The organism is Pseudoalteromonas sp. CO325X (assembly GCF_004208955.1).
GTDB classification, from domain to species: Bacteria; Pseudomonadota; Gammaproteobacteria; order Enterobacterales; family Alteromonadaceae; genus Pseudoalteromonas; species Pseudoalteromonas ruthenica.
The window spans coordinates 1-44,479 of the sequence record NZ_SGPG01000025.1 but is presented as its reverse complement, the minus strand read 5'-3'; the positions used below and the strand labels follow the sequence as shown (position 1 = coordinate 44,479).

The 44,479-nt window shown below is 48.0% G+C and carries 44 protein-coding genes; 17 read left to right on the top strand and 27 right to left on the bottom strand.

Annotation, left to right across the window (positions count from 1 at the left end):
- Positions 1–398 precede the first annotated feature (398 nt).
- Positions 399–857, top strand: coding sequence for an RNA-binding protein (locus EXT46_RS14065; protein WP_045979511.1), 459 nt, complete (start codon positions 399–401; stop codon positions 855–857).
- A gap of 24 nt (positions 858–881) precedes the next feature.
- Here the strand turns inward: EXT46_RS14065 and EXT46_RS14060 are convergent, their stop codons facing one another.
- From EXT46_RS14060 to EXT46_RS14050, 3 genes are read right to left on the bottom strand one after another with little or no spacing between them, the layout of a single operon-like run.
- Positions 882–1,622: a phosphoadenylyl-sulfate reductase gene (locus EXT46_RS14060; protein ID WP_045979512.1), complete on the bottom strand. Its 741-nt coding sequence runs from the start codon at positions 1,620–1,622 to the stop codon at positions 882–884.
- A gap of 25 nt (positions 1,623–1,647) precedes the next feature.
- Entirely contained in the window at positions 1,648–3,366 is a 1,719-nt protein-coding gene (cysI, locus tag EXT46_RS14055; protein WP_022946132.1) for an assimilatory sulfite reductase (NADPH) hemoprotein subunit, read from the bottom strand.
- A 36-nt stretch (positions 3,367–3,402) separates the two neighbouring features.
- On the bottom strand, positions 3,403–5,214 hold the full coding sequence (locus EXT46_RS14050; RefSeq protein WP_130147999.1) for an assimilatory sulfite reductase (NADPH) flavoprotein subunit: 1,812 nt from the start codon (positions 5,212–5,214) through the stop codon (positions 3,403–3,405).
- Positions 5,215–5,509: 295 nt separating this feature from the next.
- Here EXT46_RS14050 and EXT46_RS14045 point away from each other — a divergent pair, with 295 nt between their 5' ends.
- Complete coding sequence (locus tag EXT46_RS14045; protein ID WP_130147997.1) at positions 5,510–7,132, top strand: endonuclease; 1,623 nt, start codon at positions 5,510–5,512, stop codon at positions 7,130–7,132.
- 53 nt (positions 7,133–7,185) lie between these two features.
- On the opposite strand, the gene EXT46_RS14040 is transcribed toward EXT46_RS14045, so the two are convergent.
- Positions 7,186–7,569: a hypothetical protein gene (locus EXT46_RS14040; RefSeq protein WP_022946129.1), complete on the bottom strand. Its 384-nt coding sequence runs from the start codon at positions 7,567–7,569 to the stop codon at positions 7,186–7,188.
- Between the two features lie 111 nt (positions 7,570–7,680).
- Between EXT46_RS14040 and EXT46_RS14035 the strand changes: the two genes are divergently transcribed.
- On the top strand, positions 7,681–8,388 hold the full coding sequence (locus EXT46_RS14035) for a hypothetical protein (RefSeq protein ID WP_130147995.1): 708 nt from the start codon (positions 7,681–7,683) through the stop codon (positions 8,386–8,388).
- Between the two features lie 42 nt (positions 8,389–8,430).
- Here the strand turns inward: EXT46_RS14035 and EXT46_RS14030 are convergent, their stop codons facing one another.
- On the bottom strand, positions 8,431–9,315 hold the full coding sequence (locus EXT46_RS14030) for a LysR family transcriptional regulator (RefSeq protein ID WP_026111280.1): 885 nt from the start codon (positions 9,313–9,315) through the stop codon (positions 8,431–8,433).
- 120 nt (positions 9,316–9,435) lie between these two features.
- Between EXT46_RS14030 and EXT46_RS14025 the strand changes: the two genes are divergently transcribed.
- The gene (locus EXT46_RS14025; RefSeq protein ID WP_130147993.1) at positions 9,436–10,005 is read left to right on the top strand and encodes an NAD(P)H-dependent oxidoreductase; all 570 of its coding nucleotides are present in this window, start codon (positions 9,436–9,438) and stop codon (positions 10,003–10,005) included.
- Here the strand turns inward: EXT46_RS14025 and EXT46_RS14020 are convergent.
- Genes EXT46_RS14020 through EXT46_RS14010 form a run of 3 tightly spaced genes read right to left on the bottom strand, consistent with a single transcriptional unit; the run spans position 9,989 to position 11,585 of the window.
- The gene (locus tag EXT46_RS14020) at positions 9,989–10,495 is read right to left on the bottom strand and encodes a YgjV family protein (RefSeq protein ID WP_130147991.1); all 507 of its coding nucleotides are present in this window, start codon (positions 10,493–10,495) and stop codon (positions 9,989–9,991) included. The genes EXT46_RS14025 and EXT46_RS14020 overlap by 17 nt on opposite strands.
- Positions 10,496–10,550: 55 nt before the next feature.
- On the bottom strand, positions 10,551–11,114 hold the full coding sequence (locus EXT46_RS14015) for a Crp/Fnr family transcriptional regulator (protein ID WP_240701143.1): 564 nt from the start codon (positions 11,112–11,114) through the stop codon (positions 10,551–10,553).
- A gap of 21 nt (positions 11,115–11,135) precedes the next feature.
- On the bottom strand, positions 11,136–11,585 hold the full coding sequence (locus EXT46_RS14010; RefSeq protein ID WP_022946123.1) for a TerB family tellurite resistance protein: 450 nt from the start codon (positions 11,583–11,585) through the stop codon (positions 11,136–11,138).
- 69 nt (positions 11,586–11,654) lie between these two features.
- Here EXT46_RS14010 and EXT46_RS14005 point away from each other — a divergent pair, with 69 nt between their 5' ends.
- The gene (locus EXT46_RS14005) at positions 11,655–12,002 is read left to right on the top strand and encodes a hypothetical protein (RefSeq protein WP_130147989.1); all 348 of its coding nucleotides are present in this window, start codon (positions 11,655–11,657) and stop codon (positions 12,000–12,002) included.
- A 10-nt stretch (positions 12,003–12,012) separates the two neighbouring features.
- Here the strand turns inward: EXT46_RS14005 and EXT46_RS14000 are convergent, their stop codons facing one another.
- From EXT46_RS14000 to fabR, 6 genes are all read right to left on the bottom strand, one after another.
- On the bottom strand, positions 12,013–12,615 hold the full coding sequence (locus EXT46_RS14000) for a hypothetical protein (protein WP_022946121.1): 603 nt from the start codon (positions 12,613–12,615) through the stop codon (positions 12,013–12,015).
- Positions 12,616–12,700: 85 nt separating this feature from the next.
- The gene (leuD, locus tag EXT46_RS13995; protein WP_045979521.1) at positions 12,701–13,300 is read right to left on the bottom strand and encodes a 3-isopropylmalate dehydratase small subunit; all 600 of its coding nucleotides are present in this window, start codon (positions 13,298–13,300) and stop codon (positions 12,701–12,703) included.
- The gene (gene leuC, locus EXT46_RS13990) at positions 13,297–14,700 is read right to left on the bottom strand and encodes a 3-isopropylmalate dehydratase large subunit (RefSeq protein ID WP_130147987.1); all 1,404 of its coding nucleotides are present in this window, start codon (positions 14,698–14,700) and stop codon (positions 13,297–13,299) included. Before leuC ends, leuD begins: the two co-directional genes overlap by 4 nt.
- Positions 14,701–14,720: 20 nt before the next feature.
- The gene (gene leuB / locus EXT46_RS13985; protein WP_022945941.1) at positions 14,721–15,797 is read right to left on the bottom strand and encodes a 3-isopropylmalate dehydrogenase; all 1,077 of its coding nucleotides are present in this window, start codon (positions 15,795–15,797) and stop codon (positions 14,721–14,723) included.
- Positions 15,794–17,344 (bottom strand): 2-isopropylmalate synthase, encoded by a 1,551-nt coding sequence (gene leuA, locus EXT46_RS13980; protein WP_130147985.1) that lies wholly within the window; start codon positions 17,342–17,344, stop codon positions 15,794–15,796. Before leuA ends, leuB begins: the two co-directional genes overlap by 4 nt.
- A 386-nt stretch (positions 17,345–17,730) precedes the next feature.
- On the bottom strand, positions 17,731–18,345 hold the full coding sequence (fabR, locus tag EXT46_RS13975) for an HTH-type transcriptional repressor FabR (RefSeq protein ID WP_022945939.1): 615 nt from the start codon (positions 18,343–18,345) through the stop codon (positions 17,731–17,733).
- Between the two features lie 100 nt (positions 18,346–18,445).
- On the opposite strand from fabR, the gene EXT46_RS13970 reads away from it, so the two are divergent.
- From EXT46_RS13970 to EXT46_RS13960, 3 genes are all read left to right on the top strand, one after another.
- Positions 18,446–19,576: a fatty acid desaturase gene (locus tag EXT46_RS13970; protein WP_130147983.1), complete on the top strand. Its 1,131-nt coding sequence runs from the start codon at positions 18,446–18,448 to the stop codon at positions 19,574–19,576.
- 17 nt (positions 19,577–19,593) lie between these two features.
- Positions 19,594–21,033 (top strand): Si-specific NAD(P)(+) transhydrogenase, encoded by a 1,440-nt coding sequence (sthA, locus tag EXT46_RS13965; RefSeq protein ID WP_130147981.1) that lies wholly within the window; start codon positions 19,594–19,596, stop codon positions 21,031–21,033.
- 124 nt (positions 21,034–21,157) lie between these two features.
- Entirely contained in the window at positions 21,158–22,537 is a 1,380-nt protein-coding gene (locus EXT46_RS13960; RefSeq protein ID WP_130147979.1) for a TonB family protein, read from the top strand.
- A 73-nt stretch (positions 22,538–22,610) separates the two neighbouring features.
- Here EXT46_RS13960 and hemE read toward each other — a convergent pair whose 3' ends face one another.
- Positions 22,611–23,675 carry a uroporphyrinogen decarboxylase gene (gene hemE, locus EXT46_RS13955; protein WP_130147977.1) on the bottom strand — a complete coding sequence of 355 codons (1,065 nt, stop codon included), beginning with the start codon at positions 23,673–23,675 and terminating at the stop codon, positions 22,611–22,613.
- Between the two features lie 465 nt (positions 23,676–24,140).
- Between hemE and EXT46_RS13950 the strand changes: the two genes are divergently transcribed.
- Positions 24,141–24,608, top strand: coding sequence for an Rsd/AlgQ family anti-sigma factor (locus EXT46_RS13950; RefSeq protein WP_022945934.1), 468 nt, complete (start codon positions 24,141–24,143; stop codon positions 24,606–24,608).
- A gap of 92 nt (positions 24,609–24,700) precedes the next feature.
- On the opposite strand, the gene fkpA is transcribed toward EXT46_RS13950, so the two are convergent.
- On the bottom strand, positions 24,701–25,456 hold the full coding sequence (gene fkpA / locus EXT46_RS13945; protein WP_130147975.1) for an FKBP-type peptidyl-prolyl cis-trans isomerase: 756 nt from the start codon (positions 25,454–25,456) through the stop codon (positions 24,701–24,703).
- Between the two features lie 208 nt (positions 25,457–25,664).
- On the opposite strand from fkpA, the gene EXT46_RS13940 reads away from it, so the two are divergent.
- Both EXT46_RS13940 and EXT46_RS13935 read left to right on the top strand, forming a co-directional pair.
- Positions 25,665–26,651, top strand: a complete 987-nt coding sequence (locus EXT46_RS13940; protein WP_130147973.1) for a hypothetical protein — start codon at positions 25,665–25,667, stop codon at positions 26,649–26,651.
- Positions 26,648–26,860 carry a SlyX family protein gene (locus EXT46_RS13935; protein WP_022945931.1) on the top strand — a complete coding sequence of 71 codons (213 nt, stop codon included), beginning with the start codon at positions 26,648–26,650 and terminating at the stop codon, positions 26,858–26,860. The genes EXT46_RS13940 and EXT46_RS13935 overlap by 4 nt, the downstream gene beginning before the upstream one ends.
- On the opposite strand, the gene EXT46_RS13930 is transcribed toward EXT46_RS13935, so the two are convergent.
- Positions 26,861–27,061: a YheV family putative zinc ribbon protein gene (locus EXT46_RS13930; protein ID WP_022945930.1), complete on the bottom strand. Its 201-nt coding sequence runs from the start codon at positions 27,059–27,061 to the stop codon at positions 26,861–26,863.
- Positions 27,062–27,194: 133 nt separating this feature from the next.
- Between EXT46_RS13930 and EXT46_RS13925 the strand changes: the two genes are divergently transcribed.
- The 5 genes from EXT46_RS13925 (at position 27,195) to EXT46_RS13910 (ending at position 31,199) form a co-directional block, all read left to right on the top strand.
- Complete coding sequence (locus EXT46_RS13925) at positions 27,195–29,108, top strand: ATP-binding cassette domain-containing protein (RefSeq protein WP_045979526.1); 1,914 nt, start codon at positions 27,195–27,197, stop codon at positions 29,106–29,108.
- Complete coding sequence (locus EXT46_RS13920; protein ID WP_165381135.1) at positions 29,095–29,568, top strand: TIGR02444 family protein; 474 nt, start codon at positions 29,095–29,097, stop codon at positions 29,566–29,568. Before EXT46_RS13925 ends, EXT46_RS13920 begins: the two co-directional genes overlap by 14 nt.
- Positions 29,569–29,653: 85 nt before the next feature.
- Positions 29,654–29,800 carry a hypothetical protein gene (locus EXT46_RS18905; protein WP_165381132.1) on the top strand — a complete coding sequence of 49 codons (147 nt, stop codon included), beginning with the start codon at positions 29,654–29,656 and terminating at the stop codon, positions 29,798–29,800.
- Between the two features lie 164 nt (positions 29,801–29,964).
- Entirely contained in the window at positions 29,965–30,939 is a 975-nt protein-coding gene (locus tag EXT46_RS13915; protein ID WP_026111259.1) for a hydrolase, read from the top strand.
- Positions 30,936–31,199, top strand: a complete 264-nt coding sequence (locus tag EXT46_RS13910; RefSeq protein WP_045979527.1) for a YheU family protein — start codon at positions 30,936–30,938, stop codon at positions 31,197–31,199. The genes EXT46_RS13915 and EXT46_RS13910 overlap by 4 nt, the downstream gene beginning before the upstream one ends.
- Before the next feature lie 540 nt (positions 31,200–31,739).
- Here EXT46_RS13910 and EXT46_RS13905 read toward each other — a convergent pair.
- Positions 31,740–32,132 carry a hypothetical protein gene (locus tag EXT46_RS13905; RefSeq protein ID WP_130147969.1) on the bottom strand — a complete coding sequence of 131 codons (393 nt, stop codon included), beginning with the start codon at positions 32,130–32,132 and terminating at the stop codon, positions 31,740–31,742.
- A gap of 224 nt (positions 32,133–32,356) precedes the next feature.
- On the opposite strand from EXT46_RS13905, the gene EXT46_RS13900 reads away from it, so the two are divergent.
- Complete coding sequence (locus EXT46_RS13900) at positions 32,357–33,550, top strand: dipeptidase (protein ID WP_022945922.1); 1,194 nt, start codon at positions 32,357–32,359, stop codon at positions 33,548–33,550.
- Positions 33,551–33,598: 48 nt separating this feature from the next.
- Here the strand turns inward: EXT46_RS13900 and EXT46_RS13895 are convergent, their stop codons facing one another.
- The 9 genes from EXT46_RS13895 to EXT46_RS13855 form a co-directional block, all read right to left on the bottom strand.
- Complete coding sequence (locus EXT46_RS13895; protein WP_130147967.1) at positions 33,599–35,020, bottom strand: protein adenylyltransferase SelO family protein; 1,422 nt, start codon at positions 35,018–35,020, stop codon at positions 33,599–33,601.
- A gap of 8 nt (positions 35,021–35,028) precedes the next feature.
- Positions 35,029–35,721 (bottom strand): DNA-3-methyladenine glycosylase I, encoded by a 693-nt coding sequence (locus EXT46_RS13890; RefSeq protein ID WP_045979530.1) that lies wholly within the window; start codon positions 35,719–35,721, stop codon positions 35,029–35,031.
- A 64-nt stretch (positions 35,722–35,785) separates the two neighbouring features.
- Complete coding sequence (locus EXT46_RS13885; RefSeq protein WP_045979531.1) at positions 35,786–36,730, bottom strand: VWA domain-containing protein; 945 nt, start codon at positions 36,728–36,730, stop codon at positions 35,786–35,788.
- Positions 36,727–37,794, bottom strand: a complete 1,068-nt coding sequence (locus tag EXT46_RS13880) for a vWA domain-containing protein (protein WP_130147965.1) — start codon at positions 37,792–37,794, stop codon at positions 36,727–36,729. Before EXT46_RS13880 ends, EXT46_RS13885 begins: the two co-directional genes overlap by 4 nt.
- A gap of 6 nt (positions 37,795–37,800) precedes the next feature.
- Entirely contained in the window at positions 37,801–38,571 is a 771-nt protein-coding gene (locus EXT46_RS13875; RefSeq protein WP_130147963.1) for a MotA/TolQ/ExbB proton channel family protein, read from the bottom strand.
- A gap of 131 nt (positions 38,572–38,702) precedes the next feature.
- Positions 38,703–40,691: a PEGA domain-containing protein gene (locus EXT46_RS13870; RefSeq protein WP_130147961.1), complete on the bottom strand. Its 1,989-nt coding sequence runs from the start codon at positions 40,689–40,691 to the stop codon at positions 38,703–38,705.
- Positions 40,692–40,696: 5 nt separating this feature from the next.
- Positions 40,697–42,133, bottom strand: a complete 1,437-nt coding sequence (locus tag EXT46_RS13865) for a hypothetical protein (RefSeq protein ID WP_130147959.1) — start codon at positions 42,131–42,133, stop codon at positions 40,697–40,699.
- Between the two features lie 23 nt (positions 42,134–42,156).
- Positions 42,157–43,422 carry a hypothetical protein gene (locus tag EXT46_RS13860; RefSeq protein WP_240701142.1) on the bottom strand — a complete coding sequence of 422 codons (1,266 nt, stop codon included), beginning with the start codon at positions 43,420–43,422 and terminating at the stop codon, positions 42,157–42,159.
- Positions 43,423–43,436: 14 nt separating this feature from the next.
- A complete protein-coding gene (locus EXT46_RS13855) occupies positions 43,437–43,946 on the bottom strand; it encodes a hypothetical protein (RefSeq protein ID WP_130147957.1) in 510 nt (169 codons plus the stop codon).
- Positions 43,947–44,479: the final 533 nt, after the last annotated feature.

Here is a 44,479-nt window from a genome sequence, read left to right as displayed (position 1 = left end):
GGAAGCTTTGCTCCCGTTCAGGGCTGCGCATTCTACGCTTTCCTGATTTTGTGTCAACACTTAATTTTAAGTTTTTTTAATTCGCTTTAAACTAAGTTTTATTTGACTCACCTGACTCATTGAAGTGCTTGTTTGTAAGCAGTCCGCCGTGTCGGTGGATGCGCATTATAGGGAGATCGAAAATGAGATCAACACTTTTTTTTAAAGATCTTTTCTGATCGCTCAATTTAGCAACAAAAATGTGTTTTTTGCTCATTTTTAATACATCTATACTGAGCTTGAGCAATAAAACCCGAAGTTTCCCTCTTTACTTGTTGCTATGTGTTGTAATGTCGTTAAGATAACACACTGCATTTTGTTAATTTTATGTTTATTCTATGTATATTTGGTAGATCACAATGACGTCACCTAATTTAAAAGCAATTATAATCTCAGTTTCTATCGCTGTTCTGGGTTTTCTTATACTGCAATTTGCAGTTCCTCAGTTGCAGCTTTCACCAGCCGTTACATTTGCGCTAGGCGCTATATTGGCGGGTTTCGCTCCCTTAGCTTTCAACCAGTCACCGCAGCATGATGCGGTAGATGCCGATGTAACCGATACGAAAACACTCTATGTTGGTAACTTACCCTACCGTGCAAACGAGCATATGGTTAAGGAGTTATTTGAGCAACATGGCACTGTTTTCAGTGTTCGATTACTCAAAGATAAACACACAGGCAAGCGCCGAGGTTTTGGTTTTGTCGAAGTCGCATTGAAAGATGCGGATAAGATAATTGATAAACTGAATGACAATGAGTACCAAGAACGGACTCTGAAAGTTAGAGAAGCGAAGCAAAAGCAAGAAGGCAACGCATAAAAAAAGAGGGCTTAGCCCTCTTTTTTATATTCCATCACCATCTATATGCAAACCACATTCTCGATTAAGGCCAAAGAAGCGCGTTTCCTCTTCGCTCATACCCGGCTCGAGTTTACGAGTAGTATGCACATCCCCCATCGAAACATAGCCTTGCTCCCACAAAGGGTGATACGGCAGATCATGTTTAGTTAGATACTGGTATACATCACGGTTCGTCCACTCCAATATAGGATAAACCTTGACCGTACCGCGACTAATTTCAACCACATTTTTGTCCTGGCGAGTGCTCGACTGCTGACGACGTAAGCCACTGAACCACGTACCTACTTCCAGCTCGTTCAATGCTCTGGTCATGGGCTCAACTTTGTTGATCTGGTTATAAAGCTTAATGCCAGCCTCTCCCTGCTCCCACAACTTACCATACTTAGCTTCTTGCCATGCGGGACTGATAGCTGCTTTATAGACTTTTAGATTAAGCTGTAAGCGCTCAGTCATCTGCTCTATAAACTGGTAGGTTTCTGGAAATAAGTACCCTGTATCAGTCAGCACTACGGGAATGTCGTGCTTTTGCGCCGTTAGCATATGCAGCATCACCGCCGCTTGAATACCAAAGCTGGAGGACAGCATGGGTGTGCTTGGCAAGTTATCCAGCGCCCATGCAACACGTTGCTCTGGGGTTTTGTCCGCAAGTATTCCGTTTATATCGGTTAGCAAGCTTTGTTGCTGCTCTTTTTCAAGCGTTAAAATGTGCTTAAAATCACTCATGACTTGTCCTCATTCCCGCACTTAGTTATGCGTGGAAATCTGTCTTTGATACTTTGACTTCAGTAACGATGCCTTGGCGAATAACAAAATCACCAAACCCTTCGTCTTGCTCGCGTTCATTGGCCCAACGACCGATTAGCTCGTCTAGGGCTTCTAAGTAAGTCTCTTCGCCAACATTTTCGAGATACAACTTAGGAATACGTGTTCCTTCTCGGTTGCCCCCGAGATAGAAGTTATACTTACCCGGCCCTTTACCCACTAAACCAGCCTCGGCGAGCATGGCTCGACCACAACCATTGGGGCAACCAACCACGCGCAAAATAATGTGCTCATCGGCAACATTGTGCTTGGCTAGTAAGGCTTCCGTTTTTTCGATTAAACTCGGTAAATAACGTTCAGCTTCTGCCATCGCCAACGGACATGTGGGCAATGACACACAGGCCATAGACGCTTTGCGCTGCTCACTATCGCCGTCATCTATCAGGCCATGCTCGCGCGCCAGCTGTTCTATTGTGGCCTTTTGCTGTGCAGGCACACCGGCGATGATAAGGTTCTGGTTTGCAGTCATGCGGAAATCACCTTGGTGGATTTCAGCAATTTTTCGGCATCCTGTTTTTAAAGGCTTACCTGGAAAATCTAGGATACGGCCATTTTGAATAAACAAAGTAAGATGGTGTTTACCATCGATGCCCTCAACCCAACCAAAACGGTCACCACGATGAGTAAACTCATAGTCACGACTTGGTTCAAACTTGACGCCAGCGCGCTTTTCAACTTCCGCTTTAAAGGCATCGCTACCAAAGGTGTCTAAGGTGTATTTCGTTTTCGCGTTTTTACGGTTTACGCGGTTACCCCAGTCACGTTGTACTGATACCACATGCTCAGCAATCGCTAAGGTGTGTTCTAAAGGCACAAAACCAAAGTCGTCTGCTTTACGCGGATAGGTATTCACGTCACCATGAGTCATGGCTAAGCCACCGCCCACAAGTACGTTGAAACCAATAAGCTTGCCATTTTCAGCAATCGCTACAAAGTTCAAATCATTGGCATGTACATCCACTTCATTATTCGGTGGAATAGTGACCGTCGTCTTAAACTTACGCGGTAGATAAGTAGACCCCAAAATAGGCTCTTCATCTGTACTCTCTGACTTTTCACCATTAAGCCAAATTTCCGCGTATGCTCGGGTCTTCGGCAACAAATGCTCAGAAATCTTCGCAGCCCACTGATAAGCCTCTTGATGTAGCTCAGACTCTACTGGGTTTGTGGTACACAACACATTACGGTTCACATCACCCGCAGTAGCGATAGAATCGATACCGACACTGTTGAGCATCTGGTGCATATCTTTGATGTTAGGTTTGAGCACGCCGTGAAACTGGAAGGTCTGCCGCGTCGTCAAACGGATACTGCCGTACATGGTTTTTTCATCAGCAAACTTGTCGATGGCCAACCACTGTTGTGGCTTGATAATACCGCCTGGCATCCGCGCCCGTAGCATCACATTGTGCAGAGGCTCTAGCTTTTGTTTTGCCCGCTCTGGGCGAATATCGCGATCATCCTGCTGATACATGCCGTGAAAACGGATCAACTGGAAGTTATCAGCGTTAAAACCACCGGTGATCTGATCCTTAAGATCAGTTTCAATGGTGCCACGCAAAAAGTTACTTTGCGTTTTAAGACGCTCGTTGTCAGCAAACTTCGCCTCGGGGTCATGCTTGCTATTTGGCTTGTAGTCGCTCATATCAATTCCTACATTATTTGCGCTGACGGAGTGCGCTTAATAAACATCTTTTTGGTAACGGTTGGCGCTGCGTAAATCTTTAATGTACTGCTCAGCACTTTCGTCGTCTTTGTTGCCATGAGTTTTCACAACATCAATTAAAGCTTGATGAACATCTTTGGCCATACGGTTCGCATCACCACACACATACAGGTGAGCTCCTTGCTCTAGCCATGCGAAGAGTTGTTCACCTTGCTCACGCAGACGATCTTGGACATACACTTTTTCAGCCTGATCGCGACTCCAGGCAACATCAATGTTAGTGAGTAAACCCGATTTTAAATAACCCTGAATTTCGGTTTGATACAGAAAGTCTTGCGTAAAGTGTGGGTTACCAAAGAAGAGCCAGTTTTTGCCCTGTGCGTCACGGGCTTCACGCTCTTGTAAAAACGCTCTAAATGGCGCGATACCGGTTCCTGGACCAATCATAATGACTGGCGTGTTATCATCGCTTGGCAAACGGAAGTTATCATTGTGCTCAGTGAATACGCGAACTTCACTGCCTTCTTCTGCAACACGACATAAGTAACCTGAACAGCCGCCTAGGTGGTTCTCACCAAAGGCGTCAAACTCAACGACACCAACGGTAAGGTGTACTTCGTCCTCAACCTCGCTTTGGCTCGAAGCAATGGAATACAAACGCGGCTGCACCTTGCGCAAGCAATCAACCAACTCTTGAGCACCAATTTGTGCCGGATGCTGGAAAATCACATCAAACGTTTGTCGCGCTTCAATGTATTCACGCATCGCCGCTTTATCTTCGATAAGGGCTAATAGCTCTGGTGTGTTAGTAGCTAAGGCATACTTTTCCACAAACCCTGGGTAAGACTGAGTGAGTTCTAACTTCTCTATTAACGCATCACGTAGGGTGAGACTCTCATCACCGAGCGTTATTTGCGTAGTACCATCCAGCTGCAAGAGTGATAATACCTTGTCGACCTTGCTTTGCTCATTTAAGAAGTACACACCTAATGAATCACCTGGAGTGTAGGTAATATCCGACCCCTCTAAGGAGATCTCGATATGACGCACATCTTTGCTCGAATCACGGCCGGTAATTTTCTGCACCGTCAGTAGTTCAGCTACAAAGGGGTTTTTCTTGTTGTACTGACTTGCCGCTGGGCTCGCAGCGCCAAATGGCATGCTCACCACATTTGCCTCGCCGCCTTGTTGCGCTTTCAGCTCAGGCTCAAATGCATCTAGGGCTCCAGCAATCCAGCTCTCGCTTTGATCTTCATAGTCAACGTCTAGATCAGCGCGTTGGTAAATGCTTTGCGCCCCGAGCTTAACTAAGCGCTCTTCAAAATCTTTCGCCGTTTGACAGAAGAACTCATAGCTTGAGTCGCCTAAACCAAGGACCGCTATTTTAACATCATCGAGCTTTGGCGCTTTTTTGGTGGTTAAAAATTCATGTAAGGCCTCAGCATCTTCTGGCGGCTCGCCTTCACCATAGGTAGAAACCACGATGCTAATAAATTTTTCTTTCTTTAATGCTGTAGGCTTGTAGTCCGCCATACTAACTAGTTTCGCGGCTAATCCTCTGCTTTGGGCTTGCTCTTTAAGTTGTGTGGCCACAGCTTTCGCGTTACCCGTTTGCGACCCGTAAAGGATCGTTAAAGCAGCAGCCTCAGTGGCAGCGGGCGCACTCACAGCTCCACCAGCCAAGGCTGCAGTATTTGCATTGGCAGCGAGATAACCACTGACCCACGCCTGCTGAATTGGATTAAGTTCAGCCACCAAACCTTGGAGCTTCTGCACCTGTTCAGGTGTAAGCGGGCTTGCAGCCGCATGCAGCTGGTTTAACAACATTTTAATTCCTCTGACCCATGAAAAACGCCACCATTTAAGTTTGCGGTGGCTGATTAAATTCGTACTACGTTGGCAACCCAAGTCACTTTTTTGGGTTTTTGTTAGCGTGAAGCATACCTATGAGCGACGCTTGGAAAAAAGAATAGAATCTGCTTTGTTATTCCATTTGGTTATGAAATTAGAATTTATCCAACAAAAACAATTTAACGGATCAGCGACTATAGTTACCCTGTGTCACTTTGGGGTAATACTCCTTCGGCACAATTTATAACCAAAAGAATCAACAGGTATAACAATGAGAAATTTTTCACACAACATCGTGGCGCTCACGCTACTATCAACGGCTAGTTTCGCTGCTCAAGCTCAGGTATTGGACAATGGTGGGTTTGAGGCTTGGAACGCGAATGTTCCTTCCGGGTGGAGCACGATCGATACTGGTATTGAAGTGAGTCAAGAATCTGCCAATATATATGCTGGCAGCTATGGCGCCAAGGTGCGCGTAACCACTGGCTCACAAAGCAGTACGGATCTACGACAAAGCATTGACGTAAGTGCCGGCCAGCAATATCAATTTGCCGTTTGGGTTAAACATACCGAAGGCAACGTGCGTGCACGGCTGTACGTTGATGGCTATCAAAACTACTCTAATCCAGCCCAAATAAATCAATGGCAACAGTTAAGCTATACCTATACTGCTACTAGCAGTGGTCAGATAGAGGTTGGCCTACGCTTTTATGATGTCAGTGGCTTTGATGGCAGTGAAGTGGTTTATATCGACGAATTTACTCCGAGCAACGGCCACAGTGAGCCACCAACAGGCTCTTGCAGTGAGCACACTGTCACCTTAACTCTGCACACCGATAACTATGGCAGTGAAACGAGCTGGGAGCTGAGCCAACAAGGGGGCAACGTCGCCAATGGCAGCGGCTACCAATCTAACCAAGAATACAATGAAGACATGTGCTTGGCCGATGGTGACTATACCTTCACCATTTTTGATAGCTATGGCGATGGGATGTGTTGTGGACAAGGCTCTGGCTCTTACGAATTAAGTAATGGCAGCACCGTACTAGCCAGTGGCGGGCAATTCACCTATTCGCAAGCCACATCGTTTACCCTCGGCGACAGCGACCCAGTAGAGCCCCCTCCAGTCGACGGTTACTATAGCTCAGCTTCAGGGTTAAGCGGATATGCCTTAAAAACCGAACTACATAACCTCATCAGTAACCATGCCAATCAGGGTTATGGTGCCATTTGGGGTTTCTATGATCAGTACGCTCGAGACAGCTACTATGAGAATGACAACAGTATTCTCGATCGCTACTCAGAGCGTCCTTTAAGCACTGACTCACACAGCTTCATTAGCATCAACGACCAATGTGGCAGCTACAGTCGAGAGGGTGATTGCTACAACCGCGAGCATAGCTTTCCAAAGAGCTGGTTCGGTGGCAAGGTTGAGCCCATGAACTCAGACGTACACCATATTTTCGCATCTGATGGCTATGTAAATGCCAAACGTGGAAGTTATCCTTTTGGCGAGGTCGGCAGTGCTAGCTACACTTCCAGCAACGGTTCAAAATTAGGCGCCGCGCGCAGTGGCTTAGGTTACAGTGGCACGGTGTTTGAGCCAATTGATGAATTCAAGGGCGACTTTGCACGTGCCCACTTTTACATGGCAACACGCTATCAAGACCGTATTGCCGGCTGGAAGAACAATTCGACCTATGGCAGTGCCGTGCTTGATGGCAGCAGCAATCAAGTATTCAGCTCATGGGCACTGACGATGTTATTGCAGTGGCATCAGCAAGACCCAGTCTCTCAAGCAGAAATAGACCGCAATAACGGTGCTTACAACCATCAAGGCAATCGTAACCCTTATATCGATCATCCCGAGTTTGCAGCCCTGATTTGGCAATAGTCGTTCACAACTAAAAAGGCGCCAATTGGCGCCTTTTTACAATTTAAATAACTTTAATCTTGTTCTAAGCCGTACAGCGTAATCTCAATACCTGCACCAATAGCAGAAATACGAAGTAAAGTGTCGGCGCTAATGGCTTCATTAAAACATTTAGGCGAGTGACCAGAACTAAAGCCCAAATCAAACGTACGACGCGAGCAGCTCAGCCATTGTTTAAGTCCGGCTTTAGAACATGACTCAATCAGCTCGCACAATTCATTGATGGCTTTATCTGGGCTCGGGCTATCGACGTTGGCCTCAATACGCGCGAGCTGGCGTGTTTCGTCTTTATCATAGTGCAAAACAATGGCGCTTTTGTCTAAATCAGCGACTAGCGCGCTAATATCATGTTGTGACTCCAGCTCAAGATCCACATTAAGAAATTGAATATCTGCCATGCACCGTTCCTATTATCCACGCACTAGTTATTAACTGCGTCATTGTGTCACATTGACCGCCAATAACAAGAGCGTAAACTGAGTTACACCTGCCACAAAGACAACAACAATATGAATAAACGTCTTTTCAAGCATAGCCGAACATTACACAAATGGGCTGGATACGTACTTGTGTTGCAATTATTTGCTTGGCTCATGGGTGGCCTTGTGATGAGCGCACTACCACTCGACAAGGTACATGGTAAGCATTTGGCAAAGCGCACGCTAGAGAACCCCTTTTCCAGTAGCGACTATACCGCCTCCTTGGATAACATTCGCATGCAGATGCCCTCACTGAGGCAGCTACAATTTACTCACCGCCTCAATCAACCAATCATTATCGCGGCAGAGGGCAAGCAAGAGCATGCTTTTCACGCCCAAACGGGTCAGCTAGCTGCGGCTCTTAACCAAGAGCAGGCTGAGCGTATTGCCTATAACCATTATCTTGGTGAGGGTAAGGTTAGCCTCGCAGAGCACCTTATCACTGGGCCACAGGAGGTCGGTTACCGTCAAGATGTGTGGCGTATCGAGTTCGATGACTGGTGTGCAACAACGCTATATTTAGACGCCCACAGTGGCCAGTTCATTACTGTACGCTCAACTATTTGGCGCATTTTCGATTTCTTCTGGATGCTGCACATTATGGATTACCAAGAGCGCAAAGATTTCAACAACCCGCTGCTGATAAGCTTTGCAGCTGCCTCTGTATTATTTGCTATCACAGGAGGTGTGTTGTTGCTGCAAAACCCACCTTGGCGACGGCGGAAAAAGCGCAGCTAATGCCTAAAGGGCGATGCCTCAAAGGTGAGCACACCGCCATTGCTATTTACGAAAGTGTTGCTTCAATAATTGCGCGAAGGCTTGGACCTTAGCACTGCGATGCACTTGATGGTGAGTCACCAGCCAAATATCACTGTGCCAGCTTAACTCACTGCCAAGCACAGGCTTTAGCTGTGGGTATAAAGCTGCCACTTCTTTTTGCATCCCGCCAATCCCTAGGCCGCTGGCAATCGCCCGATTGGCATCAGACGTTTCTGACACCCGCAAGGTGATCTGCTCACCCGGTATATGCTCATCCACCCAAGCAAAATAAGGGACTCGACTATTGAACCCGGCCACACCAGATATGAAATGATGCTGTTGCAACTGGGCCATGGACTGTGGTTCACCGGTGCGAGCCAAATAACGTTCATGAGCGTACAATCCTGCCTCGATAGTACTGAGGTGTTGGGCAATATAATCGCCCTCATCTGGGCGCGGACCAGCACGCACAGCAATGTGTGCTTGGCCATGATCGAGGCGCAAGCGCTTTTGATCCAACAGCACTTCTAATTGCACCTGGGGGTGCAGTGTTTGAAACTGCTCACATACCGGCGCCAACACATCGATAAAGCCGCTTACTGTTGTTAGCAGTAACGAGCCAGACAAAGTCGTGTCTGCAGCCATAATATCGTTGTGTAATAACTCTAACTGCTCGTTGATTTGCTCTGCACTTGCAAACAGTTTGGCACCGGTTTCTGTCATGGAGTAACCTCGAGCATGACGGTGAAACAATCGCGCATTCAAACTTTGCTCGAGATGATTAATGCGTCTTAGCACTGTGCTATGGTGCACACCTAAGGCTTCGGCCGCTGAGGTAAGAGTCCCTCTTCTGGCAACTTCAAATGCTACTTTGATATCCTGCCAGTCGTTAAATTCTATCGCCATGGTTGCATTCTCTGTGTATATACGCACATAAGCTTTGCGTTTTTTGCGCTTTTTTGCAAGTCTGATTTTGGCTAAAGTACGTACTAACACAGACCAACTGACAGCATTAGGATATTCACTATGGCAACAGCAAAAATTATCGCCCTCGCAGGCAGCCTTCGTAAAAATAGTTTCAATCAGGCAGTGATCAATCATGCCGCAAAATTGGCGCAACAGCAGGGCAGCGAAGTCGAAGTAATTTCTTTGGCGGAGTTAAACTTGCCCATGTTTGATGAAGACATTGAAGCACAAGGTGTACCAAGCAGTGCGCAACAACTAAAAGATAAATTGCGTTCAGCGGATGCTATTTTACTTGCTAGCCCGGAATACAATGGCTCAATCACAGCGGTATTAAAAAACGCCATAGACTGGGCATCACGTACTAAAGCCGGTGCGACGCCCGCATTTCGTAACAAGGTGGTAGCGTTATTCGCAGCGTCTCCTGGCGGACTCGGTGGCCTACGCGGCTTAAATCACGTGCGTGACATCCTCAGTGGCATTGGCGCATTAGTGCTTGGTGACCAACTCGCTATTGCTGGTATCCACGGCTTTGTCAACGACCAAGGAGAGCTGACCGACAGCGCCACCAGCGAGAAAATAGCCGGGCTTACGTCACAACTTATCGACGTAACGTCTAAGTTGAAAAGCTAAAAAGCTGCCGGCGATAGCGATATAGCGCAATGACGTTGCTGCTTACAAACAAGCCCTCAAGTAACGCAGCCATGGGGGAGCCTGCAGCAACGCCATACGCTAGCCAACAACCACTACCCAAGAGCATCAGTAAACGCATCGTCAATTGCCGGCGCTGAAATGCAGCGCAGGTTTGTATACAACTTCCCGCCAAAGCCCACAGCGAAATAGGCGACTGCCATACAAATAAAGTTGTCAGTATCGACAGAGCCATAAATATCACCATTAGCCGCCGCTGTTGATAATGAATACTGAGCGCAAAGCGCAAAGACGCCAGCAGCATCAGGATGGCGCCGCTGTACTGAGTTAATAAAACATAATGGCCACTGGTCAGAGCCGTAGATAGCACCAGGCATATTAGGACACTACGCCTTTGTGGTAATTGAAACGATACTAAATCGCAGACAATTGCGATAGCAACCAGTAGCTGAGATAACCAAAACCAATCCATACTCCCTCCACTGCCGGAGTATGCCGAGTATAGGCTGGGGCCGCCTTAACCTTTGTTAATTCAATCCTAAACGAGCGCGTATCCGCGACAGACTCACGGCACTAATCCCTAAATATTTGGCCACTTGTGTAAGCGATAATTGCGCCAACCAGTGTGGTCGGTGGGTTAATAAAAACTGGTAACGCTGCTGTGGACTTTGCAGCAACAGGAAGGCTTCTTTAGACTCTTTAAATAATACTTGTTGCTGTAGCAAAGCCATAGTTAATGAGTGCCACCGAGGCTGTGCCAGCTCAGCCAGGGGCACACGCAACAAGCAGCTGGGTTTGAGTACCTCTAAACTGTAGTTTGCAGGTTGTTGAGTGATCCAGGCACTGTATATAAAGGCCAATTCACCCTGAAAATAGAACTCTTTATAATGCTGTTGTCCTTGCTCATCGAGACACGCGGCAACTAACACCCCGGATTGTACAAAGTATGCATAATTCTGTAGTTGTTGCTGTTCGAGCAATACATCATGAGTGTTCATCTCTAAACTTTTGATAGCATTACTGTGAGCGAGTAACTGTTGCAGTTGCTCACTCACAACTTGACTGGCCTGCCCTAATTGCTGATAAGCCAAGACACAAGCCTCTGCAACTGGTTAACTTTGCACATTTGTCGCTGCCAACTTTGCTTGGATAAAATCATTATGAGTTACATAGAGTAAATCAGCTACACGGCGAATAACATGCTCTTCATGCTTATCTAATTGACCATCTGCATAGGCCAATCGCCATAACAACTCGATAATCTCAATACGCTCCTGTGCATTGGTATTGTCATTTATCTGCTTAGAAAAACGGAAGTAATCAATGGCTTCATCAAGGTCTTGACTGGCCGCTGTGATTAAGTTGTTTACTTCTTCCTCGCCTAAATCAAAGTATTTCTGCAACAGCACGACCATGGCTTTGCGCTCATCTTCTTGTAGTTCGCTATCGGCACGCATCACCTCAACCAGTAGCGCTGCGACTGAGGTTTTAAAATCAGGCGAGTCATCTTGCTGTGGCTGTGACTGTAAAGAATTAAAGAACCGTTTTAAATTATTGAGCATGGCACGCCTCCCGCTTGGTGTTACACTCACTGTAAAGGATACTCCCAGTACACACAACAAGGGTTGTTTATGTCGTCATATCGCTATGCTTTTCTGCTTTTCATGGTCGCAATGAACTGGGGATGTAGTTACACTCCTGCGCCTATTGGTGAGCAAGAAAAGTTCTATGACTTTGATAATAAAGTGCATTACTACCAAACTAGGTTAAGTAAAAAGCGCTATCGTCTGGAAGTGGTTGAGGATGGCTACCAACAGTTCGCCAACCAGAGTGTGTTTTTATTACGTCACAGTGCTCAGTTGTGTAACGATTCCACCTTCTCTTTGCGCATTACCCAAGGTGTGCAAGACTATGAACGCTTCCCTACTCACCCACGAGGTTATGAGCCCAACTTGGTTGCTGAGCTCATTTGTGAGTAGCCCTGCGCAATTAGTCTTTATATCCCCAAGGGGCTTTTGGCGGGGTAATGGGCTGGGTCAAATCAAAATCAACGCGAAACTCTCGTCCCTGGCGCACTAGCCGATAAGTAAATTGCTCTGGGTAAATATACATTTGCCAAGTATTACCCACTGATTGCGGGATCCCTTGCTGTACAAATAACTCTTTAGAGTACTGATCGGCCGGGAATGACTGCATGGTGGCATAACCGGCATCCACGGTATGACCGCCGTACATAGTGGAGACGTCATCGCTGCCATCCTTATGGCGATGGTCATGCTTTAAGCTTAAACCACTGCCCGTTTTAGTAATAATCCAGGTGCGCGAGGCATCATCACCGACATGAAACGGCACTTGTAACTCGCGCTCTGTACAACGGCGCACGTGCATAACCAGCTTTGCTTCGCTGAAGCTACTTGGTCCAGCGTTATCAACCGTCACCTTTCCTTGATACGCTTTACCACAATGCGCTTTGATATTATTAAAAAATGCATCGTGGGAAGGGATTGAGACCAAAGGCGCAGGGCGCGCTTGCGCACCAGTGGCAACAGCGCCTATCACAGATAACGCCGCACACGTAATCGCTAATTTCATGCTGAGTTCCAAGTAAAGTAAAAGCGCCAATATAGCGCTTTCACTGTTGCTTTCCTACTTTTTACGTTGAAGTACTAGCGGCCACTCACTGCCAGGGGCGCTGCGCCTTTAGTTGCTGTTCAAAGGCATCAATTTGAGCATTGTATTGCTCAGTCACACCGATAAAATCCAGGCCACTTAACAACCGCTCTTTCACGTCTGCACGCACCGAGAAAGTAATCGGTGCAAAGCGTGAACTGCGCAGCTGCTGATTCGCCAAGTCCACCTCAATATGCAGTGCTTGCTCAGACTCACACAGTGCAAATAAGGCATCCAGCTGCGCGCTCGCCAAGGCGATAGTCAACATTTGGTTATTAGCACAGTTATTAAAGAAGATATCAGCAAAGCTCTCGGCAATGATCACCGAAAACCCATATTGCTTCAGTGCCCAGGGGGCGTGCTCCCGTGACGAACCACAGCCAAAATTATCACGGCTAAGAAGAATACTGGCCCCTTGGTATTGCGGGTAATTAAGCACAAACTCTGGATCGGGTTGGCCATCGCCAAGGTAACGCCAATCATAAAACAAGGCTTTATCGAACCCATCTCGACTGGTGGAGGTTAAAAATTGCTTGGGGATAATCTGGTCGGTGTCGACATTATTCTTATCCAACGGGGCCACTAGCCCCTGATGAAAACAGCTCATTGTGCCTCTCCTTGAATATCAGTAAAGCGCCCAGTTATTGCGGCCGCAGCGGCCATCGCCGGACTCACCAAGTGGGTGCGCCCGCCCCGCCCTTGGCGTCCTTCAAAATTGCGGTTGGAGGTCGACGCACAACGCTTGCCCGGAGCGAGTCGGTCATCATTCATAGCTAAACACATGGAGCATCCAGGCTCTCGCCATTCAAAGCCTGCGGCTTTGAAAATATCCGCCAAGCCTTCTTCCTCAGCCTGCTGTTTTACCAGTCCTGAGCCGGGCACAATTAATGCTTCTATGTCTTTGGCTACCTGCTTACCGGCGACCACCGCAGCGGCCGCGCGCAAGTCCTCAATGCGGCTGTTGGTGCATGAGCCAATAAACACCGTATCGACACAGATATCACTGATCTTTTGCCCAGGTCGCAAATCCATATACTTTAAGGCACTGCGAATAGCATCAGCCTTTATCAAATCCGTTTCTTTATCCGGATCGGGAATAACCTCATCCACGCCCAGCACTTGCTCTGGACTGGTACCCCAGGTGACTTGTGGCTGCACCTGCTGAGCATCAATGTCAATGATCTTATCGAAGTGCGCGTCAGCATCTGAGTGCAATGTGCGCCAATAGGCAACGGCCTTGTCAAAGTCTTCACCTTGCGGGGCAAAAGGCCGCCCTTTAATATACTCATAGGTGGTTTCATCGGGGGCAATAAGTCCTGCTTTGGCCCCCATTTCAATGCTCATATTGCACAGCGTCATACGCGATTCCATCGACAAAGCGCTAATTGCCTCGCCACAGAACTCGGCAACATAACCGGTGCCGCCCGCCGTTCCTAACTGGCCGATTATGGCCATAATTAAGTCTTTCGCTGTTGCCGTGCTTCGCAGCTTGCCATGAACGTGAATTTTTAACGACTTCGCCTTTTTTTGCTGCAATGTCTGGGTGGCAAGCACGTGCTCAACCTCGGACGTGCCAATACCGTGAGCCAACGCCCCAAACGCACCATGCGTGGAGGTATGGCTATCACCACAGACAATGGTGGTCCCGGGCAGCGTGATCCCCTGCTCGGGACCCATCACATGTACAATGCCCTGGTTAATGGAGTTGAGATCGTACAATCTAATGCCGAATTCATCACAATTTGCCTGCAATGCCAGTAACTGGTTACGCGAGACAGTACTTGCGGCATCCAAAGAGCGAGATTTGGTCGAGACGTTGTGATCCATGGTTGCGAAAGTTTTCTCTGGACAACGTACAGTGCGATTTTTCTCGCGCAACCCGGCAAAGGCTTGAGGTGAGGTGACCTCATGCACTAGATGACGGTCTATGTACAGTAAGTCGGTTTGTTCATTTAGACTGGCGACGCAATGAGCCTGCCAAATTTTATCGTATAACGTGTATGCCACTTGCTACATCCTTTTACTTGTTAAATGCGCTCAACGATGGCTGCCGCTACATCGCGCGTGGTATAGCCCGCATCGGGAAAGATATCTGGCGTGCCAACCCCTGCAGCTACAGCTTCGGCTACGGCTTTCTCAATACGCCGTGCAGCCTCGTCTTGCGCTAATGAGTAGCGCAACATCAATGCCGCACTAAGTATTTGCGCAATGGGATTAGCGACCCCTTTACCGGCAATATCTGGTGCCGAGCCGCCGGCAGGTTCATATAAACCGAAGCCGGATTGATTAAGACTAGCCGAGGGCAACAGCCCCATAGAGCCGGTGATCATGGCGCACTCATCGGACAAAATATCGCCAAACAAGTTGTCACACAGCAGCACGTCAAACTGGCTCGGCTGCTTCACGAGCTGCATCGCGGCATTATCAATGTAGATATGATCAAGCGTGACATCGGGGTAGTCTTTACTTACGTCATTCACTACCTCTCGCCACAACACACTGGTAGCCAAGACATTGGCCTTATCCACCGAAGTAACATGATTATGGCGCAGCCGCGCCGCTTCAAAAGCAAACCGAGCGATGCGCTCAATTTCACTACGAGCATAGGTTTGCGTATCAAACGCAGCTTCGTGCTGCCCTTCACCACTGCGTCCTTTCTCTCCGAAATAAATCCCCCCTGTTAACTCGCGTACGCAGAGTATATCGAAGCCGTGAGCGCTAATATCTTGGCGCAGCGGAGAGGAGGTGCTCAGCGCAGGCAATAATTGCGCCGGGCGTAAATTACAAAATAACCCGAAGTGCTTGCGTAGCGGCAATAATGACGCCCGCTCTGGCTGTTGCTCAGGAGGGAGGTTTTCCCATTTTGGTCCCCCTACGGCGCCAAACAGTATTGCGTCAGCGGTTTCACATGCCGCCAGCGTTTGCTCCGGCAGCGCTACACCAAACTCATCAATGGCGCCGCCGCCGACGGCGTGATGATGCAGGTTGAGGCTAAAGCCAAATTCGCGACTGCAGGCCGCTAATACCATTTCTGCTGCGGCCATCACTTCTGGACCAATGCCATCGCCGGGTAATACGGCGATACTGTAACTGTTTTGACTCATCCTGCTTTCCTTTGTTGCTGCTTTAAGCTCGACACTTGCTGTGCTCGATGAATAATGTTGTAAACGCGGATCATGGCACGTACCGACGCTTCGACGATGTCGGCGGCAAGCCCCGCGCCGTGATAGGTACGCCCCTGATATTGGGCAATAATGTCAACCTGGCCTAAAGAGCTAGCTCCTTGCCCGGTGGCATCTAAGTTGTATTCAATCACCTCCACCGCCATGCCGGTTAGTCGGGCTATGGCAGCAAAAGACGCTTCTACCGGGCCGTTACCCGTGGCCGCTTCTTGACGCTGTTCACCAGCAATGCTCAAGCCGATGGTCGAACTGGCGACTGATTGTGAGTTCGACGCGGAATTAACAAACTGCAACTGGTAATAATCGTCTTTATCGGTGATTTGATTGAAATAAATAATGGCTTCAAGGTCGTAGTCGTATACCGTGCCTTTTTGATCGGCTAACTCCAAAAAGCTGGCGTATAAGCTATCCATATCGTAGTCACCGCCTTGATAACCTAGTTCACTCAAGCGATGTTCAATAACATGGCGGCCTGAGCGTGAGGTCATATTCAGTTGATTATTGGGCACTCCAACACTCTCTGGCGACATGATTTCATAGGTATTTTGCGCCTTGAGTACACCGTCTTGGTGAATACCTGAGCTGTGGGCAAAAGCATTTTCGCCGACAATGGCCTTGTTCGGCTGTACTGGCATATTGCAGATCTTAGCGACCTGGCGCGACGTCCGATATATCTCCTCACTGCGAATATCGCTGTGCACTTGCAGATGGTCTTGGCGCATTTTCATGATCATCGCCACTTCCTCTAACGAGCAATTTCCAGCGCGCTCACCAATGCCATTAATGGTGCATTCGATTTGTCGTGCTCCCGCTTGCACAGCGGCAATAGAGTTGGCTACCGCTAAGCCTAAATCATTATGGCAATGCACACTTAAGCGCGCTTGATCAATATTGCTGACATGCACTTTGAGATAACGGATCATGGCCGCGTATTCATCTGGAGTAACATAGCCGACCGTGTCAGGCAGATTGATGGTGCTGGCGCCAGCGGCAATGGCGCGCTCAACGACATAACATAAATCATCATGGGGGGTGCGCCCGGCATCTTCGCAGGAAAACTCAACGTCATCGGTGTATTGGCGGGCTTGGCTAATTGCTTGCACCGCCATGTCGGTGGCCTCGGCGAGCGTCATGCGTAGCTTATGTTCCAGGTGCAGTGGACTGGTGGCGATGAAGGTATGTATGCGGGCCCGCTGCGCGCCCTTGAGCGCCTCCCCGCATGCTTCAATGTCTTTGCTCACTGCTCGTGCTAAGCCACAAATAATGGGCCCTTGCACCTCATTAGCAATACGCTGGACAGCACGGAAATCAGCAGGGCTGGACACCGGGAAACCAACTTCCATCACATCCACGTTAAGACGACTGATTGCATGAGCCAGTTGCAGTTTGTCGTCTTCCGTCAAACTTGCTTTCAATGCTTGCTCACCATCGCGAAGGGTGGTGTCAAATATCCATACCTTGTCTTGCATACTCAGTCCTCTAAAAGATTACCGCCGGAAATAAAAAACCCCGCTCGGGAGGGCGGGGTTATGTTCGTTTCGTATTACTAACAATCAATACATCACGCCCCGCTAAAGCTCACAAGGAGTAGCAGGTTTAGGAGCAATGTAATGAATTGATTGGTGCGCATAATTGAGCATCGCTGTTAGTAAGATGGGCTATTTTTTAACACTAAGAGAACAGCGGGGCAAGCATAAATATTCCAAAAAAACCGGTTAAAACCCGCAACTAAAGAAATATAAATCCAACAAAAACAGACAAACTGAATTAATATAACAAATTAGAGATTAAGAGAACAAAGAAGGCGCTCCGGAAACAGAAATAGCGCCAAGGTTATTTTATTTTCCAAAAGCGTTTATTTGCTCGCTTTTTGTGCATAGTGGTTGCCGCCATGAGAGATATAACGCAACTGCCAAATCAACCGTTCTATTAACTCCTCACGCGACTGCCCTTCTAGGTCGAGCGCTTCAGCGCCAGATGTGAACACTATGGTGACCATGGCTTCGGCTTGCATATGGGCGTGCGAGGCATCACAGCGCGTCTCGCTTTCCAGATAATGCGCTAATTCGAGGATAAAATGCTTAATTTCTCGGGCCACGGCGGCACGAAACGCTTTTGAGGTGCCTGAGCGCTCGCGCAATAGCAGTCGAAACTGATTCGGTTGATTATCGATAAACTCCAAAAAGGTCAGTACCGATGTGGAAATGACGCTGCCACCACTGGCTATTCGTCGCCGAGCTTGGCGCATAAGCTGACGCAGAGTCAGGCCTGCCTCATCAACCATAGTTAAGCCCAGCTCATTCATATCTTTAAAGTGGCGGTAGAAAGAAGTGGGAGCAATCCCCGCCTCGCGCGCGACTTCACGCAAACTCAAGTTGGAAAAGCTATGTTCAGCACTGAGCTGATTGAATGCTGCTTCTATCAGAGCTTGACGAGTTTTTAGTTTTTGCTGGGCGCGAACTCCGGCCATCTTTGCCACCTAAGCAGTTAAAAACTTAAGTCTAATACTTGACGCTAAAGGATTGAACCTCTATTTTAGCGTACAGTTGTACGCTGAGATTATTTATAGAATGAAAAAACCACCTATTTTGTGGGTCAATGTGCTGTTTTTTAGCCTGTCATTTTTGGCCGCCATTACGTTAGTTCCCTGGTATGGAATCACCTACGGATACACAAGCGCGCACTGGATTGCCTTTATTGCCTGTATGTTTTATGCCGGGCTGTCAATCACGGCTGGATATCACCGCTTATGGGCGCACAAAGCCTATGAGGCACATCCTGTTATCGAAGTGATTTTCGCATTCGGCGGGGCCTTCGCACTGCAAAACAGTGCGTTGCATTGGAGTAGCGATCACCGTGTACACCACGGCCAGGTTGACGACCCAGTAAAAGACCCCTACGCCGCCACGCGCGGATTCTGGTACAGCCATATTGGCTGGATGCTCAGAGATTATCAGGGTGAACAATACAGTAATTACAACAACGCCCGTGACTTACAGCGCAATAAAGTAGTGATGTGGCAGCACCGCCATTATATGAAGTTGGTATGGGCGATGAACCTCGGCCTACCACTGCTATTAGGGCTGATCTTTGGTAACGTGCTAGGCATGATGTTGCTTGCGGGCTTACTGCGCTTGGTACTATCACAACACTTTACGTTTTTTATTAATTCTTTGGCACATATTTGGGGTTCACGCCCATACACCGAAAAAAACACCGCCCGCGATAATGGTTTCTTGGCGCTGTTAACTTATGGTGAGGGCTATCATAATTTTCACCATATTTTCGCCAGCGACTATCGCAATGGCATTCGTTGGTGGCATTATGATCCGACCAAGTGGCTGATCCGCGCCTGCTCATGGGTCGGCTTAGCGAAAAAGCTAAAGCGCACTCCGGTAGAGCGTATTGAGCGCGCCAAAGCACAAACTTTAATGAGCCGTACCCAAGGTAAACTGGCAGCCATTGAAAGTGCTCAGGAAAAACTGGTTTTGCTTCAAAGCGAGTATGATGTACTGTTGAAAAAACTTCAGCATTTTTGCCAAGTGCAAAAGCAAGTACTTGAAGCAAAGCGCGATTCGGTGCTGCAACAATGCGAAAAATCCGCTTTAATGAAGCAATACCATGAATTAGAAGATGCCTGGCAAGCGCAAAAACAAGCTTGGTTAGCCCTCAACGCCCGCTTGCTTAAGGCTCATTGTTAATGCCCTAAGGAGTCACCGTGGCAAAGCAAACAGCAAGCAAAAAACAGCAACCTAAAGCAGAGGCATCGTATCAGTACGATGCCATTATCATTGGCACAGGTCCTGGCGGTGAAGGAACCGCTATGAATCTTGCGAAAAGCAATAAGAAGGTTGCTGTCATTGAACGTCAGCAAGCCGTAGGCGGTGGCTGTGTGCACTGGGGAACCATTCCTTCAAAGGCGCTGCGCCATTCAGTGAGCCGCTATATTGAGTACAAAGCAAACCCGCTATTCAATATCACCGAACGCCCAGGGCGCATTACCTTTGCCGACATCTTGAATCATACCAGTTCAGTGATCTCTAAACAGTCAAGTTTACGCAGCAGCTTTTACGAGCGTAACCGCATTGACTTGTTTCAAGGAGAAGCCAGTTTCGTTGATAAAACAACGGTGAACGTGCAGCATCAAGATGGTTCGTTTGAACGCTTAAGCGCGCCTATTATTGTAATCGCCACGGGCTCACGCCCTTACCGCCCTAAAGAAATTGATTTTAACCACCCTCGGGTATTCGACAGCGATACCATTTTAAGCCTCAAAGATGATCCTCTGCGCATTCTTATTTATGGTGCCGGCGTGATTGGCTGTGAGTACGCATCTATTTTTAAAGGTTTGGGCATGAAGGTGGACTTGGTCAACACTCGCGACCGTTTGCTGGCCTTTATGGATGATGAAATATCCGACGCTCTAAGTTATCACTTTTGGAACAGTGGCATCTTCATTCGCCATAATGAGGAATTCGACCACGTCGAGACCAAAGACGATGGCATTATCATGCATATGAAATCAGGCAAACGCGTCAAAGCCGACTGCTTATTATTTGCCAACGGCCGTACCGGCAATACCGATACCCTAAACTTGCAAGCCATTGGCCTTAAAGCTGACGGTCGTGGTCAGCTGAAAGTCAACGAGAGCTACCAAACCGAAGTCGATAATGTTTACGCCGTTGGTGATGTGATTGGTTACCCAAGCCTAGCCAGTGCGGCTTTTGATCAAGGCCGTATTTGCGCCGATGCCATTGTTCAAGGTGAGTGCAAAGAAAAGCTAATTATTGATATTCCTGCCGGGATTTATACCATCCCAGAGATGAGTTCAGTGGGTAAAACAGAGCAACAACTTACCGCCGCAAAAATTCCTTACGAGGTAGGTCGCGCCCAATTTAAACACCTAGCTCGAGCGCAAATCGCTGGCACCGACGTCGGTAGTTTAAAAATTCTTTTCCATAGTGAGACTAAAGAAGTACTGGGTGTGCATTGCTTCGGCGAACGCGCCTCAGAAATTGTCCACATCGGCCAAGCCATTATGGAGCAAAAAGGCAGTGGCAATAATGTCGAATACTTTGTTAACACCACTTTCAACTATCCTACGATGGCCGAGGCCTACCGCGTTGCAGCGCTGAACGGGCTAAACCGGTTGGTTTGATACACATCATATATAACTGAAAAAATGGGCATTGTGCCCATTTTTTCTATAAGAGCTCTTGTTCGCCTGTAAAATTATTGTAAACTCTTAAACATATAAGAAAAAAAAGACAGGTAATGAGGGAATGGGTATACGTGCATTAGGGCTTTGTGCCGCGCTTGGTCTTGCTAGCTTCACCGCTTTCGCTGACTACTCCAGTGCAACAAAAGATCTCAAAAATGAAGATTACACTGCTGCGTTTAACGAATTTAAACAGCTAGCACAACAAGGCCACGCTAAGGCAATGTACGAGCTGGCACGTATGTATGAACTTGGGCTTGGTACCGAGGAAGATATTTACAGTGCATTCTCGTGGTACATGATTGCTTTGGACTTTGGCAACGATGATGCCAAAGATCGCTACCGTAAGATCCGTCGTTTGGTCCCTTCGCGCAAAGAAGGCAAAGATCACTACAAAGCGCTCGCTCGTGATTTTGGTTTTGATGTTCACCAACGCGTCTTGGCTCCAGTAAAAGATAAATCTGGACATGATGCCCGCTATATCACCGTTAAAAGCAAAGTTGAGCCGGAGTATGGAAGTAGCTTATCTGAAGTACAAAGTGCTTGGGCTACCGTCGGCTTTGACGTTAATCAACAAGGCCAGGTTGTTAACCACCGTGTTATTGCTTCATTCCCTAAAGATGTCATTGATGATGCCGCCCTAGAGGCCATTAGCCAATGGCAATATAAGGTGCCCAACGACTACAGTGGTGAACCGCAAGCCGTTTATGACCTAACCCATACCTTTAAATTAGAAGCTTCTAAAAAGAGCCATCGTCGCGAGTATGAATCCCAGTTAGCTGAGTATGCACAAAAGCTAAAAGCACTGGCCGAAGATGGCAATAACTATGCCCAGGCTCGCTATGCCATGATGTTAGAGAGCGATCTGATTGAACAGTCAAACGATCACTACCTAGATTGGTATTACCGTGCTGCCCGCAATGGTAACTATGACGCGCAATTGTGGATGGTACGCTGTTTTGAGTACGGCACCGCGTGTAAAGCCGACAAAGATAAAGCCTTTTCATGGTTAGAGCTTGCGAGTAACAGTGGTAATGAGCGGGCACAGTATCAACTAGCAACTAAGCTACTTGATTATGAAACCATTCATTATGACTTAGATAGAGCTGCAGATATCCTCAGAAAAGCGACTCATAACCAGTACTTACCGGCCATGATCGCATACGCAAAGTTGCTCGCTTTCGCAGACAAAGAGTCAATTCGTAATTACGAAGAAGCGGTAAAATATGCCGAGCTAGCGCGCTCAGATGCGCCTGACAACCCAGTGTTACTGTCAGTGCTGGGCGTGGCTTATAGCGAGCTGGGTCGCATGCAACAGGGCGAAAAGTACCTGCGTCAAGCCTATGACGAAGCTAAACGTCGTAATTGGCCAACACAAAACTACTTAGAGCTGATGGAAGGCCGCGCATCCATGATGGCCAATGGCACCAGCTTAATATATTAACGCCTGATATAACCCCTTCACTACAAATACAAAAAAGCCCGCGAAAGCGGGCTTTTTATTGCTTAGTAAATCGTTACTTGTGGTATTTACGGCTTAACTCACCTACGGCATTAATAAACGCACCAGCGTGCTCAGGGTCAACATCCGGAGTAATACCGTGGCCTAGGTTAAAGACATGTCCTGTGCCCTCGCCAAAGCCTGCAAGAATAGTTTCAACCTCTGAACGAATGCGCTCAGGCGAAGCATGAAGCATAGACGGGTCCATATTCCCTTGCAGAGCTACTTGGTCTCCCACTCGGCGCTTAGCATCGGCAATATCAATGGTCCAATCCAGACCGATTGCATCACAACCAGTAGCCGCGATTTTTTCAATCCATTGGCCGCCATTTTTAGTAAATAAGGTGACAGGCACTTTACGACCATCATGCTCCCTGATTAAACCATCAACGATCTTTTGCATGTAACGCAAAGAAAACTCTTCGTAATCACGCGGGCTTAACACTCCACCCCAAGAATCGAATACCATGAGTGATTGCGCACCGGCCTTTACTTGCGCATTCAAATAGCTAGTAACCGAGTCTGCGAGCTTATCCAATAACAAGTGTAAAATTTTAGGCTCAGCAAATGCCATTTTCTTAATTTTGCCGAACGTCTTACTGCTACCGCCTTCAACCATATAAGTAGCAAGTGTCCAAGGCGAGCCCGAAAAGCCTATCAGTGGCACCTCACCTTTTAATTCACGGCGAATAGTACGCACTGCATTCATCACATAGCCAAGCTCGTCTTCAGGGTCAGGAATAGCAAGATTGGCAACTTCCTGATAGCTACTTAATGGGCGCTCAAACTTAGGCCCTTCTCCGGTTTCGAAGTAAAGCCCAAGACCCATCGCGTCAGGAATAGTAAGAATATCACTGAAGAGTATGGCGGCATCTAAAGGGTACCGGCGCAGTGGTTGCAGAGTCACTTCACAGGCCAGTTCCGCGTTCTTACATAAGCTCATAAAGTCACCCGCTTGAGCTCGTGTAGCGCGATACTCAGGAAGGTAACGTCCAGCTTGACGCATCATCCAGACCGGAGTTTGGTCCACTGGCTGTTTTGCTAGGGCGCGAAGATAACGATCATTTTTCAATTCGCTCATGGCGTGACTCTTTTTTACTGAAAATAAACTGCGATTATTCTAACACAACCGCACTGTGGCACTATGAATTAGATCATTGAATCAGACAAAATCTTGCGCTTTTAAAAAGATTCACTGTTCAGCTTTTAGTGATTTTTGATAAAAAAAAGTAAATTTTTCTGTTAAAGAACTTGCAACACACATACGACCTTGGTATAACTATATCCGTTGCTAGAGAACAATAATAAAAAGCTAGAAACACATTAAATAAAAAGAAGCTCGATTAACGAGACTGCTAAAGAAATTCGGCCACCCTTGCGGTGGCTTTTTCTTTTCTAACGCCTTCCCCCGCAATACGCCTTGTATAGCCAAGTTTTATGCTGATTCCATACACTTATAGATCGATTAATTCGCAAAAATAGGTTGACCTTTGACGCAGATTTCCTTTTTATAGGGGTATGACCAACGCAGGTTAGGAGAGCAACGATGTTATCGCGGTTGGAAAAAGCACAACAGAAATGGGGCGGCAGCCACACAGTTATTGATAAATGGTTAGCAGAGCGCCAAGAGCTGCTTGTGCAGTACTGCAATATGGCGGGCAATTCGCACAACGCGAAGCATGATAAAGCATTGCCCGAGCCGGCGACTATCCAACAATTTTGTCAGTTGTTAATGGATTACTTATCTGCCGGACACTTTGAAATCTATGATGACATCGTTAAGCAATGTGAAAGTCGTGGACCAGAGAGCTTAGAGCTGGCTCAGTCCCTTTACCCTCAAATTTCTGCAACTACAGATGTGGCTTTAGACTTTAACGACAGCTACGCCGAGGTTAAAGGTGATGACCTGATGGAAAACTTCGACAACGACTTGTCAGCATTAGGGGAAGCACTTAGCACCCGCTTTGAATTAGAGGATGAACTAATTCACAACCTCTACACCAATCATACATAGAAAAATAAAGCCTCTGCGAAAAGGAGGCTTTATTTTTAGTGCTTTACAGGCACAAAAAAAGAGAGCCTAAGCTCTCTTTTTTATCTAGCTACTTATTCAGCTGCAGCTTCTTCTTTAGGCTTAACAATCTCTAGCAACTCAACTTCGAATACTAGAGTAGAGTTAGCTGGGATCTTACCAAGATCACGCTCACCGTAAGCAAGTTCTGATGGGATGGTAAACTTATATTTTGCACCCACAGGCATTAGTTGCAGACCTTCGGTCCAACCAGGAATCACACGATTAAGTGGGAAAGTAGTCGGTTCGTTACGTGAGTATGAGCTGTCGAACTCAGTGCCATCAAGTAAAGTACCTTTATAGTGTACTTTTACCGTATCTGTTTCAGCTGGTTTCTCGCCATCACCTTGCTCAAGTACTTCGTACTGCAGGCCTGACTCAGTGACTTCAACGCCTTCTTTTTTAGCATTCTCAGCAAGGTACTTCTCGCCTTCTGCTAGGTTTTCTTGTGCTGCCGCTTTCGCCTGCTCTTGTTGCTTAGCGCGAACAGACTCGTCTAATGCAGTCAATACTTCACGGATTTTTTCTTCTTCGATTTTTGCATCACCTGCAAGTGCATCTTTAAAGCCACGAATCATAAGCTCTTGATCAAGCTCGATGCCCAGTTCTTTTTTGTTCGCTAAATCTTCATTTAAGAAGTTACCAACAGACGCACCAATACCATAAGCTTGCTGCTGAGCTTCGGTTTCTAGTTTTACTTCTTTTACCTCTGTCTTAGCCGCTTCTTGATTACACGCCGTTAGTGCTAGTACAGACGCTGCAACGAGCGATAGCTTAATTGTTTTTTTCATACATAGTCTCCAGCAACTTGGTGTTGCCATTTTAAGGTTACAAAACTAAATTTTGATTAGAGTTAGCATAAAGCTAGCTCTGGCTTTCAACTCCAGCATGAGGCTGTTTTTCTAATTACTTTAATGAAATAATTAGGAAAACAACCTAGAGTTGTGACTTCTAGTCTAACTGCTTGCGACAGCAGAGTTAAGGGACGCTGGTAAATTTATGTTAATAATTCGCTCACTCTCCATTGTTATCTGCTTAGCGCTCTTAATTGCTTGCCAGCCACAACATTCGGATGCCATAAAACAGTATCGGCACGCCAGCGCAGGGGCTTTTGATGCCGCCATTTCTGCCGATGGCCAATACAGCTTGGTCTCCACCATAGAACATGGTGTCGCAGTCTGGGACAATCAAGCCAATGCGTTAAAATTTCAATGGTACCTTAAAGAAGATGAACAGAATCTTGTTATCGCATTAGCTATTGCCGACGACAATAGCACCGCTGTCACGGCAACTAAAACAGAGTTTGCAGTGTGGGATATGCAAAGCGGTGAGAACCTCGGCTTTTACAGCATCAAAGCGTCTCACATTCGTGACATCGCCATAGCAAATCAAGGCCGTTATGTGCTTTATGGTCGTGCTGATGGGGTCGCTGTGCATGTAGATTTACAAACCGGGCGGCGCATTGAGTTTTTAGGTCATCAAGAGAAAATTAACGCCGTCGCCTTATCACCTAACGGCCGCTACGCGCTAAGCGGTGCCAATGACTACGCAGCTTATCTGTGGGATACGCGAAGTGGCCAAGTGGTCTATCGCTTTAACCATGCTAGTCGTGTCACCCAAGTTGCACTCGACCCTCAAGGGCGCTTCGCTTTTAGTGCTGGGAGCAAACGCCAAGCGAGTATTTGGGATTTGCGCACAGGTGCACAACACAGCCAATTGCAGTATATTGCGCGACAAAAGATTTTCAGCGCGGTGCGCTTTTCAAATGATGGTCAGTGGCTGGCTACAGGTTCGCCTAGCCGTGAGCTTGCGCTATGGGAGACTCACTCGGGTAAGCGAGTATTGGACTACCAAGTGGCAGCCAGAGCAAATAGTCAGCCAAAGTCTGCGGTGGTGTTTGCCGTCGCCTTTACCAACAACAATCAATTACTCACGGAGAGCTCCAGCGGCTTGAGTGAATATTTCAATATAAAGGGCATGCCATGAACCAATTAGAAACACGTATAGAGAACCTTGAAGCCAAGGTAGCGTTTCAAGACGAAACGATTGATGTGCTCAATGATGAAATCAAGGCCCACCAGCAGCAACTCGCTAAAATGCGCCGACAAATGGAATTGCTGGGTGAGAAGCTAAGAGAAGTGCAAAGTAACTCCGGTGGCACGCAAGAACTTGAGCCACCACCGCCGCATTATTAATTATTCCGGCTTGAAGACGCCAATCACTTGTTCAAACTGACGCGTGGACGCCTGCACGGCGTTTTCGGGCTGGGTCATAATATGGCCACATTGCACGCACTGCACTTTTTCTACATCGTGCTCTTTATATAGCATCATGGTGTCCATTTGCTGACATTCAGGGCAGCTAGCCCCTGCGATAAAGCGCTTTTTCTGTTTCATTATCATTACCTCTTTGGCCATCGCCGCGTGTGGCTCGGTGCAGCAACTGCCGCTAGTTTATCACAAAAACTTTCCCGCTTGAGTGTGCTGGCCGTGTTATCATTCGCACATTACTAATTAGCGTGCAGTAACTATGATTCAGATTACCGATATCGAGCTTTTACGCGGCCCTAAATGCTTGTTAAAAAATGCCAATGCCACCTTGTTCCCGCAGCATAAAGTGGGCCTAGTGGGCAGCAACGGGTGCGGTAAATCAAGCCTGTTTGCCCTACTCAAAGGTGAGCTACAACTCGATGCAGGCAACGCTAAGGTGCCAAAAGAGTGGTCTATAGCCTCGGTAAAGCAGGAAACGCCTGCATTGGCGATTACTGCCTTGGAATACGTGCTACAAGGTAATCCGGATTACTACGCGTTGCGCTGTCAGCTAAAACAAGCAGAGCAACAAGGCGATGGCGAGACACAAGCTCAAGTGCACCAACAGCTTGAGCTGATGAAGGGCTATAGTATTGAGGCCAAAGCTGGCGAATTGCTGCATGGTCTCGGTTTTTCCAATACCCAAATAGACTATGCGGTCAGTGACTTCTCTGGTGGTTGGCGTATGCGCTTGAATTTGGCGCAAGCGTTGATCCGTGATGCCGATTTATTGTTGCTGGATGAACCTACTAACCACCTAGACTTAGACGCTGTATATTGGCTCGAACGATTTTTACGCAGCTATGCCGGGACCTTGGTTCTGATTTCTCACGACAGGGAGTTCTTAGATGCAGTAGTCGGTGAAATTTGGCATATCGATCAGCAGCAAATTAATGTTTATAAAGGTAACTACTCTCAATTTGAGCGACAAAAAGCCGAGCGTTTAGCGCAACAACAAGCGCAATTCGACAAGCAACAAGAGCAAATTGCTCACTTGGAAAAGTTTATTACCCGCTTTAAAGCGAAAGCCAGCAAGGCCAAACAGGCGCAAAGCCGCGTGAAAGCCCTGGAGCGCATGGAAAAACTGGCGCCTGCGCATGTCGACTCGCCGTTTGATTTTAGCTTCGCAGAGCCGGATGCCCTGCCCAACCCCTTGATTGCCCTCGATGGCGCCCAGGCCGGCTATGGTGACACCACCATTTTACACAGTATTAAACTAAACCTAGTCCCGGGCAGCCGCATTGCCCTACTCGGGCGCAATGGCGCAGGTAAATCGACATTAATTAAGCTACTAGCCCAAGAGTTGGCCCCGCAAGCGGGTGATGTATTTTTCCACCAAGGCCTCAAAGTGGGTTACTTTGCCCAGCACCAGCTTGAAGCGCTTGATTTACAAGCAAGCCCGGTAACTCATTTACAGCGCCTAAACCCGCAGGCCAGCGAGCAATCGCTACGCGACTTTTTGGGTGGCTTTGCCTTTATCGGCGATAAAGCCTTAGACCCTGTAGCGCCGTTTTCAGGCGGTGAAAAAGCACGTTTGGTATTGGCCATGTTAGTGTATCAAAAGCCCAACTTACTGCTGCTGGACGAGCCCACTAACCACCTTGACTTAGAGATGCGCCATGCCCTCGTGATGGCGCTACAAAGCTTTGACGGCGCCATGGTCACCGTGTCCCACGATCGCCACCTACTGAAAAATACCGCCGATGAGTTTTACTTGGTTGATAGTGGCGAAGTTCGCCAATTTGGCTATGACTTAGATGCTTACTACCAGTGGCTAACGAAGGCTAACCAAGAGCAAAAGCAGACTCAGGTTGAGCCCGATAAAGCCAACTCCAGCGCCAACAGAAAAGAGCAAAAGCGCAAAGAAGCAGAGTTTCGCAAACATGTGCAACCGCTAAAAAAAGCCATCGACAAGCTGGAAAAACAGCTCGATACACTCGCGCCCAAGCTGGCCGATATTGAAAGTCAGCTCAGCGACAATAGTGTTTACGAGGAGCAGCATAAAGAGAGACTAAAACAATTATTGGCTCAGCAGAGCGATTATGCTCAGCAGCAGGAGGCTGCCGAAGAACAACTGCTCGAGCATATGGATGAACTTGAGCAACAGGAGCAGGCCTTTTATGAAAGCAATTGATGCCGCCGATTTTTGGCAATTCAGCCTAAGTGTGTATGACAATGAGCAAGTACAAAAAACCTTGCTTAATTGGCAAAATGATTATGGTCTGAACGTCAATCTGTGTTTATTTTTGGCTTACCTAGATTATCAACATGTGGCACTTCAAGCAGAGCAGTTAGACTCCTTGATAGCCAGCATTGGCGATTTTAATGAGCATGCACTGCAACCACTGCGTGATATTCGCGGTTACCTCAAACGCAACCAAAGCAGTGTTGTGAACTACAATAATATTCGCTCACAGATACTGGACTTAGAGCTGGCCATGGAAAAGCTGCAGCAGCATCAACTTGTGAGCGCCTGCAACACCTTAACTCTGCGCCATAATCCCCAGGCTTTTAACCTCGCATTGTATTTACCTAATGCGTTATTGCCATTAAAAGCTGATCTGGATCAAGCTCTACACCAAAGCCCTGCTTAAGGCCAACGCGATATTGATCTAGGTCATATCTCATCCCCCTGGCGTCCCCTACACTTAACACATCAAAGGAACAGGAGACGCCACCATGCAAGTATTTTTTCGCGACTTTTTCTCAGACCCAGTATTGTTTTTGTCGTTCGGCTTCCTCACTGTAGTGATCCTACTTTGCTTGTTTTATGTGGGCTTTTTTATCAAGAAAGTAATGGACGCTGAGGTTCCTGAAGGACAGTAACAACCAATCACCTCCTCGCTGTGCGAGGTGATAACCAACCAAATTAAGCACGACGCACAAAGCCTCCTCTAATCTCGGTATTAGCGGGGGCTTTATTTTTGTGTCTATAGCCAGCAGTGAAAGTTTGATACTATTAGGCTCTGGATATTCTTGGTTAACATGTTGTGAGCACACATTTTACTCCTGCTTGGTGGATGCCAGGCCGTCACTTACAAACTATCTTACCGCGCTATTTTCGTCCCGGCTTTAAAGTGGCTTATCACCGCGAAGTGATCACCACCGAAGACGATGACTTCCTCGATCTTGCTTGGGCACAGCCCGCACAACCCGATAAGCCGTTGGTGATTATTTTGCATGGCTTGGAAGGCAATATAGATAGTTTTTATGCTAAAGGCATGATGAAGGCATTGCAGCAATCAGGACTTGATGCCGTATTAATGCATTTTCGTAATTGCTCTGGCGAAGTGAACCGCCAACCTCGCGCTTATCATAGTGGTGAAACCGAGGATCTGGGATTTTTAATTCGCACTTTGCAGCAGCGCTTTGGCCAACGCCCCTTAGCGGCCGTGGGCTTTTCGTTAGGGGGAAATGTACTGGCCAAATACCTGGGTGAGCAAGGTGAAAAAAGTGGTCTCAGCGCTGCGGCAGTGGTCAGCGCTCCCCATGACTTATCCAGTTCATGTCAGGTGATTCGTAAGAGTCTAGGAAAGATTTATCAGCACTACCTACTCGGTAGAATGAAAAAGTCCATGGCGCGTAAACTTCCCCAGCTGCAAGACACGCTGGCACTCAATGAACAACAGTTACGCAATATTAATGACCTATGGGATTTTGATAATCAAGTGACGGCGCCACTGCATGGCTTTACCGATGCTGAGGACTATTACCTAAAGAGCAGTGCCAAGCCCTATTTAAAACGCATAGCCACCCCCACACTAATTATCCATGCAGAGGATGACCCGATGCTGGCACCCGAAGCCGTGCCACGCCCTGAGGATGTGTCACATGCCGTCGACTTACGCGTATCCAAGCGCGGAGGGCATGTTGGCTTTATTAGCAATAAAGGCCTATTTGGGGTGGAGTTTTGGCTCGAGAAAGCCGTCCCTGAGTTTTTTGCCAAACACCTAGGACAATCATGATTATTCCCTATCAAGAACTAAGTAAAGAAGCACTTACCAACCTTATAGAGCAGTTCATCCTGCGTGAAGGAACCGACTATGGTGAAACCGAAGTGGGCAACCAAACTAAAATTGAGCAGGTTTTGACACAACTGAAAAACGGCGAAGCACTGATTGTGTACTCTGAGCTTCATGAAGAAGTGAACATTATGAGTGCACAGCAGTTTAAGCAAATGCAGGCCGAAGAAGGGGATTACCAAATCGATCGCGATGAGTTTTAACTCATCGCCCCAGAGCATACAAACTCAATAAGGCCCTGACGTCCGCGAATCCAGCAACGCTTTACAAAACTCGAGTATGGAATGGGCCAGTCCTGACAAGACTCGTATATGTTTACGTATCCCTTATGTAGTGAATTGTCGCAATATATAAAAAAGGGATAGATGCCAACATGAAGAGTATAAAATAAGCTATAAATAAACGCCGAGTGGTTGTTGATACTTGAGCTAATTTATCTTCAACGCCATACCGCCTAGCGGTCCACCTTAAACAGTAAAAACCTCCAAAGTGTAAACCACCTAAACCCGCTAAGATAAAGTTCAGCGAGTACATGCGCTGCCCATCACCAAGAATGTCTTCCATTTCTCGCATTCTCTTACCCTTTATCAGCCAGTGGAGCGGCAACACAGCGAAGATATATAGCACTATACAAGCAAGGCTAATATACATCTCTATATGGTGTAACACTATTTACCTCTCATACATGTCGCTTAAGCACTTTCCAAAGGCTCGCTGATCCGCATCGGCTAAATAAAAAGCGCTCAGTTATTCATAAACTCTTGGATAAAAGCCTCGCTAGCGACGTTTAAACATTGTGTAGTGATACTAGCATCCATCAACTGCCTGCGACCAAACCGACTACCTGTACACCGCCCTATTTTGCCACCCCATTCAGTCGCTTGTGCACGCGATGTAATTGCATTTGGCACCTGCGGAGCAATAGACGCCATGCACTCGGAAAGGTGGTTTTGAGTATGCTGCACACATTGATTGAAATTATAAGTGAAACAAACACGGGCAAATTGCTCGGGCTGACAAAACATCTCTGGAAACTGTTGTTCAAACATATCGAGGAAATGATCCGATGCTAGCTCTTTTTGCGCCAAAGAACTCAGGGGAAGAAGCGAGATAAACGCAATTATCGCCTTTTTCATTATATGTTCTCAACAGGATAAGTTTGCTTCGCGGTACCGGTTGAACTGTTATATAAGATGGCATTTTCAGGTGGCATTGCGTACTCCTTGCTAAAACGAACTTCCTTGCTGTCTACATTATATGCACGGCTGTTCGCTTGGCAACCACCGCGCTGCACTTGAGTTACCGGCTAATTCTAGCGACAATGGTTCACTCACTACGATAACAATAAAGAGCGGCAGATATGAAACTTTCCACCCTAGGCGCAGCGCTAGCAATCGCACTAGGCAGCACAAGTGTTGCAGCACAGGATGACTACCAGGCATCAGAAAAAGCAATTCAACTGGCAAAAGACAATATTCTTATCGATACCCATATCGATGTACCCTATCGCATTCACAATAAATGGGATGATGTCAGTAAAGCGACCGAACGCGGTGACTTTGATTACCCGCGTGCTATCGAAGGCGGCCTTAACGCGCCGTTTATGTCTATTTACATTCCCGCCCATTTAGAGTTCGAAGGTAAGGGGAAAAGCTACGAGTTAGCAAACCAACTTATTGATATGATGGAGGCGCTCGCGTACCGTGCCCCAGACAAATTTGCCATTGCTGATTCAGTGGCCGATGTTGAGCAGCAGTTTAAAAATGGCGTTATGTCGCTGGCAATGGGGATGGAAAATGGCTCACCCATTGAGGGCGAGCTAAAAAATCTGCACCACTTCTATGAGCGTGGTGTGCGCTATATCACTCTTGCGCACTCGCAAAGTAACCACATTTCTGACTCAAGTTACGATATTCGCCGCAAATGGAAGGGATTGAGCCCATTTGGCAAAGAGTTAGTACAGGAAATGAATAACGTCGGCATGCTTATTGATGTTTCGCATATTTCCGACGATGCATTTTATCAGGTCATGGATATTTCCAACGTACCGGTTATTGCCTCGCACTCATCGCTGCGTAAGTACACGCCCGGCTTTGAGCGCAATATGGACGATGACATGCTACTCGCGCTGAAGAAAAATGGCGGAGTGATCCAAATAAACTTTGGCTCTAGCTTTGTGACTAACCAAGCCAACACTTGGTACGACCGCCGTGATGAAGCGCAGCAGCAAGCCAAGCAGTCTGGTAAGGACACCACCGACTTTAAAGCCGCATTCCGTAAAAAGAACCCTTTCCCTTATGCCAGTTTAGAGCAAGTGCTGGATCACATTGATCACGTAGTGGAGCTTATTGGCATCGAACACGTCGGTATTGGCTCTGATTACGACGGTGTTGGCGATTCATTGCCGGTGGGTTTAAAAGACGTGTCGACTTACCCTAACCTAGTACAAGGGCTATTAGATCGTGGCTATAGCGACGCCGACATTAAAAAGATTTTAGGCGAGAATCTGCTGCGAGTATGGCGCCAAGCCGAAAGCTACGCCAAAGCCCATTAACTCATAAAGCCCGGTTCATGCCGGGCTTTTTTACCGAACGCAAGCGTTTTAAGTGCCGCAGAAAGTTTGATACTGCTCATCACTAGTAGTGGGCGGGTGCTGTAGATAGTGATGTTGTGCTTGCACTTGATAAGGGTCTTTTAAAGCCGCCAGCAAGGGCGCAAGCTTGTCACTGTGGCCTTGCTGTTCAAAGTCCGCAATCACCGCTTCGACTTGATGATTACGGGGGATCACCTGGGGGTTCGCCTTACTCATCAGGGTCGCACTTTGGCGCAAGTGTTGGTTCACCAGGCTCTGCCATTGCTCTAACCACGGGCCTAAATCCGCTTCAAGTTGAGTCAAGCCCGTTTGTTTACCTTGGCAATAGTCAGTGAGTTGCGCAAAGGTATTGGTAAAATCCAATTGCTGTTGCTGCATGCTCATCAACAGCTCATTAATTAATGGCTCTTGCTCACCGTCCGTTGCCAGTAATCCCAGCTTACTCATCCACATCTGTTTTAATGCCAAATTAAATTTGTCACCAAATTGGTTTAGCGCATTCGTCAGCGCTTCCACCGCCTGTTCTCGCGACGCCGCAAACAGGTCAATTAAGGTCTCAGCAAAGCGCGCTAAGTTCCAGTTGGCCATCTGTGGCTGATTACCATATGCATAGCGGCCTTGGCGATCTATCGAGCTAAAGGCACGATTAAAATCAAATTGATTGATCATCGCACACGGGCCGTAGTCTATGGTTTCACCACTCACCAGGGTATTGTCGGTATTCATAACGCCATGAATAAAGCCAACCCGCATCCACTGTACCACCAGCTCAATTTGCTTCGCCATCACCGCATTAAACAAAGCCAGTAAACGCGCGTCCCCCGTTTCACCTGCCAACTCCGGGTAGTGACGAGCAATAGTTAGCTCCACCAGCTGTTGCAAGGCTTGCGTTTCTTGCTGCGCCGCCAAAAACTGAAAGCTGCCGACGCGGATGTGGCTACTAGCAAGACGGCTGACGATGGCACCGGCACTTGGCTGCTGGCGCATAAGGGTCTCGCCGGTTAAGGCCACGCCTAAACAACGGCTGGTAGGCACACCCAACCCTGCCAGCGCCTCACTCATAATAAACTCACGAATTGCGGGTCCTATGGCACAGAGGCCATCGCCGCCACGAGAAAATTGCGTAGCTCCCGAGCCTTTCAGTTGAATATCCCAGCTTAAACCTTGCTCATCCACTAACGCGCCAAGCAAATGTGCCCGCCCATCTCCCAATAACGGCACATAATTGCCAAACTGATGTCCAGCATACGCTAAGGCCGTGGTTTTCTTCACTCCTTGACCCAGCAGCAAGCGCTTTTGCTCATCGTCGTCTAGGCCAAATTGCTCAGCCAGTGGGGCGTTCCATAACAACACTTGGGCTTGCTCAAAGTGCTTAACTTCGGCCTGATGACTCAGGGCTGGAATATGTTGATATGGATTGTGAAGCTTCATAATTGTCCTTAGCTGGCGATGCCAACACGGTTGTCGCCAACACTGTAGGCGATAAGTAAGCTGAGCTCTTGTAAAGAGCGGCCGCTTTGTTGTTGCAAGTCGTTAAACATAGCTTGAATAGCCGTGAGTGAGCGTTTGCTATGCAAACCACCGTCGATCACCTCGTGGGCGCGGCAATAGGCTTCCACATCCCGCGATAACACAAAGGTGTCTTTGCCCATACTGCGCAGCGCGTAAGCCCCAGTGTTACCACCTAGGCGCGCTCCCTGTTTTTTCAAATACTGCCACAGACCAATAATGTCGGTGCTTGGCCACTGCGCTACGAAGTTGCTAAAACTGCCGTGCTGCTGCGCTGTTTCATAGATCATATAGCAATTTTCGGGCACCGTTTGTACCTTTTTAAAATTGCGCACGATGCGCTCATCGGCGGCCTTTTGCTCGAGCATTTCTGGCGACATCATCAGCAGCTTATCGATATTGAAGTCCCAAAAAACCTCACGAAACCCTGACCATTTGGCATTAATAACCGACCAATAAAAGCCACTTTGAAATATCTTACGAGTAAATTCTTCTAACCAGGCATCATCGCTAAGGCGCTGCAGTTGTGCGGTGCTCAGGGGTTGACTCAATAAGGCTTCTAGCTGCGCTGACGAGCCTTTTCGCTCAAGCGCACGCTCGTATATAGCGCGATAGGTTTCCATAACGTACTTACCAATAGACTCTATAGCCGCTATTTAAACATGCGAGCAGCATCAGGAGAAGGCTCTATAAGCCCATAAAAGTGCCGTTGTTTTGTCGCGCTACTTCGCGCATTAACGTGGAGAACTTGATCATATCCCGTGAGGCCCCGCTATGGCGTTTAAAGGCGATACCATGAATCCGAGCAATGGGTTGATTGCCATGGTTTCGATTGAGGCGATTAATTTGTGCCAACGCTGCATCATAGCTAGTGCCGGTATAATCATCACCAAACACATACAGGGCTAAATCACCTTGGTAACGGGCATAAGCCTTTAAGCTAGCGGCAATCCCCTCAACCGGTGAACTGTTTGAGCTGCCACTCCAATGCTGCAATCCCCGTAATACCCCGGCTCGTTGCGCTTTACTATCGCTACGCCATGAACCGAGTTGACTGCCACCTAACACATCACCGTTATCGGATAACACCTGAAAGCCGGTAACTTGAGGGTGGTTGTTAAGTACCTCATCCAGCGTTGTTAACACACGCGGCCAAATTGTCTTCATTGACCCTGAGGTGTCGATAATAAACACCACATAATTACTATCTACCGGAATGCCGCCTACTTCATCATCACGTGCTGGGGCCTGAGCGGCACTAATGGCTGCTCGTTGGCGTTCAATTAAGCTTTGTTCGAGGCCAGAGGCGGCATCGCTCAGTTGCTGCACGTTATTTTTGGCACGGGCCACTTGCGCTTCCAGTGCGCGTTGCTGGCTGGCATTACTGGCACCTTGTGCTTGCGCCTGCGCCAATGCTTGCTCACTTTGCTTAAGCGCTTGCTGTAATTGCTGTAGTTGCTGCTCGGCGCCATCGAGGGCAATCACTAGATTGGCAACTTGACCGGCGTCGTTATACTCGCCCTGATCGGCATTTTTTGCTAATAAAATAAGCATAACAACCGCCCCAAAGGCACAGGAGATAATATCCAAAAACGACAGGCTGAATATCTCTATGGGCTCGCGTCTTTTCATGGCCAACTCCCAGCCGGGCTTATCATTAAGCCACCGGTGGCATTCGCCCAGTTCCAATAAAGAGCCGGAGCTAAAGGGTCGCCCTCAAGCGGTAACAACACAATATGGGTGGGCACCTTTGGGGCCGCCTCGGCAACACTAAACTGATGAATACGCGCACGGCAGTCACCATCGATTGTTTTCATATTGCCGCTCAGGGGTTTGCAGTTTTTAGTTTCCCGAAACCCGGGGGCACCGGCCATCATGGTGGGTAAGCCATCGGTAATGATATACAGGGCATCAAGGTTTTCCAAGGTACTGCGCATCGTCTTTAAAGCGGTATATAAGTCTGTGCCATGCTCTGGCACCAAGGCATCAATATCGGCAACGATGGCTTGCATGCTGGACTCAACTTTGGCCGAGTTGATAGCGCGCAGACCCAGTACTTGGGTGCTGGAGTTAAAGCTTATGACGCTGACTTGAGCATTGTTAGGAAGGCGCGCTAACAGCCATTTTGCTACGCGCTTAGTGCGCAGCCATTTAGGTCCTTGCTGTTTTTGCTGCACCGAGCCGATTTTTCGCCGGATCACCTGAATTAACTGCTCATCGGTCATTGACGCACTGGTATCAATCAAGATACCAATGCGCTGGCCCTCGACCTTAAGGCCCAACAAGTATTGCTCTTCACCACTCCCACTCAAGGCGACAGAATCATCGGCCTTGGCCGGCCCCGCTGCGGCAATTGACTGCTGTAACTGAGCGACGAGTGCTTGTTGCTGCGCTAAGGCCTGCTGCGCCGCTTGTTGAATCACTTGCAATGCCTCCACCCGCGCCTTACTGATCTGCCCATCCGCCTGCGCTTGCTTAACTTGCGCGCTCATATCGTCCAGCTGTGCTTGTGCTCTCTGAACACGCTGCTCTGCAGCCACCAACTGCTGCTGTAAGCGCTCTATTTCGGTGCTGGGCACTGCTGTATAAGCTTGAAACTTAATGACAATTAAGATCAGCAATACCGCGCCAAGGCCACATGCCATGACGTCTAAAAAAGATAGGTTAACCCCCTGCTCAGCGCGGCGTTTGAACATCAGCAGTTACTTATGCAAATGCGTCAACAGATGGGTTTCACAGTTGTTTTTGGTCTTCAGCACCATTTCATCTTGGCGGTTATTTAAGTGGAACAACACATACATCAAGACAATGGATAGTAGCAGTGACACTAAGGTTGAATTAAAGGCCACGCCAAGCTTATCGACCATGCCGGCAATATCCCCAGCGACGGCTTCTTCGGCCTTGGCCAGCGCCGAGCCGATACCACGCACTGTGCCGACAAAGCCGATACTGGGAATGGCCCAAATGAAAAAGCGGATCATGGCGTTACCTGCCTCTAACTGCGCGGCAAGAGACTCGACGCTATCACGAATCGCATCGGCAGCGTGCTGCACGTTTTGCGTGTTTTTATAACGACGTAAGCAGTTGATCCACGTTGCAACTGAGCTGTTTTTCGCACTTTCGCCTTGCTCCAGATAAGCCAAAGCCTCATCCACAACTAAAGGTTTATCCTTGGCAAAGGTTTGCAAATAATCGAAGGTAAACACCGGCTCCTCTTTACTGACAATGCGATAATATTTATACGCCATCAGAATCAAGCAGAATATAGCCAAGGTGATACAAGCCTGTTGCTCGGCATCTTTGAGTATTACCCACACATTCGCTGTGGCTCCGGCCCCATGAGCGGCAATAGCGGCCTCAGCGGCGGGACGAATAAGGCCCTGATACAAGAGGTGCACAACAACGACGGTAAGCACAAACACACTCACCGACACCCAAAGTGGTAAATTCATGCGCGTATTATCACTACTCATAGTGCATCCTTAAATATCAACGGGGAAAGTAGCCGGCGAGTCGAGGCTAATTTTTGCAGCCACCGCCACTCCCCCTACCGTGCATGCCAGTATGACACTGACTAAGCCGACAATAAGTTTACGTTTCATTTTTACCTCTCATAACGCGCTATGCGAAAGCCAATAGTGGCACTTGGCCCGTCGCTGATGATCTTTACGGCGCCGCGCAGCGATTGCATGCGCCCAGATAAATAATTGCCCCCTTTAGCAATGGGGTTCCCAGTGGAGCGCGGCCCGATGTAGTCGATATGCACCTGACTCAGATCTGGGGTAACATAAGAGCTGCTATCAAACACCCACTCACTGACATTGCCTGCCAAATCATACAGCCCCGCCTTATCAGCGCGAAAGCTACCGACTGGGGCTTTGTTAGCAAAGCCATCTTGATAGTTGGCAAAGTAGAAAGGCTGCTGACCCTTTAAACTGCTATCAGCAAAGTTACCTGCATCACGAGGAATACGCTCCTTATCGCCCCATACATATTTAGTGGCGCGAGCGCGCTTTGCTTTTTTCGCCAACCACTCCCACTCCGCCTCCGTTAATAACCGGTAACCTCGTGCTTGTGGGTTGATACCAAGCAATTGGTTATTGGCAATGCGATAGTAGGGTGCCAGCGCCTCTTGTTCACTCAACCAATTACAGTATTGCAGCGCGCGCAGCCAAGAGATATTGCTCACGGGTAAAGGGGATGGAGCGACATCTTTAGCGAAGGCACTGAATTGCGCCTCGCTGATCTCATGCGCCGACACCCACACTGTTCGTGAGAAATCGACTTTTACCGGGAACTCATTGCGTTTACGACCTATTTCATTTTGTGGCGAGCCCATGGTAAAGGCATCCATAGAGAAACGCTTCATGTCTATACCTAAGGTTGATACAAACAAAGGCCGCCCTTCCCTACGCCGAGCGTCAAACTCGGTTAATAGCTCAACATGCATAGTGGTTGGGTGCTCAGCGCTCGGTGTAAGCTTTTTGTGTACCGCGCGATAGCCTGGTTTTGCCACCTTCACATCGTGGGCCAACGCTGGCAACGTAGTGGTCAATGGGGTGGTAGCCACAGGCTGCTCATCAATATACACCTGAGCTTGGACATTACTGGTAATAGTCACCTTGCCTTGCTCAGGCTTAAGAGTAATAGGATACGCCTTATGGGCCTGCGGCGGTAAAATCACCTTGCTATTAAAGCTGTAAAACCCTGGTTTGACATAGCGCACGCTGTGCATGGTATTGGCATCAACCGAGAGCTCAGTCTCACTGACCAACTGACCATTAACAAATAAGCTGCCGCCGCTGGGCTGCAAGGTAAAAGCGAGGGTTGCTTGTTGCGCCTCGAGTTGATAGTTACGCTCCACACTTGGGAACTGCTCGGTTACCTCGAGCTCTTCGGTACTGTCTCTGTAGCCCTGCTTTTGCACGGTGAGTTGATAAATACCCCCACTAACGGAGAGGGAGAATGGCGTTTGCCCTTGAAGCTGGTCATTGACATAAACATTCGCCCCACTGGGGACGGAAGCAACGTTCAAGGCGCCCTTAATAGGCTTAAGTAAAGGCTCAAGGGTTAATGTTTGCGCACGCTCTAGTTCAATGCGCTTTTGCCAGCGCTGATAATAAGGGTTCTCTATGCTTAACTGGTATTGCCCTTGCTCAAGGGGCTCACTGATGGCCGCGCCTTTACCCAGTAACCGCCCATCCACGACCCACAAGGTATGCTCGGCGAAGGGCACGGACACTTTCGCTGCCAGCGTGCCCGGCTTTGGCTTCAGCTCCACCTCAACTACACTGGCTGTCGTCGCTGTGATTTGTTGTACATGGTCATAGTAAGTTGGTGAAGAAACTTGCACGCTCACATCACTTGCTAAGCGATATAGCACATTATCAGACAACCACCCCATGCCTGAGGTGACCTTAAACTGCGCCTGTTGCGCAGCAGGCTCAGGTAAGACCTTAATGGTGTGGCCTTTAACTACAAATAGATAGACAACAACCGTAAGTGCTAATAACAGCGCTAGCAAAGCACCAATAAGCATTGGCAACAAAGTGCTTTTTTGCCGTTGCTTGAGTTGTGCGTCTAAATCAGACATAGATCTTAAATCCTTTTAGTACAGGCTATGGTGAGCGATACGCTGTGGCTGTCACTGTTCACGATGAGTTTCTCTTTTACCGTGACATAGCCAGAGCGTCGCCCCTCGATGGTATAGCTGCCGGGCAACAACGGAAGCGTTTTTTCAGTAAACTCACCAAGGCGCTCAACACCAAAAATTCGTACCTGGGTCTCGCCATCAGATAACAAGGTGATCTGCACCGGCGTGGTCATCTCTTTTAGATGCGTACGTAAGGTATCAATACCACGAGCTAAATCCCAGGAGTAAGGTTTGAGTGGTTGAGCGCGGGTGAGCGCTTGTTCGGCTTGAGCACGCACGCTGCTATCACTTAAGCGCTGTGGCCGCGTTAAATACACATTAAGATTTTGCTTGGCGGCTAACACCTCGCGTCCTCGTGCGGCTAGCGCAGTAATAGTGCTATCTCCTGGCGCCTGCTGTAGATATTGCTCGGCTAACCGAATAACCTGTTGCCACTGTTGCTGCTCGCTGGCTTGTAGGAGCAAAGCGCGCGTTTGCTCGGTGCTCAATTGCCTTTGCTGTTTAGCTAACTGAGCCTTTAGCAGCGCCAGGGTATTCTTATCACCTTGCAATTGTGCAATACGCGATATCGCTTGCTGAGCCTGTTGCAGCTGCTGTTGTTGTAACGCCTGCTGAGCCAGCTCTACGGCTGCACTCAATTGGTTTTGTTGCAATGATTCTTGAGCCGCCGCTAATTTTTGTTTTAACTCATCTCGGTTGGGTTGCACTTGAACGAGCTGTTGCAATGCAGTGACTTGCTTAGGTACATCTCGCTCCGCTAACGCTCCTTGATACACGCGCCACCAATGCTGTTGCTGCGCAAAACCATCAATGCGCTGTTGCAATTCCTTGATGCGCGTATCTTGGTCATTAACCGCCGTTAACTTTTGCACATATAACTGCGCTTCCTGCGGGCGCTGCTGAGTCAATGCCTGCTCAGCTTGTTGATACCAGCTATCGGCTGCGTCAAGCCAGTGCTTCTGTAACTTTTCAGCCATGGCTATCGAATGCTTAAGGTGCGTTTCAACCTCGCGGAATTGGCTTTGGGCAAAGGCTTGCAAGGCCAGTTCATAGGCCTGCGTTGCTTGTTGGTGCTTAGCTGGGGCAAAGGATTGAATCTGACTTCGGGCTAATAGTGGTTGATATTGCTGCTCATAAGCAAGTATCGCCTGCTGAGCTTGCTCACGGTGTTGTTCATTTGCCTCAACAGTGCTGCCTGCTGCCTCTGTCGGCGTGCTGGCTTGCTGCTGTACCTCCAAGGTGGTGAAGTAATAAGCCCCAATGCCAGTAGCTACCAACAATACGCTAGCTAGGGCTATCGCCACATAGGTACCCACTTGCGATTGGCGAACCTGAGTCTGCTTTTTTAACTGCTCATCAAGAGAGCTTTGTTCTGGTTGCACAACAATGGCCTTAGGTTACTGCATTAGTTTGCACTACTTTCCAACTGGTACATTTTGCGCAAGTGCGCTTTCCATTGCTCATATTGCTCCGCCGCAGTGCCTGTCAGCTCCACTTCTTGCTCATTGAACTCCATCACCTGAGGGCTTAGGGTGAGGTCTAAGCCTTGACCCATTTCGTCAATAACCGCGGACGCTACTCGCAAATTTTCATTGGCCTGATATGCATCTTTCAATAGCCATGCGCTACCCAACGCTCCGGCGGTTTTTGCTACCGCTGTGGATGTGGAAGTGGAGTTATTACCCAAGGCGAGGGCGGCAATAAAGCCTAATGCACCAATAACCGCTTTAGTATTGCGCTCGGACCGCGCTTCGCGCGCCCGTACGGCTTCCGGTAAGGTCTCTCTTTGCCATTTACGATACGGGCCATTGGTTGTTTGCTGAAAAACAGCAAACTGATCCTGTAGACGGTCGACAAAAAGCATGTCTTGATTACGCAATACCTCAATGCGCTGTAGCATAGGGTCGTTTTCTGCTGGCAAGGCGTTCAACTCGTACTTGTAGAACTGCGTCCCTCTTTTACTTTCTAACTGTTGCGATAAATACCCATCGAAAGCATCGGGGGCATAGTAGTGGGCATAACGCACTAGAGTGGTGTTTTTAAGTTGTTGCTTTTGCTGCTCTGACATATCCGTTAACAGCTCATAGACATAATCGGCTACCTCATCAAACACTGGCTCATAAGGGTCTTTATCTTGGTTCATTGCATCGCGAAAGAAGCTTTCCGATACTTGGTGTTCAAAGTCTTCAGTACCAATGGGCTCACCGCTACTATCGACCACGGTGACTTCTAAACGAATGAATTCTGAGTCTGAATGTAAAACTGTACCTAGCACGTATAAATCGGCACTGGTGTTAGCATTGGGCACCACGGATACGGAACCGAATGCTTTGGTCTTGGCTAAAGCCTGCTTGGTTTCTACAGCAAAACGCTTTGCCTCAGCACGGCGTAATTGTGGCCATATATCTAACTCATCAAGCTCTTGATAATCAACGTGGCCGGTATCATCGTCGATAGGGAAGCCGGGATTAAAAACCGGAATAGCCACATCTAAATAAATATCGCTGTTATACGTATAGCGCTTCGCCTCGGGGGACGGGCTTTGTGATTGCGTAACGCCGGGTCCCACAGCTATAGGCCCAGTCCGTGTAGTAGTAGATTTACAACCATTAACCAATAAGAGTGATATCAACAATGCACTCATTAGATGTATTTGAACTAAATATTTCATGTCACTGCCCATCCTTACTGAGTACAACGATAGTCTTTATACTGCTGCAGTAAAGCACTGCGTGTTGTCTCATTAGTTTCCTTCTGAATCTCTTCGTATAGCATAGTGCAAATTATCGAGTCGTTGTCTTTTGGCGCGACCACTTGCTGCTCTCGACCAGGGCCTGCCTTACGCTCTTTATCATCTACCTCAGTGTTATTTTGTGCTTGCTGTTGTAGCATTTCGTTCTGCGCTTGAGCTTGGTTCAGTGCTTGCTGTGTAGCTTGGGCATTGTTATCGCCAGTGCCTTCGGCCGTCTGCTGTGCCGCCATGCTTTGTTGCACTTGATCCATGCAAGTACTGTATCGGTTAACTGAATCAAGTAACGCATTTTCCATTAGGCTAATACGCTCTTCCTTGGTTAATGTTGCCGGATCGACCTCTTCAATCTCTACCGCCGTACAATCATAAGCGCGATAAGGAGGTTGCTCAGCACTCACCGGTAAACTACTCAATAATATTAATACTACAAAGCAAATACGCATATGCCTCCTCGGCAGAGTTTAACTGCTTTATAAAGACAACAGATAGACTATATGTATCGTTTTTTAAGCCATAAAAGCAATCATTAGTTTGTAGGATTTTGTTAGCTGGAGATCTCAACAGTGGCATTGAGCGCAGCTTTTGCAAGATTGAAATCTAGCCTACAGGTTTGGTGATGGATGTTTAGATGTGTTGTAGGTCAGGGTTTATCCTGACTGGGGTATGCAAGGCTAAAAGCCTTGCCTACAGGTTTGGTTGTGTTGTGGGTCAGGGTTCACCCTGACTAGATGCTGCAAGGCTGAAGCCTGGCCTACGGGTGTGGTGACCGATGATGCTGTGTTGTGGATCAGGGTTTACCCTGACTGGGGTGATGCAAGACTGAAGCCTGGCCTACGGGCGGTTTGGGAGAGCGCTTTTCTGCACGCATAAAAAAACCCGCTGCACTGCTGCAACGGGTTTCTCTAATTAGGAGCCTGGTGATGACCTACTTTCACATGGGCGAACCCACACTATCATCGGCGCAGTTCCGTTTCAC

What these genes read in the sequence shown, in the direction of transcription:
- leuA (WP_130147985.1), bottom strand. Translation starts at nt 17,344, where the DNA reads ATGCAAGACAAGGTATGGATATTTGACACCACCCTTCGCGATGGTGAG.
- EXT46_RS14040 (WP_022946129.1), bottom strand. Translation starts at nt 7,569, where the DNA reads ATGGCAGATATTCAATTTCTTAATGTGGATCTTGAGCTGGAGTCACAA.
- EXT46_RS14005 (WP_130147989.1), top strand. Translation starts at nt 11,655, where the DNA reads ATGTCGTCATATCGCTATGCTTTTCTGCTTTTCATGGTCGCAATGAAC.
- EXT46_RS18905 (WP_165381132.1), top strand. Translation starts at nt 29,654, where the DNA reads ATGCAAGTATTTTTTCGCGACTTTTTCTCAGACCCAGTATTGTTTTTG.
- leuD (WP_045979521.1), bottom strand. Translation starts at nt 13,300, where the DNA reads ATGAGCTGTTTTCATCAGGGGCTAGTGGCCCCGTTGGATAAGAATAAT.
- EXT46_RS13910 (WP_045979527.1), top strand. Translation starts at nt 30,936, where the DNA reads ATGATTATTCCCTATCAAGAACTAAGTAAAGAAGCACTTACCAACCTT.
- EXT46_RS13950 (WP_022945934.1), top strand. Translation starts at nt 24,141, where the DNA reads ATGTTATCGCGGTTGGAAAAAGCACAACAGAAATGGGGCGGCAGCCAC.
- EXT46_RS14065 (WP_045979511.1), top strand. Translation starts at nt 399, where the DNA reads ATGACGTCACCTAATTTAAAAGCAATTATAATCTCAGTTTCTATCGCT.
- EXT46_RS13935 (WP_022945931.1), top strand. Translation starts at nt 26,648, where the DNA reads ATGAACCAATTAGAAACACGTATAGAGAACCTTGAAGCCAAGGTAGCG.
- EXT46_RS14045 (WP_130147997.1), top strand. Translation starts at nt 5,510, where the DNA reads ATGAGAAATTTTTCACACAACATCGTGGCGCTCACGCTACTATCAACG.
- EXT46_RS13900 (WP_022945922.1), top strand. Translation starts at nt 32,357, where the DNA reads ATGAAACTTTCCACCCTAGGCGCAGCGCTAGCAATCGCACTAGGCAGC.
- fkpA (WP_130147975.1), bottom strand. Translation starts at nt 25,456, where the DNA reads ATGAAAAAAACAATTAAGCTATCGCTCGTTGCAGCGTCTGTACTAGCA.
- EXT46_RS13890 (WP_045979530.1), bottom strand. Translation starts at nt 35,721, where the DNA reads ATGGAAACCTATCGCGCTATATACGAGCGTGCGCTTGAGCGAAAAGGC.
- EXT46_RS13970 (WP_130147983.1), top strand. Translation starts at nt 18,446, where the DNA reads ATGAAAAAACCACCTATTTTGTGGGTCAATGTGCTGTTTTTTAGCCTG.
- EXT46_RS13960 (WP_130147979.1), top strand. Translation starts at nt 21,158, where the DNA reads ATGGGTATACGTGCATTAGGGCTTTGTGCCGCGCTTGGTCTTGCTAGC.
- EXT46_RS13860 (WP_240701142.1), bottom strand. Translation starts at nt 43,422, where the DNA reads ATGAAATATTTAGTTCAAATACATCTAATGAGTGCATTGTTGATATCA.
- EXT46_RS14030 (WP_026111280.1), bottom strand. Translation starts at nt 9,315, where the DNA reads ATGGCGATAGAATTTAACGACTGGCAGGATATCAAAGTAGCATTTGAA.
- EXT46_RS13930 (WP_022945930.1), bottom strand. Translation starts at nt 27,061, where the DNA reads ATGAAACAGAAAAAGCGCTTTATCGCAGGGGCTAGCTGCCCTGAATGT.
- leuB (WP_022945941.1), bottom strand. Translation starts at nt 15,797, where the DNA reads ATGAGTCAAAACAGTTACAGTATCGCCGTATTACCCGGCGATGGCATT.
- EXT46_RS13940 (WP_130147973.1), top strand. Translation starts at nt 25,665, where the DNA reads ATGTTAATAATTCGCTCACTCTCCATTGTTATCTGCTTAGCGCTCTTA.
- EXT46_RS13855 (WP_130147957.1), bottom strand. Translation starts at nt 43,946, where the DNA reads ATGCGTATTTGCTTTGTAGTATTAATATTATTGAGTAGTTTACCGGTG.
- EXT46_RS14010 (WP_022946123.1), bottom strand. Translation starts at nt 11,585, where the DNA reads ATGCTCAATAATTTAAAACGGTTCTTTAATTCTTTACAGTCACAGCCA.
- EXT46_RS14000 (WP_022946121.1), bottom strand. Translation starts at nt 12,615, where the DNA reads ATGAAATTAGCGATTACGTGTGCGGCGTTATCTGTGATAGGCGCTGTT.
- EXT46_RS13880 (WP_130147965.1), bottom strand. Translation starts at nt 37,794, where the DNA reads ATGTTCAAACGCCGCGCTGAGCAGGGGGTTAACCTATCTTTTTTAGAC.
- fabR (WP_022945939.1), bottom strand. Translation starts at nt 18,345, where the DNA reads ATGGCCGGAGTTCGCGCCCAGCAAAAACTAAAAACTCGTCAAGCTCTG.
- EXT46_RS13885 (WP_045979531.1), bottom strand. Translation starts at nt 36,730, where the DNA reads ATGAAAAGACGCGAGCCCATAGAGATATTCAGCCTGTCGTTTTTGGAT.
- cysI (WP_022946132.1), bottom strand. Translation starts at nt 3,366, where the DNA reads ATGAGCGACTACAAGCCAAATAGCAAGCATGACCCCGAGGCGAAGTTT.
- EXT46_RS13920 (WP_165381135.1), top strand. Translation starts at nt 29,095, where the DNA reads ATGAAAGCAATTGATGCCGCCGATTTTTGGCAATTCAGCCTAAGTGTG.
- EXT46_RS14050 (WP_130147999.1), bottom strand. Translation starts at nt 5,214, where the DNA reads ATGTTGTTAAACCAGCTGCATGCGGCTGCAAGCCCGCTTACACCTGAA.
- EXT46_RS14060 (WP_045979512.1), bottom strand. Translation starts at nt 1,622, where the DNA reads ATGAGTGATTTTAAGCACATTTTAACGCTTGAAAAAGAGCAGCAACAA.
- EXT46_RS14035 (WP_130147995.1), top strand. Translation starts at nt 7,681, where the DNA reads ATGAATAAACGTCTTTTCAAGCATAGCCGAACATTACACAAATGGGCT.
- EXT46_RS13870 (WP_130147961.1), bottom strand. Translation starts at nt 40,691, where the DNA reads ATGTCTGATTTAGACGCACAACTCAAGCAACGGCAAAAAAGCACTTTG.
- EXT46_RS13905 (WP_130147969.1), bottom strand. Translation starts at nt 32,132, where the DNA reads ATGAAAAAGGCGATAATTGCGTTTATCTCGCTTCTTCCCCTGAGTTCT.
- EXT46_RS14025 (WP_130147993.1), top strand. Translation starts at nt 9,436, where the DNA reads ATGGCAACAGCAAAAATTATCGCCCTCGCAGGCAGCCTTCGTAAAAAT.
- EXT46_RS14020 (WP_130147991.1), bottom strand. Translation starts at nt 10,495, where the DNA reads ATGGATTGGTTTTGGTTATCTCAGCTACTGGTTGCTATCGCAATTGTC.
- hemE (WP_130147977.1), bottom strand. Translation starts at nt 23,675, where the DNA reads ATGAGCGAATTGAAAAATGATCGTTATCTTCGCGCCCTAGCAAAACAG.
- EXT46_RS13875 (WP_130147963.1), bottom strand. Translation starts at nt 38,571, where the DNA reads ATGAGTAGTGATAATACGCGCATGAATTTACCACTTTGGGTGTCGGTG.
- EXT46_RS13925 (WP_045979526.1), top strand. Translation starts at nt 27,195, where the DNA reads ATGATTCAGATTACCGATATCGAGCTTTTACGCGGCCCTAAATGCTTG.
- EXT46_RS13895 (WP_130147967.1), bottom strand. Translation starts at nt 35,020, where the DNA reads ATGAAGCTTCACAATCCATATCAACATATTCCAGCCCTGAGTCATCAG.